The sequence below is a fragment of the Chitinophagales bacterium genome, from assembly GCA_040877935.1.
In the GTDB taxonomy this organism is placed as follows: domain Bacteria; phylum Bacteroidota; class Bacteroidia; order Chitinophagales; family CAIOSU01; genus JBBDNB01.
This window is the reverse complement of record JBBDNB010000057.1, coordinates 1-57,671: the sequence shown is the minus strand read 5'-3', so window position 1 is coordinate 57,671 and position 57,671 is coordinate 1. Positions and strand designations below refer to the sequence as shown.

General features: G+C 39.2%; 54 protein-coding genes, 1 tRNA gene and 1 CRISPR repeat array (1 of these 56 running past the window's edge). Of the genes, 31 read left to right on the top strand and 24 right to left on the bottom strand.

Going from position 1 to position 57,671, the window contains the following annotated elements:
* The 14 genes from ftsZ to WD048_15670 all read right to left on the bottom strand — a co-directional run.
* Positions 1 to 1,465, bottom strand: the 5' portion of a protein-coding gene (gene ftsZ / locus WD048_15735; protein MEX0813669.1) for a cell division protein FtsZ. It extends 269 nt beyond the left edge of the window; 1,465 of the gene's 1,734 nt are visible here — the first part of the coding sequence; the start codon lies at positions 1,463 to 1,465; its stop codon lies beyond the left edge, outside the window.
* Between the two features lie 12 nt (positions 1,466 to 1,477).
* Complete coding sequence (gene ftsA / locus WD048_15730) at positions 1,478 to 2,803, bottom strand: cell division protein FtsA (protein ID MEX0813668.1); 1,326 nt, start codon at positions 2,801 to 2,803, stop codon at positions 1,478 to 1,480.
* Between the two features lie 4 nt (positions 2,804 to 2,807).
* Positions 2,808 to 3,581: a hypothetical protein gene (locus WD048_15725; protein MEX0813667.1), complete on the bottom strand. Its 774-nt coding sequence runs from the start codon at positions 3,579 to 3,581 to the stop codon at positions 2,808 to 2,810.
* On the bottom strand, positions 3,578 to 4,945 hold the full coding sequence (murC, locus tag WD048_15720; protein MEX0813666.1) for a UDP-N-acetylmuramate--L-alanine ligase: 1,368 nt from the start codon (positions 4,943 to 4,945) through the stop codon (positions 3,578 to 3,580). The genes WD048_15725 and murC overlap by 4 nt, the downstream gene beginning before the upstream one ends.
* The gene (murG, locus tag WD048_15715; protein MEX0813665.1) at positions 4,942 to 6,045 is read right to left on the bottom strand and encodes an undecaprenyldiphospho-muramoylpentapeptide beta-N-acetylglucosaminyltransferase; all 1,104 of its coding nucleotides are present in this window, start codon (positions 6,043 to 6,045) and stop codon (positions 4,942 to 4,944) included. The genes murC and murG overlap by 4 nt, the downstream gene beginning before the upstream one ends.
* A complete protein-coding gene (locus WD048_15710) occupies positions 6,032 to 7,192 on the bottom strand; it encodes an FtsW/RodA/SpoVE family cell cycle protein (protein MEX0813664.1) in 1,161 nt (386 codons plus the stop codon). The genes murG and WD048_15710 overlap by 14 nt, the downstream gene beginning before the upstream one ends.
* 10 nt (positions 7,193 to 7,202) lie before the next feature.
* Positions 7,203 to 8,537 carry a UDP-N-acetylmuramoyl-L-alanine--D-glutamate ligase gene (gene murD, locus WD048_15705; protein ID MEX0813663.1) on the bottom strand — a complete coding sequence of 445 codons (1,335 nt, stop codon included), beginning with the start codon at positions 8,535 to 8,537 and terminating at the stop codon, positions 7,203 to 7,205.
* Entirely contained in the window at positions 8,538 to 9,794 is a 1,257-nt protein-coding gene (mraY, locus tag WD048_15700) for a phospho-N-acetylmuramoyl-pentapeptide-transferase (GenBank protein ID MEX0813662.1), read from the bottom strand.
* Positions 9,794 to 11,260 carry a UDP-N-acetylmuramoyl-L-alanyl-D-glutamate--2,6-diaminopimelate ligase gene (locus tag WD048_15695; GenBank protein MEX0813661.1) on the bottom strand — a complete coding sequence of 489 codons (1,467 nt, stop codon included), beginning with the start codon at positions 11,258 to 11,260 and terminating at the stop codon, positions 9,794 to 9,796. The genes mraY and WD048_15695 overlap by 1 nt, the downstream gene beginning before the upstream one ends.
* Positions 11,260 to 13,353, bottom strand: coding sequence for a penicillin-binding protein (locus WD048_15690; GenBank protein ID MEX0813660.1), 2,094 nt, complete (start codon positions 13,351 to 13,353; stop codon positions 11,260 to 11,262). Before WD048_15690 ends, WD048_15695 begins: the two co-directional genes overlap by 1 nt.
* Positions 13,343 to 13,660: an FtsL-like putative cell division protein gene (locus WD048_15685; protein ID MEX0813659.1), complete on the bottom strand. Its 318-nt coding sequence runs from the start codon at positions 13,658 to 13,660 to the stop codon at positions 13,343 to 13,345. Before WD048_15685 ends, WD048_15690 begins: the two co-directional genes overlap by 11 nt.
* 20 nt (positions 13,661 to 13,680) lie before the next feature.
* Complete coding sequence (gene rsmH, locus WD048_15680; GenBank protein ID MEX0813658.1) at positions 13,681 to 14,577, bottom strand: 16S rRNA (cytosine(1402)-N(4))-methyltransferase RsmH; 897 nt, start codon at positions 14,575 to 14,577, stop codon at positions 13,681 to 13,683.
* Entirely contained in the window at positions 14,577 to 15,041 is a 465-nt protein-coding gene (gene mraZ / locus WD048_15675) for a division/cell wall cluster transcriptional repressor MraZ (GenBank protein ID MEX0813657.1), read from the bottom strand. The genes rsmH and mraZ overlap by 1 nt, the downstream gene beginning before the upstream one ends.
* A gap of 178 nt (positions 15,042 to 15,219) precedes the next feature.
* Positions 15,220 to 16,464 carry a sterol desaturase family protein gene (locus tag WD048_15670; GenBank protein ID MEX0813656.1) on the bottom strand — a complete coding sequence of 415 codons (1,245 nt, stop codon included), beginning with the start codon at positions 16,462 to 16,464 and terminating at the stop codon, positions 15,220 to 15,222.
* A 326-nt stretch (positions 16,465 to 16,790) separates the two neighbouring features.
* On the opposite strand from WD048_15670, the gene WD048_15665 reads away from it, so the two are divergent.
* A complete protein-coding gene (locus WD048_15665; GenBank protein ID MEX0813655.1) occupies positions 16,791 to 16,979 on the top strand; it encodes a DUF5678 domain-containing protein in 189 nt (62 codons plus the stop codon).
* An 11-nt stretch (positions 16,980 to 16,990) separates the two neighbouring features.
* The gene (locus tag WD048_15660) at positions 16,991 to 17,425 is read left to right on the top strand and encodes a hypothetical protein (GenBank protein MEX0813654.1); all 435 of its coding nucleotides are present in this window, start codon (positions 16,991 to 16,993) and stop codon (positions 17,423 to 17,425) included.
* 118 nt (positions 17,426 to 17,543) lie between these two features.
* On the opposite strand, the gene WD048_15655 is transcribed toward WD048_15660, so the two are convergent.
* The 4 genes from WD048_15655 to gap all read right to left on the bottom strand — a co-directional run bounded on the left by WD048_15655 (position 17,544) and on the right by gap (position 21,944).
* Positions 17,544 to 17,990: a GNAT family N-acetyltransferase gene (locus WD048_15655; GenBank protein MEX0813653.1), complete on the bottom strand. Its 447-nt coding sequence runs from the start codon at positions 17,988 to 17,990 to the stop codon at positions 17,544 to 17,546.
* A 20-nt stretch (positions 17,991 to 18,010) separates the two neighbouring features.
* A complete protein-coding gene (locus tag WD048_15650; GenBank protein MEX0813652.1) occupies positions 18,011 to 19,423 on the bottom strand; it encodes an ATP-binding protein in 1,413 nt (470 codons plus the stop codon).
* 269 nt (positions 19,424 to 19,692) lie between these two features.
* On the bottom strand, positions 19,693 to 20,883 hold the full coding sequence (locus WD048_15645) for a phosphoglycerate kinase (protein MEX0813651.1): 1,191 nt from the start codon (positions 20,881 to 20,883) through the stop codon (positions 19,693 to 19,695).
* A 50-nt stretch (positions 20,884 to 20,933) separates the two neighbouring features.
* Complete coding sequence (gene gap, locus WD048_15640; protein MEX0813650.1) at positions 20,934 to 21,944, bottom strand: type I glyceraldehyde-3-phosphate dehydrogenase; 1,011 nt, start codon at positions 21,942 to 21,944, stop codon at positions 20,934 to 20,936.
* 170 nt (positions 21,945 to 22,114) lie between these two features.
* On the opposite strand from gap, the gene WD048_15635 reads away from it, so the two are divergent.
* The 13 genes from WD048_15635 (at position 22,115) to cas4 (ending at position 33,920) form a co-directional block, all read left to right on the top strand.
* Positions 22,115 to 22,186 (top strand) — tRNA-Glu (locus tag WD048_15635).
* Positions 22,187 to 22,352: 166 nt separating this feature from the next.
* On the top strand, positions 22,353 to 23,246 hold the full coding sequence (locus WD048_15630; protein ID MEX0813649.1) for a WYL domain-containing protein: 894 nt from the start codon (positions 22,353 to 22,355) through the stop codon (positions 23,244 to 23,246).
* A 56-nt stretch (positions 23,247 to 23,302) separates the two neighbouring features.
* Positions 23,303 to 23,608 (top strand): HIRAN domain-containing protein, encoded by a 306-nt coding sequence (locus tag WD048_15625; GenBank protein MEX0813648.1) that lies wholly within the window; start codon positions 23,303 to 23,305, stop codon positions 23,606 to 23,608.
* A gap of 162 nt (positions 23,609 to 23,770) precedes the next feature.
* Complete coding sequence (locus tag WD048_15620; GenBank protein MEX0813647.1) at positions 23,771 to 25,600, top strand: TM1802 family CRISPR-associated protein; 1,830 nt, start codon at positions 23,771 to 23,773, stop codon at positions 25,598 to 25,600.
* A gap of 16 nt (positions 25,601 to 25,616) precedes the next feature.
* Positions 25,617 to 26,612: a type I-B CRISPR-associated protein Cas7/Csh2 gene (gene cas7b, locus WD048_15615; protein MEX0813646.1), complete on the top strand. Its 996-nt coding sequence runs from the start codon at positions 25,617 to 25,619 to the stop codon at positions 26,610 to 26,612.
* Between the two features lie 4 nt (positions 26,613 to 26,616).
* Positions 26,617 to 27,423: a CRISPR-associated protein Cas5 gene (gene cas5, locus WD048_15610; protein ID MEX0813645.1), complete on the top strand. Its 807-nt coding sequence runs from the start codon at positions 26,617 to 26,619 to the stop codon at positions 27,421 to 27,423.
* Entirely contained in the window at positions 27,392 to 29,806 is a 2,415-nt protein-coding gene (gene cas3 / locus WD048_15605) for a CRISPR-associated helicase Cas3' (GenBank protein ID MEX0813644.1), read from the top strand. Before cas5 ends, cas3 begins: the two co-directional genes overlap by 32 nt.
* 75 nt (positions 29,807 to 29,881) lie before the next feature.
* Positions 29,882 to 30,526, top strand: a complete 645-nt coding sequence (locus WD048_15600; GenBank protein MEX0813643.1) for a hypothetical protein — start codon at positions 29,882 to 29,884, stop codon at positions 30,524 to 30,526.
* Positions 30,527 to 30,604: 78 nt separating this feature from the next.
* Complete coding sequence (locus WD048_15595) at positions 30,605 to 31,279, top strand: CRISPR-associated endonuclease Cas6 (GenBank protein ID MEX0813642.1); 675 nt, start codon at positions 30,605 to 30,607, stop codon at positions 31,277 to 31,279.
* Positions 31,280 to 31,493: 214 nt separating this feature from the next.
* Positions 31,494 to 32,516, top strand: a complete 1,023-nt coding sequence (gene cas1 / locus WD048_15590; protein ID MEX0813641.1) for a CRISPR-associated endonuclease Cas1 — start codon at positions 31,494 to 31,496, stop codon at positions 32,514 to 32,516.
* Between the two features lie 79 nt (positions 32,517 to 32,595).
* Positions 32,596 to 32,985, top strand: coding sequence for a four helix bundle protein (locus WD048_15585; GenBank protein ID MEX0813640.1), 390 nt, complete (start codon positions 32,596 to 32,598; stop codon positions 32,983 to 32,985).
* A 69-nt stretch (positions 32,986 to 33,054) separates the two neighbouring features.
* Complete coding sequence (cas2, locus tag WD048_15580) at positions 33,055 to 33,345, top strand: CRISPR-associated endonuclease Cas2 (protein MEX0813639.1); 291 nt, start codon at positions 33,055 to 33,057, stop codon at positions 33,343 to 33,345.
* Positions 33,345 to 33,920, top strand: a complete 576-nt coding sequence (gene cas4 / locus WD048_15575; protein MEX0813638.1) for a CRISPR-associated protein Cas4 — start codon at positions 33,345 to 33,347, stop codon at positions 33,918 to 33,920. Before cas2 ends, cas4 begins: the two co-directional genes overlap by 1 nt.
* Before the next feature lie 194 nt (positions 33,921 to 34,114).
* A CRISPR array of direct repeats spans positions 34,115 to 35,254; the repeat unit is 26 nt; unit sequence ACTTTCAGAAAAAATAGAATTGAAAT.
* 419 nt (positions 35,255 to 35,673) lie between these two features.
* Here the strand turns inward: cas4 and WD048_15570 are convergent.
* Complete coding sequence (locus tag WD048_15570; protein MEX0813637.1) at positions 35,674 to 36,633, bottom strand: calcium/sodium antiporter; 960 nt, start codon at positions 36,631 to 36,633, stop codon at positions 35,674 to 35,676.
* Positions 36,634 to 36,943: 310 nt separating this feature from the next.
* Positions 36,944 to 37,222 carry a hypothetical protein gene (locus WD048_15565; GenBank protein MEX0813636.1) on the bottom strand — a complete coding sequence of 93 codons (279 nt, stop codon included), beginning with the start codon at positions 37,220 to 37,222 and terminating at the stop codon, positions 36,944 to 36,946.
* 185 nt (positions 37,223 to 37,407) lie between these two features.
* Here WD048_15565 and WD048_15560 point away from each other — a divergent pair, with 185 nt between their 5' ends.
* The 9 genes from WD048_15560 to WD048_15520 all read left to right on the top strand — a co-directional run bounded on the left by WD048_15560 (position 37,408) and on the right by WD048_15520 (position 47,103).
* A complete protein-coding gene (locus WD048_15560) occupies positions 37,408 to 38,496 on the top strand; it encodes a site-2 protease family protein (GenBank protein MEX0813635.1) in 1,089 nt (362 codons plus the stop codon).
* A gap of 56 nt (positions 38,497 to 38,552) precedes the next feature.
* The gene (locus tag WD048_15555; GenBank protein MEX0813634.1) at positions 38,553 to 39,548 is read left to right on the top strand and encodes a 2-hydroxyacid dehydrogenase; all 996 of its coding nucleotides are present in this window, start codon (positions 38,553 to 38,555) and stop codon (positions 39,546 to 39,548) included.
* Between the two features lie 286 nt (positions 39,549 to 39,834).
* Entirely contained in the window at positions 39,835 to 41,505 is a 1,671-nt protein-coding gene (locus WD048_15550; GenBank protein ID MEX0813633.1) for a Na(+)-translocating NADH-quinone reductase subunit A, read from the top strand.
* Positions 41,506 to 41,528: 23 nt separating this feature from the next.
* Positions 41,529 to 42,752: an NADH:ubiquinone reductase (Na(+)-transporting) subunit B gene (locus WD048_15545; protein MEX0813632.1), complete on the top strand. Its 1,224-nt coding sequence runs from the start codon at positions 41,529 to 41,531 to the stop codon at positions 42,750 to 42,752.
* On the top strand, positions 42,742 to 43,455 hold the full coding sequence (gene nqrC, locus WD048_15540; GenBank protein ID MEX0813631.1) for an NADH:ubiquinone reductase (Na(+)-transporting) subunit C: 714 nt from the start codon (positions 42,742 to 42,744) through the stop codon (positions 43,453 to 43,455). Before WD048_15545 ends, nqrC begins: the two co-directional genes overlap by 11 nt.
* Entirely contained in the window at positions 43,455 to 44,099 is a 645-nt protein-coding gene (locus WD048_15535) for an NADH:ubiquinone reductase (Na(+)-transporting) subunit D (GenBank protein MEX0813630.1), read from the top strand. The genes nqrC and WD048_15535 overlap by 1 nt, the downstream gene beginning before the upstream one ends.
* Before the next feature lie 33 nt (positions 44,100 to 44,132).
* Positions 44,133 to 44,726, top strand: coding sequence for an NADH:ubiquinone reductase (Na(+)-transporting) subunit E (gene nqrE / locus WD048_15530; protein ID MEX0813629.1), 594 nt, complete (start codon positions 44,133 to 44,135; stop codon positions 44,724 to 44,726).
* Between the two features lie 19 nt (positions 44,727 to 44,745).
* Entirely contained in the window at positions 44,746 to 45,999 is a 1,254-nt protein-coding gene (nqrF, locus tag WD048_15525; protein MEX0813628.1) for an NADH:ubiquinone reductase (Na(+)-transporting) subunit F, read from the top strand.
* Between the two features lie 72 nt (positions 46,000 to 46,071).
* Positions 46,072 to 47,103 (top strand): FAD:protein FMN transferase, encoded by a 1,032-nt coding sequence (locus tag WD048_15520; GenBank protein ID MEX0813627.1) that lies wholly within the window; start codon positions 46,072 to 46,074, stop codon positions 47,101 to 47,103.
* Between the two features lie 10 nt (positions 47,104 to 47,113).
* On the opposite strand, the gene WD048_15515 is transcribed toward WD048_15520, so the two are convergent.
* Positions 47,114 to 47,335: a hypothetical protein gene (locus WD048_15515; GenBank protein ID MEX0813626.1), complete on the bottom strand. Its 222-nt coding sequence runs from the start codon at positions 47,333 to 47,335 to the stop codon at positions 47,114 to 47,116.
* A gap of 72 nt (positions 47,336 to 47,407) precedes the next feature.
* Here WD048_15515 and mazG point away from each other — a divergent pair, with 72 nt between their 5' ends.
* The 3 genes from mazG to WD048_15500 all read left to right on the top strand — a co-directional run bounded on the left by mazG (position 47,408) and on the right by WD048_15500 (position 48,864).
* On the top strand, positions 47,408 to 48,184 hold the full coding sequence (gene mazG / locus WD048_15510; GenBank protein MEX0813625.1) for a nucleoside triphosphate pyrophosphohydrolase: 777 nt from the start codon (positions 47,408 to 47,410) through the stop codon (positions 48,182 to 48,184).
* A gap of 137 nt (positions 48,185 to 48,321) precedes the next feature.
* Complete coding sequence (locus WD048_15505) at positions 48,322 to 48,540, top strand: hypothetical protein (GenBank protein ID MEX0813624.1); 219 nt, start codon at positions 48,322 to 48,324, stop codon at positions 48,538 to 48,540.
* 3 nt (positions 48,541 to 48,543) lie between these two features.
* On the top strand, positions 48,544 to 48,864 hold the full coding sequence (locus tag WD048_15500) for a type II toxin-antitoxin system RelE/ParE family toxin (GenBank protein ID MEX0813623.1): 321 nt from the start codon (positions 48,544 to 48,546) through the stop codon (positions 48,862 to 48,864).
* A 4-nt stretch (positions 48,865 to 48,868) separates the two neighbouring features.
* Here the strand turns inward: WD048_15500 and WD048_15495 are convergent, their stop codons facing one another.
* From WD048_15495 to WD048_15485, 3 genes are all read right to left on the bottom strand, one after another.
* Positions 48,869 to 49,534 carry a hemolysin III family protein gene (locus WD048_15495; GenBank protein MEX0813622.1) on the bottom strand — a complete coding sequence of 222 codons (666 nt, stop codon included), beginning with the start codon at positions 49,532 to 49,534 and terminating at the stop codon, positions 48,869 to 48,871.
* Positions 49,535 to 49,578: 44 nt separating this feature from the next.
* Positions 49,579 to 51,060 carry a T9SS type A sorting domain-containing protein gene (locus WD048_15490; protein ID MEX0813621.1) on the bottom strand — a complete coding sequence of 494 codons (1,482 nt, stop codon included), beginning with the start codon at positions 51,058 to 51,060 and terminating at the stop codon, positions 49,579 to 49,581.
* Between the two features lie 86 nt (positions 51,061 to 51,146).
* A complete protein-coding gene (locus WD048_15485) occupies positions 51,147 to 52,601 on the bottom strand; it encodes a T9SS type A sorting domain-containing protein (GenBank protein ID MEX0813620.1) in 1,455 nt (484 codons plus the stop codon).
* Between the two features lie 324 nt (positions 52,602 to 52,925).
* Between WD048_15485 and WD048_15480 the strand changes: the two genes are divergently transcribed.
* From WD048_15480 to WD048_15465, 4 genes are all read left to right on the top strand, one after another.
* Positions 52,926 to 53,726, top strand: a complete 801-nt coding sequence (locus WD048_15480; protein MEX0813619.1) for a tetratricopeptide repeat protein — start codon at positions 52,926 to 52,928, stop codon at positions 53,724 to 53,726.
* Between the two features lie 206 nt (positions 53,727 to 53,932).
* Positions 53,933 to 55,015 (top strand): chorismate synthase, encoded by a 1,083-nt coding sequence (gene aroC / locus WD048_15475; protein MEX0813618.1) that lies wholly within the window; start codon positions 53,933 to 53,935, stop codon positions 55,013 to 55,015.
* Between the two features lie 13 nt (positions 55,016 to 55,028).
* The gene (locus WD048_15470; protein ID MEX0813617.1) at positions 55,029 to 56,447 is read left to right on the top strand and encodes a dicarboxylate/amino acid:cation symporter; all 1,419 of its coding nucleotides are present in this window, start codon (positions 55,029 to 55,031) and stop codon (positions 56,445 to 56,447) included.
* A 21-nt stretch (positions 56,448 to 56,468) separates the two neighbouring features.
* Complete coding sequence (locus WD048_15465) at positions 56,469 to 57,194, top strand: SDR family NAD(P)-dependent oxidoreductase (protein ID MEX0813616.1); 726 nt, start codon at positions 56,469 to 56,471, stop codon at positions 57,192 to 57,194.
* Positions 57,195 to 57,671: the final 477 nt, after the last annotated feature.

Sequence of the window (57,671 nt, the reverse complement as noted above, 5' to 3'; positions counted from 1 at the left end):
CCCCGGATGAAACAGGGTTCTCCTTCTTTTTAATTACAAAAAAATCATCGTCATTATTTTCTGATGGCCGATCATTAAAATCGTCCTGAATTTGCTTTTTCTCTTCATCAGGATTTTCATTTTTTAAATTCTCATCTTTTTTGCCCGATCTTGTCTCAGATTTTTCTTCCTGTTTTTCATCAAAATCAAATTGCATTGAAAAAGCATCGTCCTCTTTTGAAGGTTCATTCACCTGATCTTGCTGATCAAAAAGGCTGTGTCTTTTAATATCAGAATCCTTATTGCGGTCTTTATTCTGTCTCAATGCATCTTGAGCGGCTCCGGGATTAAATTCAGTTTCATTCTTTTTGGGATTTTCAAAAGGCTCAGAAGCTTTGTTTTCTCTTTGTTCTCCCAAAGTGTACACCTTCTTTTGATCCTTTCCATTGTCGCTAAAGTCTATGCCTTTGTCTTTACTAAAACCTGTGGCAATTACTGTGACACTAATGCCTTCTCCCAGCTCTTCATCCTTAGCAGTGCCAAAAATGACTTCGGCATCGCTTTCTGTATGTTCCAGTATATAATTATTGATTTCATGAATTTCATCTACAAGTACCTGTCGCGTACCAGATGTGATATTGAGCAGGATTTTCTCTGCGCCTTTAATATTGTTTTCATCGAGCAGTGGCGATTCAAGTGCGCCTTTAATGGCTTCAAGGGCACGGTTTTCCCCTTCGGCCTGGCAAGAGCCCATAATGGCTGTTCCGCTGTTTTTCATTACATATTGCACATCGGCAAAATCCACATTGATTGTTCCTGAAAGCGTTATGATTTCAGAAATGCTTTTCGCAGCAATTGACACGATATCATCTACTCTTCCAAAGGCATCATCTTGCGATAAGTTGCCATAAATATCCCTGATCTTATCATTGGAAATAATGATAATGCTATCGACATTTTGCTGCAGTTCTTCTATTCCTTTTTTGGCCTGGCGAATTTTTCTGGAGCCTTCAAAAAAGAACGGGTTTGTTACAATTGCCACTGTAAGTAAACCCATATCCTTCGCAAGCTTAGCTACTACCGGTGCTCCACCAGTACCTGTTCCACCACCCATTCCGGCAGTTACAAATACCATTTTGGTGTTTTTCTCCAAAATATGCTTCACTTCCTGCAAAGATTCTTCTGTAGCCATGCGCCCCACTGTGGGATCAGAACCTGCTCCAAGCCCTTCTGTACATTCGGGACCCAATTGAATTTTATTGGGCACAGCACTCATTTCCAATGCCTGCGCATCTGTATTGCAAATCACAAAATTTACTCCGTGAATGCCTTTTTCAAACATGTGATTGACCGCATTTGAGCCGCCACCTCCCACTCCTATCACTTTAATGATAGAAGATTGTTCTTTTGGTAGATCAAATTCCATAACTACTTCTTTTTTATTTTCTTTTGAATGTTCTTTTTTTCCCTGATTTTCGAATTCCATGATTCCTCCTTTTTATGATTTAAAATCGTCCACATCTTCTTCTAAAAAGTCCTTAACCTTGTTGGTCAATGTTTTCCACCAGTTCCTGGTCTGACTGCCCTTAACGGTAAATGTAGTTTGTGGTGCCTGTGCAGTGTGTTCAACTTCCACGCCTTCCAATTTGCGCTTGCGGTCTTTTTCGGCATTATAGCCATGAATAATAAGTCCAACACCTGTTGCAAACATCGGGTGGCAAATATCTTCCACTACAGATTTGTTGACATGCTCGCTCGGGCAGCCAATACGTGCATCAATACCGGTTCTGAGTTCTACCAACTGTGCCAGGTGACGCAATTGAGCACCTCCACCTGTCAACACAATTCCCCCGAGCAATCGCTTTTGATAACCCGATGTATTGATTTCATAATATACCTGGTCGATAATATCGATTACTCTTTCCCTGATAATCTGGGCCAGGCTGTACAATGAAATTTCTTTGGGAGGACGATTCCTGAGACTTGGGATAGTCACTACTTCCTGCTCCATTTCACGAAGGGGAATAGCCGATCCGTATTCAACCTTAAGCCGCTCGGCATATTTTTCGAGGATGTGCAGGCCTTCTTTAATATCCTGGGTAATGATATTTCCACCTGCCGGAATCACTGCGGTATGGCGAATGATATTGTCCTGGAAAATGGCAATGTCCGTTGTTCCACCACCAATATCAACCAGTGCTACTCCTGCCTCTTTTTCTTCATCGCTGAGCACAGCATCTGCTGAAGCCAATGGTTCGAGGACAAGGTCTTTAACTTTCAAACCGGCTTTTTCCACACAGCGGTGAATGTCTTTTGCAGCAGCAACCTGTCCGGTAATGATATGAAAATTGGCTTCCAGACGTACACCGGGCATTCCTATCGGGTCTTTAATTCCGGGCTCGTTGTCCACGAGAAATTCCTGCGGCAATACATGGATAATACGTTCCCCGGGGTCCAACATCAGTCGGTACATATCGTCTATCAACTTTCCGATATCCGATTCGCTGATCTCTGAATCTGTGTCTTTACGGGTGAGGATGCCTCTGTTTTGACGGCTGCTGATATGTTGTCCGGCAATTCCTACATAGACTTCATTGATCTCGAATTCATTGTCGTTGAGTTTTGCCTCGGCAATATCCAATGCCCTTTCTATAGCAGTAACCGTTTTGTTGATATTGGCCACTACTCCCCGGCTTACGCCAAGCGAATCGGTTTTTCCCAGTGCGAGAATTTCAACTTTTTCAAACTCATTGATACGGCCCACTATTACACAAATCTTTGTGGTGCCAATGTCAATTCCTACTATGATTTTTTCCTTTTCCATAATTCTAATTTTTTGAACAGATGATTTGATTGTTGAATTTTACATTGATGATTTTAAACTGATCAGATTTCTGATTTTTGAGCACTTCTTTATAGAATATATTCATACGTCTGAATTTGGCTTCTAAATTTTCTGTACTGCCCAAAAGGAAAACATGGTCTTCCAATTTGGGAATCAGTTCAAAATCATTGTTTTCATTCACATATATCTGTTCTGTTTGTGCATTCCAAAAGGGCTCTGAGCGAATAAAAGCGATCAAATCAAACAATTGCTTTTGCTTCATCTGCTGCAAAGTGTCGTTTTGCTCGATTTTCAGATCAATATTTCCCGTTGCCACAGGCACCCTTGCAGTAAAATTAGGTGATAAAGGCATCGTTTGAGCATTATCATCTATATAAAAGCTAACACCTTGTTTGTTGATAACCCGAAGTACGGGATTGCGCTGCTGCACTTTGACAATAAGGTTTCCGGCAATATTGGAATAGACTTCTGCATTTTTTATAAATGGATTTTCTTCAAGTACTGCTTCTATTTCAGCTACAGGCAATTCACGCAAAGTGATATTTTGCAGTGAATCTTCCATTAATGCATTGATCTTATTCTGTATCTCATTTTCTTTTATAAAAAACAGTCCGCTATCGTAGTCAATATTGATCTTCAGGTCATTTACCGTTGAGCTGCGATGTGTGCTAATGGCTGCCCCAAGCAATACCACAGCACAAATTCCGAGCAATGCCCACAAAGCAAACTGAATGCTATTTTTTTTCAGGAAACTCATCTTTTTTCTAAAAGTTTTTGAGTTTGCAAATATTCTTTGATCACCGGTACTTGCTTGTCGATATCCCCTGCTCCTACCGACAAAACCACTCCCTGCCCACAATCTTGCAAAGCAGCTTCTATCTCACTGATACCAATCATTTGACAGTTTTTACGGTGCATATTTTCGGCTATTAATGCTGAGCTAACACCCGGAATAGCTTTTTCCCTTGCAGGATAAATGGGCAATAAAAACTGTACATCGGCCAGCGAAAGTGATTGGGCAAAATCGAATGCCAAATCCTTAGTCCTGGAATATAAATGCGGCTGAAAAAATACCGTGATCTTTTCCTCGGGATACAATTTTCTTACCGCCTTAATGAGTGTTTCTATTTCTTTTGGATGGTGCGCATAGTCATCAATATAGGTGATGGATTCGTCTTGGTAAATCAGCTCAAACCTTCTTTTCACACCCTTGTAGCTAGCTATTCCATTTCTTATTTGTGAGGCATCTGCACCCAGCTTTTCGGCTACCAATGCTGCTGCCAACATGTTTTCTATATTGTGCAAAGCACCTGCTTCCAGGCAGCAATTTTCCACTTTGATTTTATTCAAATGGAGGTCAAAAACCAAGTTGCCTTTACTGCTTTCAATATTGGACACCTGTGCCCCATTTTCGTTTGAAAAGGCATAAGAAATGCTGTTTTCAAAACCCGATAAAGCAACATCGTTTTTGTGCTGAATCAATGTGCCCGTTTTGGATATTCTTTCTGCGAATTCCTTAAAAACTGCCACAATATTTTCCCTGGATCCATACACATCCAAATGATCGGTATCGATGGAGGTAATGATGGCCATATCAGGGTGCAATTGTAAAAATGAGCGGTCGTACTCATCTGCCTCTACCACCAAAATATCAGAAGTACCACCCACATAATTGGATTGATAATTCAAAGCAATGCCACCCAAAAGTGCAGCGCAGTCTATATCAGCGGATTTCAACAAATGCAGCAACATGGCAGATACGCTTGTTTTTCCATGCGAACCGGCTACTGCAATCGTAAATTTATCCTTGCTCAATTCTCCCAAAATCTGCGCGCGCTTGAAAATGGGCAAACCTTTTTCTTTCAAGGCTTTCATTAATATTGAGGAAGAAGGAATGGCAGGAGTGTAAATCACCAAATCTATTTGATTGGGCAGCAAATCAGCATTGTCTTCAAAATGTATTTCAATGCCTTCTTTTTGCAATGCAGTAGTGAGTTCAGTAGCCGTTAAATCATAGCCCGCTACTATTTTTCCATGGGAAAGAAAATAGCGCGCAAGGGCACTCATACCGATGCCCCCGATACCTACAAAATAGATGCTATGTATTTCCTTCCAGTTCATTTCGCCAATTCAATGATTTCTTTTGTGATATCTTTTGTAGAGTTGGGCAGCGCAAACTGCTTTATATTTTCATTTAATTTTTTCTGCAAATCCTCGTTTTCCAGCAAACTGATTACAAACTCTACGAGCATATCTCTTGCATTTGCATCTTTTACCATAATGGCCGCTTCTTTTTCAACCAGTGCTTTTGCATTCTTGGTCTGATGATCTTCTGCAACATTGGGCGAAGGCACTAAAATGCAGGGCTTTTGCACCAGGCTTAATTCAGAAATAGCCAGGGCACCTGCTCTTGATACAATTACATCTGCTGCGGCATAAGCCATATCCATGCGTTTTAGAAAATCGAGCAATACAAGACCGGTTCGCGGCCTCACTTCCTCTTCCAGTTTATTGTAATAAAATTTACCCGTTTGCCAAATCAATTGATGTTTTTCAAAATCGAGTATTTCCACTCCTTTTTGAAAGCTCTCATTAATTGTTTTGGCGCCCAGGCTTCCGCCTACTACCAGAATGCATTTTTTATCGGGCGACAAGCCAAAAAACTCCAGTGCTTCTTCCCTGGAAATGCTTTTGTCAATTATATCCTGGCGAACAGGATTGCCTGTTTTAATAATTTTATCTTTTGGAAAAAACCGCTCCATTCCATCATAAGCCACACAAAATTTATCGGCTCTTTTTGCCATGATTTTATTGGTGATTCCGGCAAATGAATTCTGCTCCTGAACCAGTGTTGAAATACCTTTTCTGTGTGCCATATACAAAGTAGGCGCACTGGCGAATCCGCCCACACCCACCACTACATCGGGTTTGAAATTGCTGATTATTGAAGCTGCTTTTAGCAAACTATAAATAATCTTGAATGGCAGAAGCAAATTTTTGAGCAATGCACCTCTTTGAAAACCGCTGATCCAAAGGCCGTGAATTTTATAACCGGCCTCGGGCACTTTCTGCATCTCCATTCGGTCTGAAGCGCCCACAAACTCAATATGCGTATCCGGGTTTACAGATTGCAACATCTTGGCAATAGCTATTGCCGGAAACACGTGACCTCCGGTTCCGCCTCCACTTATCAATATTTTCAAAGCTCTACTTTCCAACATTTTTATTATTTGTCAATTCAATATTTCTACTTACACTCAATACCACGCCCAGCGAAATACTCGTGAAAAACAGGGAAGTACCTCCCATGCTTATAAATGGCAGGGTGAGGCCGGTTACGGGCAATAAATTCACAGCTACTGCCATATTCGTCAATGCCTGGATAACCAGGTTAAACATCAGCCCCAATGCCAGCAATGCACCAAAAGCTCCGGGACTGTTTATTACAATTTGAATGGTTCGAAACAGCAGTATGATGTATAAACACAGCACGATCATGCCGCCTATAAAACCGTATTCTTCCAAAACAATGGCGTAAATAAAATCGGAATAAGGATGTGGTAAAAAATTCCGCTGGCCGCTTTTTCCCGGGCCTTCTCCAAAAATTCCACCTTTTGCTATGGCTATTTTTGCTTGTTGAACCTGGTAGGGCACCGCAGCTTCTTTATCACTGAAAGACACCAGGCGGCTTTTCCAGGTGGCTGCTCTACCTGTTTTAGCCAACACTTCAGCGGGCAAACTAAACAATAGCGAAACTGCAAGTGCAGCAACGAGTACAACACTACCTATCAATAATGCTAAATGTTTGATTGCAACTCTGCCCATAAACATCAAAATCAGCGAGGTGATAAACAGTATTACTGCGGTTGATAAATCAGCCGGGGCAATGAGCGCACATACAATAAATACCGGGATTACCAGGGGCACAAAGCCATTTCCGAAATCCTTGATCATATCCTGCCTTTTAGACAGAGTTCTGGCCAAAAACATGATCAAGGCCATTTTTGCCAAATCAGAAGTCTGAAAAGAGAGATTGATAATTGGCAGTGTTATCCAGCGCTGGGCTTCATTCAGGTTGGTACCTATCAATAATGTAATCAACAAAAGCGGCACTGATAAAATGAGCAGGAACAAGGAAATTCTTGAATAATACCTGTAATGAATTTTATGTGCCACATACATCAAAGACAAACCCAGAAAAAGAATACTGCTGTGTTTTATAAGGTAGTACTCGGTATTTCCCGCCTGATATTTATAAGCTAGCGTTCCCGTGGAACTGTACACCGCAAGCATGGAAAAGAAGGAAAGCAAAAATGCAATCCCCCAGATCACGCGGTCGCCTTTGATATGTTCAAGTACTCGATTCATATTGTTTTGATTACAGCTCTCTTACAGCCGATTTAAATTGATTTCCCCTGTCTTCATAATTTTTAAAAAGATCAAAACTCGCACATGCCGGAGAAAGCAATACCGTATCGTTCTTTTCCGCCAGGTGCTGCGCCATGCGCACTGCTTCCACAGCCGATTCTGTATTCACGATCATATCCACATAGCGACTGAAGGCATTGTGAATGCCCAGGTTGTTTTTGCCCAGGCAAACAATGGCTTTCACCTTTTTTCGCACAAGCGGAATAAGCACACTGTAGTCATTGCCTTTATCGATTCCTCCGGCAATCCACACCACAGGGCCTTCAGCACATTCCAGTGCATACCAGGTCGAGTTGACATTGGTTGCTTTTGAATCGTTGATGTAGGCTACACCACCCACTTTAGCTACTGTTTCGAGGCGATGCGGAATTCCTTTGAAATCGCTCAAACTTTCTCGAATCACCTCCTTTTTAATGTCGATTGTTCGGGCAAGAATGCCAGATGCCATTGAATTGTAGGCATTGTGATTGCCTTTGAGTGATAAGTCGCTGATTAGCATATTAAACTGGTTTTTATGATGAATTATAAGTTGATCTTGTTCTATCCAGGCTGAAGCACCGGGCTGCTTTTTCAATCCGAAATGCAGCTTTTGTGCCTTGATTTCTGTTTTTTCGAGGTATTCCAGCGTTACAGGGTCTTCATTGCAGTAAATGAAATAATCCTGCTCTGTTTGGTTTTTAGTAATGCTGAATTTGGACTGCGCATAATTTTTCATTTGATAATCATAGCGGTCCAAATGATCAGGTGTAATATTGAGTATTACCGATATGTAGGGATGGAAATCAACAATTCCATCTAACTGGAAACTGCTGAGTTCGAGGATGTAATGTTCCGTATCCTGCTCTGTAACCTGTCGGGCAAAGCTTTGCCCAATATTTCCGGCCAGGCTTACATTTAATCCTGCTCTTTTGAAAATATCATAGGTCAAGCTGCTGCATGTAGTTTTTCCATTGCTGCCTGTAATGGCAATTAGCTTGGCACTGGTAAATCTGCTGGCAAATTCTATTTCTGAAATTATTGAAATGTCTTTTTGCTTTGCTCCAGTCAGACATTCTGCTGTATCGGGAATACCTGGGCTTTTCACAATCAGGTCTGCTGATTTTATAATTCCCAAACTGTGGCGACCTTCTTCAAATTCAAGCCCTGCCGTTTTCAATTCCGTTTTATATTTTTCACTGATCGCACCGGAATCGGACAGGAAGACATCAAAGCCCTGCTGCTTGCCCAAAAGGGCAGCACCAACACCGCTTTCTCCTGCTCCCAATATGATCAGCTTATCTTTCACTTACCTGATTTTTAAGGTTACAATTGTCAATACCGCCAGGAGTATTCCTACAATCCAGAAGCGGCTGACAATTTTTGATTCATGAAATCCGAGTTTTTGATAATGGTGGTGCAGGGGCGCCATTTTGAACAGCCGGACACCTTCCCCATTTTTACTTTTGGTAAATTTGAAATAGCCCACCTGCATCATCACTGATAGATTTTCTACCAGGAATATTCCGCAGAGCAGTGGGATCAATAGCTCTTTTCTGAGGATAATGGCCAGTGCAGCAATAATTCCACCAATGGCCAGACTTCCGGTATCGCCCATAAAAACCTGTGCCGGGTAAGCATTGTACCACAAGAAGCCAATACAAGCCCCAATGAATGCAGCAGAATAGATCACAAGCTCCCCCGTCATGGGGATGTACATTACATTCAGATAATCTGAGAAAATAATATTACCCGATACATAGGCGAAAACTCCAAGCGTAGCTCCTATTATGGCAGAAGTGCCGGTTGCCAATCCATCAATTCCATCGGTTAGATTTGCGCCATTGGAAACTGCTGTGACAATAAAAATCACTATGGGAATAAAAATCAGAAATGCCCATTTTTGATAGCCCTCGCCCAGAAATGACAGCAAAACGGAATAGTCAAATTCATGATTTTTGAAAAAGGGAATAGTAGTTACCGGTTTTTTGGCATCTACCACAAAATAGGTGTTGCCCTGTTCGTCAATAACACTTTCCAACTCCACTTCTTCAATATTCTGTTTGATTTCGCTTTTGGAGATATTTTCCCTTACCACCACATCATCGTGGAAGAATAGTGTTGTCCCGACAATCAGCCCCAAGCCTATCTGGCCAATGACTTTGAATTTTCCGGCCAATCCTTTTTTATTCTTTTTAAATACTTTGATGTAATCGTCCAAAAAACCGATAGCGCCCATCCATACAGTGACCAGGATCATAAGCAGGATGTAAATATTATCGAGTTTGGCAAAAAGCAATGTGGGAATGAGCACAGCCGCAAGTATCAGCAAACCGCCCATAGTTGGGGTACCCTGTTTTTCCATTTGCCCTTTTAACCCCAGATCGCGCACCGATTCACCAACCTGCATTTTTCGCAGCATATCTATTATCTTACCACCAAATATCAGTGAGATCAGCAAGGAAGTAATAATGGCCAATGCAGCTCTGAAAGAGATGTACTGAAACAATCCCACCCCGGGAAAATCATAATTGAGATTGATATAGTCGAATAGATAGAACAGCATCAGCCTTGTAGCATTTTAAGTGATTCCTGTAATATGGCTTTGTCATCAAAGTGGATGCGCTTGCCTTTTATTTCCTGGTATTTTTCATGTCCCTTTCCTGCAACCAGAATAATATCTCCTCTTTTAGCCAATTGCACAGCCGTTTTAATGGCTTCTCTGCGGTCGCTTATTTTCAATGTTTTTCCTTTGTTTTCAGCCGTCACACCTTTTTGCATATCGGCAAGAATGGCTTCGGGGTCTTCATCGCGCGGATTATCGGAAGTGAGCAAAACCTTATCGCTGAGCATGGCTGCTATTTTAGCCATCATCGGCCTTTTTGATTTGTCTCGATTGCCTCCGCAACCAACTAGAGTGATGAGCTGCTCATTGCGGGTTCGCACTTTATTGATGGTTTCAAGCACTTTTTTAAGCGCATCGGGCGTATGGGCATAATCCACAATTCCTATAATGCCATTCTCGGGGGAAAGCATATATTCGAAGCGACCATCGGCAGGACGCAATTTGCTCAGAGCAGTGAGTGCCTCGGTCTTAGAAATTCCAAGAGATACTGCAGTGGCATAGGCACTGAGCAAATTATAGGCATTGAATTCACCCACCAAAAGCGAGTGGAATTCAGTACCATCGATATCCAAAAGCAACCCGGTGAATGTGTTTTCAAGCATACGCAGGTGAAAGTCAGCTGGGCTGTGTAGTGCAAAAGTCACTTTGTGGGCGGCTGTATTTTGCAGCATTACTTCATGGCGTTTGTCATCCCTGTTGACAATAGCAAAAGCATCAGCCGGCAAATCGTCAAAAAGCTGCTTTTTGGCTTTTATATAATTGGCAAATGTTTCATGGTAATCGAGGTGATCATGGGAAATATTGGTAAAAACGGCTGCATCAAAATCGAGCTTGTATGTTCTATTTTGCACAATGGCATGAGAACTCGTCTCCATAAAACAATAAGTACAACCTGTATCCACCATTTCCCGGAGGACTTTTTGAATGCTCAGCGCATCAGGTGTGGTATGGGTGGCGTCTAATTCTTTATCGGCAATTAAAATGCGTACGGTTGAGAGCAAACCGCATTTGTTTCCAAGATCGGAAAACAATTGATAGAGCAAAGTAGCCACAGTTGTCTTTCCGTTGGTACCGGTAATGCCTACAAGCTTGAGCTGCTCAGATGGATTGTCGTAATAATTTGCCGCAACAATAGCAAGGCTTTTAGAGGCATTTTCCACCTCCAGGTAGCTTACGTCAGGATTCAACTGAACAGGCATTTCTTCACAGATTACAGCAACAGCACCGTTGTCAATTGCTGCAGAAATAAATTGATGCCCATCTGTTTGTGTACCTTTTACCGCAACAAATAGCTGCCCCTTCTGGATTTTCCTGGAATCAAAATGAATTCCTGAAACCTCCTTATAAGTATCCCCTTTAACTGCTTTTAAGGGCACTTTGTACAATATGTCTTTTAATGTTGCCATTAGGTTAATTTCAAAACTATTTCACGGCCCTGGGTAATGGGTGTACCATAGCGCACCGACTGATAATAAACTCTTCCCCTGCCTTGTACTTTTACTTCCAAACCCAGATTTTCAAGCAGATAAATTGCATCCCTGAGGCCCATGCCCCGCACATCTGGGATTACATCACTTTCCATTTCTTTGGAATTTAATACCACGCCTTCACGCTGATTGACACACTGCATCCATTCGCTCTGGGTATTGATTTGACTGCTCACTTCCAGCCATTTGTATATCTGCTCGGTATCCATTCTGTGTCCATCTTTTGTGCCGGGACGATAGCCTGCAAGGAATTTTTCTTCGCGATTAATTTTCTCATGCAGATCAATTGAACTGGAATAAATTTTATCTGCTACTTCCTTAAAAACAGGCCCTGCAACCCATCCACCGTAATACACTCCCATTTGAGGTTCTGCTATTGACACAATGCAGGAATAAACAGGTTCGTCAGCGGGAAAATAACCTACAAAAGAGGCTTGATAAACCTTATTGTACCCGCGATTGGCTTCAGCGATTAATGCTGTGCCGGTTTTTCCAGCCATTTTGTAATGAGGGGATTGTAAATGCTCAGCTGTGCCATTTTCTACTACTCCTTCCATCAATTTTCTGATCTTTTTCAAAGTAGCTTTTGAGCAAATGCGCCTGTTTTCTTCTTCTGTTTTAAAATTTTTCAGATCCTTGCCATATTCTTGCACAGCACTAACAAGGCTGGGTTTTACATGTAAACCATCATTCGCCAGTGCATTGTAGAAATTGAGAATTTGCAAAGGAGTTAGTGTCAATTCATACCCAACTGCCATCCAGGGCAAAGTAATCCCTGTCCATTCTTTACTGCTGGCCTCTTTAATATAGGGCTTGGCTTCTCCCTTGATCTCAATACCGGTAAGCTCTGTAAGCCCCATTCTTTTGAGATGTGCTATAAATTTTTCCGGCTGGTGGTTATAGTGTTGATCGATCAATTTGGAAATACCCACATTAGAGGAAATTTCAAAAGCGTGTTTTACGGTGACTTTGTGCAATTCGTGCTCCTCCGAATCGCGCATGGTTTTATCATAAAAATCCATTGCCCCTCCATTGAGGTCTATACTATCTGTAAGTTCAACATAGCCGTCTTCCAGCAAGGCAATCATGGAAGCTGTTTTGAAAGTAGAACCCGGTTCACGCGCCTCTCCTACTGCATAATTGTATTTCTCCCAATAGTTGCCATTTTCAAAAGCCCCGATATTTGCAATAGCCCTGATCTTTCCTGTTTTCACCTCCATTAAAACAGCAGTTCCATGATCGGCTTTGTGTTTTTTGATGGCTTTTAACAAGGCATTTTCCACTACATCCTGCAAATTGATATCAATGGTGGTTACTACGTCTTTGCCATTTTGCGGACTGATTTCTTCTTTTTCATTCACAGGAATCCAAGTACCTCCAGCAATTTTTTGCATCAGTCTTTTTCCTTTTATTCCGGTGAGGTATTCATCAAAACTGCCTTCAAGTCCCACTGGTAGAATATCTTCTCTTACATACCCGATTGTCCTGTGCGCCAACATTTTGTATGGATTGACCCGTTTATTTCTGCGCAATACGATCAGTCCGCCTTTGTATCTTCCAAGATTAAACAGCGGCCAGGATTTTATTTGCTGCAATTCAGGATATGCCAGGTTTTTTGCCAGCAAATAATAGCGATTGCCATTTTTCCGGGCATTTAAAATGCTTCTTTTCACTTCTTGTTTGGACTTGCCCTGAAAATGTGCCATTAATAAACTCAGAGAGTCAAGGCTTTCCTGAAAAATTTCATCACTCATTGCCGGGGATTTCCAGTCAACGCGCACTTCAAAATAGGGCAATGAAGTAGCGAGCAAGCCCCCGTTTTCGGTGAGCAAATTTCCTCGTTCGGCCTCAATAGAAACATATTGGGTCGTAAGGCTATCCGCCAGACTGATCCAGTAGGGTCCTTCTTTGACCTGGATTTTCAGTACCTGGAATGAAATAGACCCAGCGGCCAAAATCACCAGTGCAAAAACAAGGTAAACCCTTACTACTATTTCTTTTTTAGTATTCACCTTTCTCGATCACAATTTTTTGAGGTGGATTATTCAATTCTCTTAGTCCTGTATTTTTTACTTTTTCTGCCAATTCTGTTTGTTTGGTATTGAACATCAATTCATTCTTGGCGGTCATATATTGCCAGCGCTCTTCCCTGAGCACATGCTTCATGCGGTCAATTTTTCGAATGGTTTTTTCTGAATAGTGCGTGTTTCCGATATATATAAAAAGCAACACAGCCAAAAAGAGGAAATAACCCAGGTTGCGCAGAATGATTTCCAGACTCAGTATTTCATCTATTTTGAAATTCCTGAAACTCGTCATGATATGTTTCACCGGACCATTCATAATTTGACTTTTTCAGCAATTCTCAATTTTGCACTCCTTGCGCGGCTATTGCGTTTTACCTCTGCTTTTGAGGGCAGCATTGGTTTTTTAGTGATGACCCTGAAAGGCCGCTCAATATTTCCGTAAAAATCTTTTTGCTGCACACCATCCACCCTGCCTGTTTTCATAAAGTTCTTAACCAGCCTGTCTTCCAGGGAATGGTAACTCAAGACCACCAACCTTCCTCCCGTATCCAGCACTTCAAGTGATTGCTCCAGCATTTCTTTCAGCGCATCCAGCTCTTGGTTTACCTCCATGCGCAATGTCTGAAAAACCCTGGCATAAAATTTATTGGGCATGGAACCGGCAAATGGCTCTAAAACCTGAAGCAGATCATTGATGCGCTTAAAGGATTTCTGGCCTCTAAAAGCGACTATTTCGGCAGCCAATTTTCTGGAATTTCCCAGCTCCCCATATTCCCACAGCACTTTTGCAATCTGCTCTGGCGAATAAGTATTCAAAATATCAGCGGCAGATATTTCAGCCGAACCCATGCGCATGTCCAAATCCGCATCGTAGCGAAAGGAAAAACCTCGCTCCGGCACATCTATCTGATGCGATGAAATGCCCAAATCAGCAAATAATCCTTGTATGGGAATGGCATTGTACAATTTCAAATAGCGTTTTAGGTGTCGAAAATTTTGATTTATAAAATTCAAATGCGGAGAATCCCAGCAGTTTTTCTGCGCATCCGTATCTTGGTCAAAAGCAAATAATTTACCGCCATCCAATTGCGCATCTATCGCTTTGGAATGACCGCCTCCTCCAAAGGTCACGTCCACATAGATTCCGTCTTTTTTTATAGCCAGTGCCTCTACACACTCATTCAGCATCACTGGCACATGATAGTCCATCAGTCATCTGAATTTTCATCCAAATCACCCATTACTTCTTCTGCTAAATCCGCAAACTCATCAGAGTCAATGGCCATTAAATCTTCGTATCGTTTCGGATTCCAGACTTCTATCATATTGTTTTGGGAGGTCAAAATCATTTCCTTTTCAATTCCCGCATAGTCCATCAAATGCTTTGGCAACAATAGCCGATCACTTGAATCGAGCACCAATTCCGTAGCGCCCCGGTAGAAATATCTTTTGAATTCCCTTTTCTTCTTTTCGAATGTATTCAGCTTATTGACACGTGCAGAAATGCGCTGCCATTCATCAAAAGGGTACAATGTCAGGCATTGCTCAAAACCCCTATTGATCACAAAGCGGCCGTTGATTTCAGGCGCAAATTGCTTCTTCAAAGCCGAAGGCACTTTGAGCCTCCCCTTTGAATCCAACTTGCAAATATGTTCACCTAAAAAACCTGACATGTCTCTGTTTTATACCAATATAAGTATAAAGTTAGAGTTTTAGTACACTTTATTCCACATTTTCCCACAATAAGTACTTAAAAAGTTTTCCACACCCCGATCCAATTTTGGCATTGGGCATAAAAAAAGCGGCATCCTCAGAGAGAATACCGCTTGATATAGTTGGGTTTCAGTTGATTTACACCATTGATCCGGTGCGTTTATATTCTTGGTAGCGGTAGAGTGCCAACCAAGTATTGAACATTATAAATACCACCACACATGAAGTAAACATGATGATGTACCAGTTTTCAAAATATATTTTGTAAAGGAAAATCAGACTAATGCCAGCAATGAGCAACCTGGCTCTTTCCATCAAAATCACCCACTTTTTTTGCTCTAAAATAGCTCCGCAAATAAGCGTTGTAAGCACAATCAATGCAAACAATTCCAATTTGAAAAAGAGCGAGAGGCTATCGAAATACACCATATAGGCAGAAAGTCCGGCAATGAGCAAAAGCAATTGCACTCCTACATAAGCGGCTATGTTTTTGGAAAATGGCGTGCGGAATAATTGTACATTTTCTTTATCGACTTCGGGAATGGCCATCTCCCCTCCCATACTTTCAGGTCGCCATCCAGGACCTCTGAAAGGCAGCAACAATCGATCTTTCCAAGAATCCAGTTTTTTAAACAATGCCCACATATCGAAATAATGGTGGAAATTGGCCCATACGGGATTCCAGGAAGCAAACTGTTTGGTAATGCCATAAACCGGCTCTTCTTCCTCCTCCCTAAAGGTTCCAAATATTCTGTCCCAAATGATCAAAAAAGCCGCATGGTTTTTATCGATGTACTTGGGATCGCGCGCATGGTGTACACGGTGGTGGGTCGGTGAATTGAATACAAATTCAAACCACTTGGGCAATCTATCAATGGCTTTGGTATGGATCCAAAATTGGTACAAAGTAATAAATAGCGAAGCTGCTCCGAACATTATCGTGGGAATGCCTATAAATGCAAATGGTACAAAAAGAAAAAATGCCAATAAACTGTGAAACCAGGGCTGACGCAAAGCTACCGAAAGATTGTATTCCTCACTTTGGTGGTGTACAATATGTGCGCCCCAAAGGAAATTCATTTCGTGGCTCCAGCGATGCGCCCAGTAATAGACAAAATCGAAAGCGATTAAAAAGAGAATGCCATACAGCCAATACATGGGGACTTCAAAAAAGGCAAAATTGCGATAGAGCATATCGTAAATGAAAAACAACATTACTTTTACGAAAAGACCTGTCGCCTGACTGCCCACTCCCAGTAGAAGATTACAAACCGTATCGGGGAAATAATAAAGGTTTTTCCCTTTTAGTTTTCCCGCACCCCATTCAATAAACATTAATAATAGAAAAAAAGGAACTGCAAAGACCATTAGATAGGCTTCCATTTACTGCTTGATTTAAAGTGTTAGAAATTATGCTTTATAAAGCAAGAGCCAATAAGCTTTAGCTTGCAAATTGACCTTCCATAAAGCTAAATAAAACTAAGATGTAATTCAAGTAAAAATGGTGGCATGGGGGAGCTTTATAAATCATTTTTTTATAATTTAGCTAACTGTAGTAAGGCGGAAGATTGGTCTGTTAAATTCTGAGCATTTAAACAATCACCTTCATTAAAAAATTTTTATCTTACGGATTAAGTTTGAACCTTAATTTATACGTTTACATTACAAACAGCACAAAACAATTATTTCATAGTCAATACCTTAACATTATGACAGCCACATTAAACATCAATCCGAAAAACCCAGATTCAAGATGGATTGCAGTGAATGTAAAGGACAATTCAAAAATAATTGCTGAAGGTAAAACTCCGCAAGAAGTTATAAAAAAGGCAAAAAAAACTGGAGTGAATTACATTTTAAGTTTTGTTCCTAAAAAGGATTCCACCTATATTTTTTAAAGCAAATTGTTTTGGGAAAAAAGCTCATATACCCCTTTACAAATTATTCCAATGGTCATATTAGGCCTTTTGTCCCAGTAAGATTTATAAATCCTATCACAAACAGACATATTGAAGTTAATGCCTTGTTGGATACTGGCGCAGATTCCTGTATGCTACCTCGATTTATAGCAGAAGCTACTGGGCATGATTTGAAAAATATAAATGCTAAATGTACAAATACAAAAGGTATTGCCGGTATAGGTCTTGAATGTTGGGAGCATACATTTAATATTGAATTAATTTCCCCCGATGGAGAAAACACTGTGTGGAATAGCAAGCCACAGTTAATAAGTTGTGTTGACCATGACAGCGCCCCTCCATTATTAGGAACAGTTCAATTTCTTAGACATTTTAAGATTCGATTTAATTATCGGGATGGATTTATTGAGATAGAATTACCTTAACCTCTTTCTTTTAGCCACAAAACTTGCCTGACGGCAGTAATCAGGTGTTAAGCTTAAAAAACTTTGTAGGGGCGCACGGCCGTGCGCCCCTACTCAATTTTTAATTTGGCAGAAAACATCATCTCAATGCTTTCTCCATCTTATAGTGATCTATGCCTACCTCGGTGAAGATATCGCTGACTACTTTGTAGTTCATTTTTTCATAGAAAGGAACAGCCGTTGCTCTGGCATTGCACTCCATTGTTTTGAACCCTTTTTCCCTAGCATATTGCTCGCTGAATATTGCGAGTTGCCTGCCAACTCCCTTGCCCTGCAATTCTTTTGATGTGCAAACCTGACGCATTTTAATGCGCCCCTTTTCTAGCGGAACCAATACCAAACAAGCTAAAGCTTCACCATTGGAATATGCAGCACAATGAATGTGCTTGTCTTCTTTTGCCAATTCTTCTTTGGTAAATTCCAGACCCAACGGCTTTCTCAAAAGCAGATCTCTTAAAACTACAGTTTTATCATAATCGGGACTGCCGTATGGTACAATTTTAAACTCAGTATTTTCAGCTTTCATCACTTTCTGGAATTACACTATTATGCTCTTTCAAAGAGTATTTCCATAGTAAAATCATCATTCACAATTTCATGGTAATTTGCATTTTGAACTATACCAAAGGTTGTCACCATAGTTATTACTACAGCATCCCTCGTCCCTGTGTCGCGCTTGAATTGAGCAATTTTATTCCTTAGGTTTTCTAATTCCTGCTTTCCGATTTTATATTGAGCATTGTAGAATTTCATCTCGCACAGATTTATCCAATTATCATCTCTTTTTATAACAAGATCAACTTGAGCCCCATCAACAGACCAATTGGAATTTGTAGAATGTATCCCCTCTATTTTAAGCGCTTTTTTAATTTGCAGCACATGTTTTAAGCAAATTGTTTCAAAATTGAATCCAGCCCATGAAATATAGGATTGCTTTTGAAACATTGTTTTCCAAAAATTCCCTCCCTGATTCTTATTGGGTTCAATGTATTTCAAATAGAACTTAGAATATTCATCAGATAACCTATATAATGTCTTTTTGGACTTTTTATCAAATGCAGGATATTTTGAAACAAACCCAGATGCAATCAACTCAGTTAAAGCCCTGGTAAAGGCTCCACCGCCATGTTGTCCTGATTTTTTTATCAATTCACCCCTTGCAACTCCTTTGCCAAGTGAGCCAAGGGCTCTGACTATTGCTATGTGTGAAGATGAATGAACAAACAATGATTCAAAAATTTCCTCAAATTCATTTACCAAGTCTCCGTTTTCGTCAAAACACATTCTCTGAATTGCCTGAACTACACTCTCTCCTTTTCGCACTTTACTTAAATATTGCGGCACACCCCCCATAGCAATGTACAGGTGAAGCATGTGATAATGTCCCCATTTAATGTTTTTACTTTCTAAGTAAGCTTTTGTCTCGTATAGTGTAAAAGGCTTAATTTGCAACTTATAAGTTAGCCTTGCATGTAAACTTCCTTGATTTGATATAACATTCTGAACCATGTATGACGCGGCCGAGCCACATACAACTACGACAAGGTCGGCTCTCTTTTCACAGAATGTGTTCCAAAAATGTCCAAAATACATTCTAAAATCAGACTTGTGTGTATCAAGCCAAGGCATTTCGTCAATGAATATTACTTTTTTTGCAGCTCCTCTTAAACCATTGATGTATTTCTTGAGCAATTCAAAAGCTTGTTTCCAGTCAGAGGGCCTATCTTCTTCCCTGAATTTTTTAGATACTCTTTTCAGTTCCCCAAAGAAAATATCTAACTGTTGTTCTTTATTACCTCCATACAGTCCTGTCACTTCGAATTTGATATGCTTTCCATAGACATTGCGTATTAGGTAGGTTTTACCTACTCTTCGCCTGCCATAAATCGCTATCAATTCAGACTCATTTGAATCCAGGGATTCTTTCAACCTTTCAATTTCGTATTCTCTTCCTGTCATTTTTAATTATTAACTTCCCAAAAGTAACAAAATAAATTAGATTTGGGAAGGGAATAAAAACTATTATGGCGATAGTTTTAAAATATTTGTTTCCCAAAAGGCATCGAAATGATGAGATTTGGGAAGCGAAAATAGACAAAAGAGTTGTTGAAAATATCAGGTAGGGATCAAAGTTTAGACAATACTACCGCTACAAATACTTTAAGAAACTAGAAAATGTATTTTTTGTATTGACAAATACTCACCTTATTACAAACAAAGGTTTAAACTCAAGCCCTAACAGCAACAAGTCCTGGCAATTCCTTTCCTTCGAAAAACTCCAGCATTGCACCGCCACCTGTAGATACATAGCTCACTTTGTTTTCAAAGCCAAATTTCACTACTGCAGCTACGGAATCGCCTCCACCTACTAGCGAAAAAGCTCCGCTTTCAGTTGCTTTAGCTATTGCCTGAGCAATGCTCAATGTGCCACGCTGAAAATTGCTCATTTCAAACACGCCCATGGGGCCGTTCCACAAAATGGTCTTGGAATTTTGAATGACTTTTGAATAGGCTTCCATGGCTTTGGGGCCAATGTCCAATCCCATGCCCTTAGCCTTGATGGCATCGCTGGGCTGTATTTCCCTTTTGGCATTGTTGTCAAATTTATCTGCCACAAGCGAATCTTCCGGCAGAAGGATTTCCACTCCTTTTTCGGCTGCTTTTTTTAGCAAATTGGCTGCCAATTCTATTTTATCTTCTTCAACAAGGGAATTTCCAGTAGAGCCGCCCTTGGCACGAATAAAAGTATAGGCCATCCCCCCGCCAATAATCAAGTGATCGACTTTGTCCAGCAAATTTTCAATGATTGAAATTTTATCCGAAACTTTCGCCCCGCCAATAATTGCCGTAAATGGCTTTTCAGGGTTGCTTATTACTTTTTCCGCATTATTGATTTCTGCTTCCATCAATAATCCAAAGCCTTTTTTGTCGGCAGGAAAATAGTCGGCTACAACAGCAGTAGAGGCGTGTTTTCTATGCGCTGTTCCAAATGCATCATTGATATAAATATCCCCAAGACTTGCCAATTTCTCAGCAAACTCAATATCGCCTTTGGTTTCTCCTGGGTAAAATCGCGTATTTTCCAGCAGCAACACCTCTCCCGGGCGAAGCGAAACAGCTTTTTCCTTAGCATCGGAACCAACACAGCCATTGCTGAACAAAACATCTTTATGCAGCAAATGCTCTAAATGATTTAACAAATGGCGCATGGAAAATTTATCCTCTGGCCCATTCTTAGGCCTGCCCAAATGGGACATCACAATTACGGAGCCTTCTGATTTTAATATGTGCTGAATAGTCGGCAATGACCTTCTGATTCGCGTATCGTCCGTGATCTCATATTTATCGTTGAGCGGAACATTGAAATCTACTCTTAGCAATACTTTTTTATCCTTAAAATCAATTTTTTTGAATTCCATTGAGTTGCCTTAATATTGTTGTTTATTGGAAATAATTTGGGGACTGAATTTTACGATTCTATTTTATTGAGATACTCCAAAAGATCCACCATTCTGCTGGCATATCCATATTCATTGTCGTACCACGCCACAATTTTAATAAAATCCCCGCTGGATTGTGTCAATTGCGCATCAAAAATAGTGGAATAAGGATTGCCTACAATATCGCTGGAAACCAATGGAGCTTCCTCATACTGCAAGATTCCTTTTAGATTTCCTTCTGCCGAAGCTTTAAAGGCATTGTTTATTTCCTCTACCGTTACCTCTTTGTTCAATACGCAATTCAGCTCTGTTAATGAACCATCCAAAACCGGAACGCGCACTGCAGAGGCAAAAAGTTTTCCGTTGAGTTCGGGCATTACTTTTTCCACGGCCTTGGCAGCATTGGTAGTAGTGGGAACTAGATTGGCAGCGGCCGCCCTTGCCCTGCGAAAATCGGAACTGTGGGGGCCGTCCTGTAAATTTTGATCGGCAGTATAAGCGTGGATGGTCGTTACAAAGCCTTTTTTAATTCCGAATTTTTCATTCAAAACCTGAGCCATTGGCGCCAAGCAATTGGTAGTACAACTGGCATTGGAAATGATCTTATCCTCTGGTTTTAAGATGGATTCGTTGACGCCCAACACCACCATTGGTACATCACCGCCTTTTGCGGGAGCAGAAATCAATACTTTTTTCGCCCCTGCTTTCAAATGTTTTTCAGAGCCTTCTCGTGTTCTAAAAATACCCGTGCACTCAAAAACCACATCAATATCTAAGGCTTTCCATGGCAATTCCTCTGGATTTCGTGTAGCAGATGCAGCCACTTTGATTCCATTGCAGTAAATATTGTCATCATCAAAACCAAGCTCTGCATCAAATGTGCCGTGTGCCGTATCGTATTTTAGCAGGTGTGCCAATAGGGCATTGCCTGTCAAATCATTTACAGCAACCAACTCTACATCCTCTTTTTGGGAAAGCATCCTGAAAATCAATCTGCCTATTCTCCCAAATCCATTTATCGCTACTCTAGTCTTTCTCATTGTTTTTAATTTTGATAGTTGGAATTTTATAAAACCTGCTTATAAAGCGAAGCATTGCGTTCCGTTTTTTCATTTGCAAACTTAAACTTTATGCAGGTGAAAAAATATTTTTCAGTAAAGTTTTGGAAAGCTAAAAATGCTGCGTATTTTTGCACCACCAATTTAAAAACGGTCCGTTCGTCTAGGGGTTAGGACGCCAGGTTTTCATCCTGGTAACAGGGGTTCGATTCCCCTACGGACTGCAACTGAAAGCCTCTTGTACAATGTGCAAGAGGCTTTTTTGTTTGAGCTAATAAATAAAAATGCTTATAATTTAGTGATAGGTAAAAACATGATGACTTCTGCCATTTAGAATTAGTTGCGAAAAAATGATATGTTTACCATTTCAATCATTTTATAAAATCGCAATTGTCTGCACAGCAAAAAATATTCAGAATCTTCAACCTCATTGCCCGATTAAGGGCACCACTTGGTAGCAGCAAAACAGCTCTTGCAAATGATTTAGGCGTAAGCACAAGAACCATCGAACGCTATTTTGAACTGCTACAGTCCATCGGTTTTGATATTGCCCAAAATAAAAACCGTTTCAGGATTGAAAATCTTTCAAATAAAAACCTGGAGTATGAAAATTCTATTGTTTTTAGCCTGGAAGAAGCTGCACTGGTGCGCAACAGCCTGTTAGACCACAGTAGCGGAAATCATATTCTTAGAAAAAGTTTGCTTGAAAAACTCTATGCCCTTACGGATATAGAAGAAATAGGAACAGAACTTCAAGCACTGCAAAGCAGCAAAAACATTAGTGAAATCAGGGCTGCTATAAAAAACAAACAGCAGGTGATTTTGAAAAATTACAGTTCTGCCAATAGCCATACAGAAAAAGACCGATTGGTAGAACCCATTCGCTTTATTCAATATTACCGCTATTTAATGGCTTTTGAGGTCAGTACTAAAAGAATCAAACAATACAAATGCGACCGCTTTCCTACAGCCGAGATTTTGCCAAAAAAATGGAAACATGAACACCTCCACCAAATACAGTCAACAGATATCTTTGGCATGTCGGGCAATGAGGATTTTAAAGTAAAACTAGGGCTGAGCAAGAGAGCTGCCAAATTGTTAAGTGAGGAATATCCAGAAAGCAGCCATTTAATAGTAGAAAAAAAGGGGAAGCGCATTTTTGAAACCAAGGTATATTCCAACAAAGGAATTGGCCGCTTTGTAATGGGACTGATAGATGAAATAGAAGTGCTTGAACCTGAATCACTGAAAGTTTATATCAGGGAAAAAGTAAAAAAAATTTAGTTGCGACACTAGTTGTCGAAAACGGCTTTTAGGTTTGTGTTAAATGAATTTAAAGCATGACCCGCAAGAACTTTCTCAAACAGCTATTAACAGGAGGAGCAGGAGTAGCTATGGTGGGCATTCAGCTTGCGAAAGCAGGAAAACCTGACGGCAGTAAAATCTACCACAACTATCTGCGCGGACTCTATTATTATGATTTTGAAAAAGTAGCAAATTATCTGAGCAGCGGCAATATGCTAAAGCTAAAGCGCGAGCCTGACAATCCTTATGACAAATATGCCATAGAAGTGTTTTTTGGTAAATACAAACTGGGCTATCTGCCCCGTGCCGAAAACAAGGTAATGGCCAACCTGATGGACTAAGGCATTTCCATGCAGGCGGCAGTCAAAAAATTGGATTTCGATCCTGCCGATGGACAGTACAATGCCGTGTTTGTAGAGGTATATGCAGGGATATGAAATACAATTATAAATATTTTGGTGTGAAGAAATATTAGTTAAATTTGGAGAATTAATTTTTAAAAGATGCTACAGACACTCTCAAAAATAGGCGAACAACTTCTTGAAGGCAAGGGAGTTTGGGCGAGGCTAACAACTGAACCTAAGTATAACCCTGATAAGAAAAATTGGGTTTGTCCGATTCTTTTTGATTGTGTTAACAAGGAAATTCGCTTTTTAAAAGATGAAATGGAGCTTTTTAATCCAGATAATAGTGCCATTGAACACCGATATATTAATCCTGAAAAATGGGGTAGACGTGGAAAAAAATGTGCTTTGACAGTTGAGCCTAAAAATTTTTCAATGTTAGAGGAAACTTTATTTGGAAAAAAAGTTGGCGAAGACGGAAGCATGATACGGTCAATTGAGGATTTACCAAATTATACTTCTAAAACAATTTACAAAGCATTAAAGGAGATAAATTTAGAATTAAATGAATCTAGAAAAATTTTGGACTTTACAGAATTTAAGATGGAATTAAATTTTGGAAAAAACGATGAAGTAGTTCTCTTTTATTCTTTAATTCAGTCTAAAGCAATTAATGACTCAAAGCCAACTAAATTGAATGCTATTGATGGATTTGATGATTTTATCATTGAAAAATTTGGATCAACAAAAGGGAATAGTGGTTTAGATCAACTATCTGGAAATTATTCTAATGATGTTATAGAAGCAGCATTTCAGAGAGGCTACAATCCAAATGCTATTTTTCAAACATCTACTTTCAATTTTGCTTCAAATTTTAGCGAATTCCAAAAAAATTTTCAAATTGAAAATAAATCTACAGGCTATTTGGATAAAGGAGCACAATATGTCCTGAAAAATCTTCAAGCCAGAATTGCAGGGATATCTCATATCATCATCCCAAACTACATGAACAAAGATCTTGTAGCATTTAATCTTGATGAAACCGAACTATATCTGGATAAATCTTCCGATTTGCTTTTTGGATATCAATCACTTGAAGCTGACATTGACCGAAGCTTACCCAAAGTTGGTCTTTTCTGGATCAACTATATTGCTTTCGAATCTGATGGGAATTCGTTCAAGATTATAAACCATATCAAGGATGTGAACAGTATTTATCTTACCAAACTTACCGAGGTATTTAATCGATCTGGAAATGATTTTAAAGACTATATTGGCGGAAAGTTTCCTTTTAATTTACAGTCTGTTTTTAACATTATTCCAGTTCGTGATGGCAATAAGTCAAAAGTAAATCTAGCATTAAATCTCTTCAAAGATATATTGGAACAAAAAGCAGTTCAACCTGAAAACCTTTTTAAACATTTCATTGAACTAAGCCTCTGTCATTGGTACGGTCGTTATTCGGCTTTTAAGAATATCAGACAAAATAATTCTTTTGATTTTGCGATCAAAGATGCTGTTTTCAAATACTCAGCATTGATTTTCACTTTAAAACAATTAAATCTTTTAGAAATGGAAAAAGAAATATCTTCTCAAACTGAGGGACAAGAAACTTCCGCATCAGATTATCAACAAAGAATACAGACCTTTTTTGATAAGATGGAATACTCAGAAGCTGAAAAAGCTCTTTTTTATCTTGGAAGAATTCTGTCGTCTGTTGCTTATGCCCAATACAAAAAAGGCCATGAGTCCAAGCCGGTATTGAATAAAATCAATTTTAACGGCATGGACGCTGATGCAATAGTTCGGCTTAGTCTAGACCTACGCGAAAAAACAAGGCAATACAACATTCACGATAAAACAGAATGGAATTTCAGTGAATTTACTGATCGCTTCAATGAAAAAAACTGGCCACTAAGTAAGGAACAAAATGTTTTCTACCTCATGGCCGGCTATTCCTTTGGACTTACTAAATCTGACAATAATTAATAAAAACCATCAAACTATGAATACAATACAAAACAACTCCGATTTTCTTTTCCTTTATGAAGCCATTAACTGCAATCCCAATGGAGATCCTGACCAGGAGAACAAGCCACGTATGGATTATGATACGCAAACCAACCTGGTAACAGATACTCGTCTGAAACGCTATATCCGTGATTATTTTATGCAAAAGGATTATGATGTTTTTGTTTCAATGGAAGAAGGAACAAAAGTCAATCCTGACCAAAAGCTTGAAATTGTAGTGAATCGATTACTCAGCGATTCGAAATTAGTAGATGAGTATTTCGGTGGAGAACCAGAAATGAGAGGTGCCTTTGACAAAGTAATGGAGAAAGCAAAAGATGCTGATAGCGTATTTAAAGAACTGCAAAAAGCAAAAAACAAAAAGCTCAATGCTTTCATTCTAGATAAGATTGTAAAAGAGACTTATCTGGACATTCGCTTGTTTGGAAGTGCTTTCGCTGTTGGTGGTTTTACCAGAGCCTATACTGGCCCACTACAACTTAATTGGGGCTATTCACTTAATAAAGTCTATCCTGTTGATTCTGATTCCATCGTTACCATCATGAATGATGATAGCAGCACCTTTGGAAAAGATTACCGAATTCACTACAGCTTACTCGCATTCCATGGAGTGGCCAATAAATTTGCCGCAAAAACTACGGGACTAACCGATGAGGACATGGAACATTTCCGTGATGGGATTTGGAATGCTATACCTTCACTTCCTACCCGCTCTAAATTAAATCAATACCCTAAACTCTATTTGGAAATCATCTACAATGATGGTTACCACAACGGCCACTTTGGAGACCTGCGAGATTTTGTGGATGTAAAACCCTCTGAAGTTGCTGGCGATTTCAAAAAAGTACGCAAGTATAATGACTTAGAGGTTGATTTTAGCCGTCTGGAAAAGTTGATTGCCGATAACAAAGGAAAGGTAATCAAAGATGTGAAAGTAAAAACCGCTGAAGGCGTATCAATAAATGCTTAATTCAATGGAAATTCTTTCATTCGACATAGAAGGAAAGTTTGCCCACTTTCGCAAGTTTCATGGAAACAATACGGCCATGAGTTATTCCATTCCACCACGCACGACTATTGCAGGAATGTTGGCTGCCATTATGGGAGAAGAAAAAGACTCCTATTATGAAAACTATCAGACACAAAATTTGCAGATTGGATTACGGGTACTAAGTGATCTGAAAAAATCATTTCATCGGCTAAATTTATTGATGATCAAAGGCAACAATGATTTTCGAGGCGGAAAGGGGCGCGTGCAAACTCCATTTGAAGTGGTAACAGGAAGCGACCTGAAAAAAGATTCTGTCAGGTACCGTATTTATTTAGCTCCAGGTAAAAATAGAGAGATTTTCGACCAGATTTCACAGAAATTAAAGGATAACAATCGACAATTCAATCTTAGTTTAGGAATTGCAGGCTTCACAGCATTTGTTTCGAATGTTCAAGAGTTTACTGCGTTTGAGAAAAACTGCAATGGAGAATGGATTAATTTACACTCGGCTGGGAATAGTGAGCAAGTAGAAGAAATTGATTTTCCAGATAATCCCGAGTTTAAATTCAACCATATTGAAGAAGAACTGCTTCCAGCAGATTTTATCGGTGGTAAAAAAGGTAGAGAGGTTTATCGTATGAATCGGGTTTTGTTCGCCACAAGAAATTTTCCAATTCATGTTAAGCTTTTTGGCAAATATTTTCAGCTAAAGCGAAATGGCAATTCAGAAGAAACTGAAAACTTTCAATTTTTGACCTATGCCGGTGTATTCACACAGCAAACAGATTAGCAAAACTCAAAGAGAGGGGAGTAAGCTTTTAATTGATCACTTGCAAGGGGTTCGGGATAAAGCTGTCTTTCATTTATCAAACAATACTTTATTTGGAAGTTTAGAAACAGAAAAGCTACTTGATGCAGTTTGTTGGCTGCATGACTTGGGAAAATTTACCAGCTATTTCCAAACTTATTTACTTGAACCATCAAAAGCTGACCAACACCTAAAAGCACATTCAAATATCGGTGCTCAAACTGCTTTCAGATACTTCGAAGAAGAGCCTGAAAAGGCCCTGCTTGCCTTTTACCTCATCAAAATGCATCATAGCAATTTGATGAATCTGGATTTGGTTCTATATCCTGATAATAAACAGTACAGTATGCTGGAAGAAGTGAATTTTGAAAAACAAAAAATTGCTCTTTCTTCATTGGATGAATTAAAGTCACATTTTGATTTTGCCGATGATCTGATTAGTAGCAACAAACCAAAATCCCTGTATAATCTATTTAGAAAAAAACTCAAAAATGAGCCCAGTATCGCAAGATACTTCAAAACCAACTACCTGTTTTCGCTACTGATTGAAGCTGATAAACTGGATGCTTCAGATACAGATACCACCAAGTTTTCAATTCTTCCCAAAGATTCTGTTGATAATAGGTTTGGTAAACCTGATTATCCAAAAGAAGAGTTAACTATTCTGACTCAAAACCAATTGAGAAATTATGTCCGTTCAGAAGTAATAAAGAATATTGACCGAAAGGATATTCTCGACAGAAAGATTTTCACATTGGCAGCACCAACCGGAATAGGTAAAACAATGACTGCTCTTGATTTTGTGCTAAAACTGCGACATAAAATCAAACAAGAGCAAGATTTCCTGCCACAGATTATTTATGGACTTCCTTTTATCAATATTATTGAACAAGCACTGTCCGAATATGAAGAAACTATTGGCAAAGATGTTGTAATGGGTCATTATCAATATGCCGATATTTTTGGAAAGGATGAACGCCCCAAAAATGAACTTGATGATGAGGAGGTAAGCTATAACCAAAAGAAAATGGCTTGGGACACATGGCAAAAAGATGTAGTAATCACCTCTTTTGTTCAGCTTTTTGAAACCTTAATTGGCAACAGAAACAAACTGCTGAAAAAGTTTAGACACTTTGCTGATTCCATAATCATTTTAGATGAAGTGCAAACCCTGGCTATTGAGAAACTACCTGTAATCGGTGCTGCCCTCTATTATATCTGTAAATATCTCAATGCGCGGGTTATTATCATGACTGCTACTCAACCTAAACTATTTGAGTTGATGACACGTGAACTTAAAGTTGAAATTGAAGAAGAAAAATTGAAGCCACTGAACTTGCTTGATAGAGATGAAGAAGTCTTCGCCTGCTTCAACCGTACCCGAATCGTTCCTCTAATCGGAGAGAAGATTGAAAGCGAGGATTTTATTCCTGTATTCGAAGATCATTGGCAAACCAGCAAAAGCTGTTTAATAGTTGTAAATAAAGTCAATCGTTCGATTGATATTTTCAATTTGTTATCGGCACATTTCGAGGAAAATACGGAAGTAGAACTTTTTTACCTATCAACCAATATCACTCCCGTTCAGCGCCAACAGCGCATCAAAGAGATTAAAGAAAAGTTGCCTAACAAAACCTGTATTTTAATTTCAACTCAAGTTGTAGAAGCAGGCGTTGATCTGGATTTTGACATGGGATTTCGGGACTTAGGTCCAATCGACTCAATTGTTCAGGTAGCTGGTCGCATAAACCGTGAAAACTCAAATGAGCGAAAAGGTTCGCCTCTCTACATTGTAGATTTTGGGGATTGTCAAAAGATATACGGCTATGCCACTGACTCTAAATCCAGAAAAGCATTAGCTGCAATTGAGATTCCTGAAGGGAATTACAAACAAATGGTGGAAAGATATTTTGATGACATCGCTGATCAGAAAATGAGTGACTTTAGAGTTTCAAGAGAAGTTTTTGACGCTATGTCAAACTTGAAATATGCTTTTCCAGCAAGCTCTCCTAAAAAACATACTACGGTTTCAGATTTCAAAATCATTGAAGAAAGTCAAAACGGAATTTCAGTTTTTGTGGAAATGGAAAACGATCGTGAAGGAAGTGAAGCTCGTGAGGCTTACCAAAATCTTCTTGAAGGCCACATGAAGAAAAGCGAATTCGATCAAAAGTATAAAAGAGCTTTTAATCAACGGATTATTGCAGTGCCCAATTATCTGGATACAGCCAAAGAATTAATAAAAGAACTCGCACTTTCTGAAAATATTTATTGGATTCGACCAGAAGAATTGAATTATTATTATGAAGAAAACACTGGATTCAAAAGAAGTAAACTTGAGCAAAACCAAACCATCTCATTCTAAGCATTAGCCACTCATACTATGACTCAGAGTCATAGTATGAGTGGCTATAGTAAGAATGACCTCTAAAACAAAACCATGCAGCCCAATCAATTTTTTCACATCTACAACCGGGGCAACAATCGGCAAAAGATTTTCTTCAGCCGTGAAAACTATCTTTATTTCCTCGAAAAGCTGCGTATCCATATCCTACCGCATATGCACCTGATTGCCTGGTGCTTGATGCCCAATCACTTTCATTGGCTTTGTTATTCAAAATCAAATATAGCTGGGGAAAAATTCAGTAATGACCTGAGAGTGATGTTAAGATCATATGCAAGAGCCATTAACAAACAGGAAGACAGGATTGGCTCCTTGTTTCAACAACACAGCAAAATAAAGCCCCTGGAATTTCCGGGCGGTAACGTTTCCAGTGATACTATGACTAGGAGTCATAGTATCACTGGAAACCGTAAGATCAGTACACCTCAGAGTCGTGCCACCACTTTGGACCTTGACAACATCAACCAATACCCATTCACCTGTTTTCACTACATTCATCAAAATCCCTTAAAAGCAGGTCTTGTAAAAAAGATGGAAGACTGGGAAATGAGTTCTTTCAGGGATTATGCAGGAATTAGAAATGGGAAACTCTGTAATAAATCTATCGCAAGTAAATACTTATACATACCCGATAACCCTAAAGAGTTTATCAAACAGTCTTATGATGTGAAAATAGTTTAAAACAGACCGTTCCCGATTCATACTATGACTATGACTTTGAGCCATAGTATGAATGAAATTGAACAAAAAATCCTACCCATGAACAAATCAATCAGCATTACCAAAATCAGCTTTCCGGAAATCAAACTTAAAACTCGCGATGCACACAAATTGCGTGGCTATTTTGGAAATCTGTTCAAAGAACATTCACCCGTTTTGCACAACCACTATGCAGATGGACAATTCAGGTACAAATATCCTGTCGTGCAGTACAAAGTCCTCAGCGGCATCCCCGTTTTGGTCGGCATTAATGAAGGTGCTGAATTACTGCCCCAACTATTTCTAAAAACAAAACAACTACAGCTCGATGGACAAAGCTACCCCATTCATTCAAAAAATATTGAGCATCATGTAGTGGAAACAGGCTACAGCAATCAACTGCACGAATACCAGTTCGACACGCTTTGGATGGCACTCAACCAGAAAAATCACCAGGCGTACATTCAAATGAAAGACCCCAATGAAAAAACGGCCATGCTCAACAGTATCCTCATAGGCCAGGTATTGAGCTTTTTCACCAATATTGATTTACAGCTAAAGGCCGATGAACGATTGATGGCCAAAGTAGAGGTTCAGGAAAAATCCACCAAATTCAAGGACAATACCATGAAGGCCTTTAGCGGAAAATTTGTGCTCAATGCCCTTCTTCCCAATGGAATAGGCATCGGGCGTTCAGTGTCCAGGGGATTCGGCAGCATTCGAAAGCTCAGTTGATTCTGGCGATAAATCTTCTTGTATTCCAAGAAAGAAATTGAAAACCTTTCTTGTTTTTCAGACAGAAAAACCATCTGGCTTTTTTGATCAGATTTCCAATACACATATTTTTCTGCAACTGACTATTCTGCCCCCCTTATTTCTATAAAATATTATTTTTATAACTTTAATACAGGTCTTTAGAATTCAACTATAAATTTATTCATAAACAATTATGCAAATATTCATCAATACCTACGGCACTTATTTACATGTAAAAGACGACATGTTTAAAATAAAAGTAAGGGAGGAAAAGAAAGACGCTGCAAAGATCGAACATGTGGCCGCGCACAAGGTCAGTTCCATTGTTATGTCCAAAGGCTCCGCCCTGAGCACCGATGCCATTGCCCTGGCCCTGAAAAACAATATCGATATTGTTGTAGTGGAAAACAATGGCCACCCCATGGGTAGATTTTGGCACAGTAAATTGGGCAGCACGGTAAAAATCCGCAAAAGACAACTAGAAGTTTCCCTCAACAGCGATGGCCTGAAATGGGTAAAAAATTGGCTCTTGAAAAAATTGGAAAACCAGAGCGATTTTTTGCAAGACCTGAAAAAACACCGCAGCCAACTGCATGCTCAACTGGATGAAAAATCGGGAGCTATTGTTGATTTCAGCAAAAAAATAAAGGAATGCGAAGCGGCTACCGTTGCAGAAATTGCCGAATCATTGCGGGGTTGGGAAGGATCGGCAGGCCGCCAATATTTTTCCGCACTTTCACTTTGTATGCCCGATGAGTTTGCCTTTAGCGGCAGAAGCTACCGCCCCGCAAAAAACCCATTCAATGCCATGCTCAATTATGCCTATGGCATTCTTTATAGCCGGATTGAACGATCACTGATGCTTGCCGGGCTCGATCCCTATGTGGGCTTTATGCACAGGGACGACTACAATACCAAAAGCTTGGTTTTTGATTTTATCGAACCCTACAGAATCTATGCAGAACGCTTCGTATTCAGGCTTTTTACGGGAAAGAAAATCAACAAAAAATTCTTTGGCGAATGGCAGGGAGGTGTTTCGCTCAATGAAGAAGGGAAAGCATTTTTTGTAACGCCCTACTTGGATTATCTGGACAGTGAAAAAATTCGCTACTCTGGCCGCAACCAAACACGGATGAACGCCCTGCAAATGGAAGCGCATAAATTTGCGAATGAGTTGATTGAGAAGGAGAAAGTGGATGAGGGAATGGCTGAGTGAGGGAATGGCTGAGTGAGGGAATGGCCGAAGGTTGGAATGAAGGAATGTTTGAATGCCGAAATAATTAAAACTTATAGATATGTACGAGAGGAAATCAAAAATAGAGTTTGTAGAAAACATGAAGAAACGCACAAAATCATTGGCGATAGAACTGATTCGCTACACTCAAAAATTTGAAAACCGAAAAGAACTTCAGGTAATCAATTATCAAATTGTGAAAAGCGCAACCTCCGTAGGGGCAAATTACAGGGCAGCATTCAGGGCAATTTCTGAAAAAGCAATGTACTCGAAAATGAAAATAGAAGAAGAAGCGGATGAAACCCTTTTTTGGCTCGAAATCTTGATGGAAATCTGCCCAAAACTTATAAATGAAACAAGATTGCTCCATTTAAAATACAATGAAGTTTTATCTATTATAGCAAAAGCAAATAAAACAATGCGCCAAAAATTCAATCAAAACAAAACCTGAAAAAATGTACCCAACAACATTCACTCATTCCAACCTTCTATCATTCTACCATTCAAAACATAACAAACCATGATCATTTGGGTGCTATACGACATTGAAGAAGACAGGGCACGGACAAAAGTGGCCAAAATCTGCAAACAGGCGGGGCTCTACAGGGTACAGTATTCCTGTTTTCTCGGCACGCTCAATGCCAACGAAAGGGACAGCCTGCAACTGGAAATCGAAGAACTCATTAATGAGGAAAAAGATAAGGTCTATATTTTCAACATGAACAAAGACCAACTGAAAAGCTGTGCCATGCTGGGACAGGCCTTTGACGAAAAATTGGTAAGCGATGAAGTAAAAGCCCTCCTGTTCTGATGCATAGTTTTTATCCCTCACAGATTATAGAATATCTCTACTGCCCGCGCTATACCTATTTTGAATATGTACTGCGCATACCGCAATTTGAGGAAAAATTCTACAAAGTACAGCGGGGCCGGCAGATGCACAATGAAAAACTGGAGCGCAATAAAAATTACCTGCGCAAAAAAATCGGAGTAAAGGAAAAGTGGCTGGATCAGTATCTGGGCATGCCCGGTCTGCGCGGAAAAATAGACGAGGTACTTGAGTTGGAAGACGGTACATTCGCTCCATTGGATTACAAATTTGCCGAATGGAAAGATCGGGTTTACGAAACCTACCAACAACAATTGTACTGCTACGCCCTGCTGATAGAGGAAAATTTCGGGGAAAAGGTCAACAGGGGCTTTTTGGTTTATACCCGCTCATCCAACAAAATTGTGGAAGTGCCCATCCCCGAGGAAAGCAAAGCGGAAATCAGGAAAAGTATGGATGCCATGCTTAAAATAATTGGGCAAAATTATTATCCAAAAGCTACAAAATTCAAGCGCAGATGCTTAAATTGCACTTATAGGAATATCTGCATTCAATAAGCTGTTTTCCGGGTTCAAAATTATTTTAAAAACTATAAAAATGGAGCTGAAAGCCTTTATTGAAAAGCATATCCAATACGGAAAATTTTAAAAACAAAGCAAAAAACGTTCTTTGACATGATGAAAAACAGGGAAATAAAAATTGGAAAAACTAAGCAAAATCAAGATTTACATAGGTTTGGGCAAAGCATCGGCTTCCCAAGCCACTTTCAGAAAAAATAGAATTGAAATTTGAACAGAGGCGAATTGCCACCGGTCAAAGTGAAATCTTCCCAAGCCACTTTCAGAAAAAATAGAATTGAAATGTTAAGGAGACCAAAGAAATAAAACCTTACAAAAGAACTTCCCAAGCCACTTTCAGAAAAAATAGAATTGAAATCAAAGGGGAATATATTGGATATGAAAAATGGAGAATCTTCCCAAGCCACTTTCAGAAAAAATAGAATTGAAATAATTTTTACAGTATGAAACCAGTAAAGAAAAGCCAAGCTTCCCAAGCCACTTTCAGAAAAAATAGAATTGAAATCCAGGCACTGGAAAAACGCCTGAAGGAAGAGCTTTCTTCCCAAGCCACTTTCAGAAAAAATAGAATTGAAATAATTAAGGCAGCAGGCACGAATTGAGGGTAGGCCGGTTCTTCCCAAGCCACTTTCAGAAAAAATAGAATTGAAATTTTCATTGGTGTTATCTTCACCTGATACCATTGAATACTTCCCAAGCCACTTTCAGAAAAAATAGAATTGAAATTTGCACCAAGGGATTTTCAGATTGATTCAATTACTAACTTCCCAAGCCACTTTCAGAAAAAATAGAATTGAAATACACCCGTAATAAAAAATGCACGGGTTATAACCTTGACTTCCCAAGCTACTTTCAGAAAAAATAGAATTGAAATCCGATATTGGCCACAGCTCCACAGTAGAGGCGCACAGCTTCCCAAGCTACTTTCAGAAAAAATAGAATTGAAATATTGGTGTTCCATTACCCGACTATGCACGGCTTCTATCTTCCCAAGCTACTTTCAGAAAAAATAGAATTGAAACTTTCATCAATGTACATATTAGTCTGAGTCGTTTTTACTTCCCAAGCCACTTTCAGAAAAAATAGAATTGAAACTGGGGCATTCTGATTTTTTGATGAAACGCCTGGATACTTCCCAAGCTACTTTCAGAAAAAATAGAATTGAAACCTGGGTGGTTATTGGCTGGTATTGCCGCTAATGGTCTTCCCAAGCTACTTTCAGAAAAAATAGAATTGAAACTAACCGAAGTAGATTAGAGCTATACTAAGCAGGAATCTTCCCAAGCTACTTTCAGAAAAAATAGAATTGAATTGTAAATGGCCAAGAATAATATCGTTTAATTGGGAGTTGCATTTGGAAATCAATTCCTGGGCTATTATCCATTTTACTATTGGTAAATCCTTTGCTACAAGTCAAGTCATACCATCACCGCATGGATTTAACCATGTCTAAAATTTAGATTCATCACAATATACTACCATAGTGATAGCATGACAAACCGGATTTAGGACAAAAAAAATTGATCTGCAAATCAAATCATCAGCACATCAGCTTCCAATGCCACTTTCAGAAAAAATAGAATTGAAACTTATTTGGCTCACCATGTCAATACAGGTCTGCTCCCTGCTTCCCAAGCTACTTTCAGAAAAAATAGAATTGAAGCTGGATTTTTTAGTTTATGAGATAATAGTTTGGTGAGTTTTAGATATTTAAAAATAACATATTTATTTACTATTTATAATTAATCAAATAAATGGTGTAGCCGATGTATATTGCCAATAAAATGGCCGCTTCCCATCTATCAAGCTTATGCTTTTTACCAAAAAACATGGCCATAAAAAGCAGGATTGTCCCTACTCCCAAAAGGTAAAGGTCCTGGTTGAATCTGATATTATAGCTTATGGGCCTGATTAAAGCACTCACTCCCAATATCAATAAAACATTAAAAATATTTGAACCAATAATGTTTCCCACTGCAATGTCATTGTTTTTCTTAATTGCAGCTACTACTGAAGTAGCAAGTTCGGGCAAAGAAGTACCTGCCGCGACTATGGTTAATCCAACAATGGTCTCGCTGATTCCCAAATTTGTTGCAATTTCAACAGCATTGACAACGACCAGCCTTCCTCCTAAAACTAAAAATAGCAATCCAAGAACTATATAACTCCAGGTTTTGATTGTTGATAATCCTTTGTATTGAATTAATTTCGGGGTATCATCAGTCTTTAATTGCTTGTAAACATAAAAGAGGAAAAGAGAAAACATTATCAGTAAAACAACTCCATCAATACGTGAAAGGACATTTCCTTCTGCAAACAAAAAGGGGCTTACAAGTATAAAAAGCAATAAGGCGGCCAAAAATGACAGAGGTATTTCCTTCCAAACTGTACTTGACTGAACAACTAATGGCGAAATTATCCCGGCTATTCCAAGAATTGCAAAAAGGTTAAAATTATTGCTTCCGATTACATTTCCAAATACAATATCAGAATGGCTCTGATAAGCCGCAAAAACATTGACAACCAATTCGGGCATGGAAGTGCCAAAAGCGACAATGGTCAAACCAATTGCAAGGTCGGGGATATGGTATCTTTTAGCCAATGCTGAACCGCCTTCTACAAGCCAATCGGCTCCTTTAATAAGCACTCCAAATCCAATTATCAACAATATTATTTCCATTATTATTTGCATGTTTGTATTTGTATAATTTTTGTTTATATATTTTTCAGGTGATTGTTAATAATTTTAAACCATCTATCCTGTAATTGCAATTCTCCGCTCAATTGTAAGTTTCGTTCCTCACTGTATAGCTCAAAGTTAATTTCAGCTTTGCTTTTAAATTTTGGTATAAAACAAAATTCCAACTTTACAAACCACAATCTTTTTATTATTGATTTCTATTGATCTTGTTGTTTTTACCGGCCTACAACTTTGAATTTCAGTGAGATTGACAAATTGAGCACTTTCATTGTCTTTAGTTTTTTTGTGGAAAAATACGCAACTATTTGCTTTCAGTTAATTGAAAAGTGATTTGAATAATTGTACCAAATTCCTTAGTTCGGTTTTTTAATGGGAAATGCTTCAAAACATTAAATGCAATCTCAATTGGCGCATTATGATTATATAGAGTCTGATTTGAAGCCTCTGAAAAATGGCTTTCGGTTTTAGTTTTTGAAGCCGCTTTAAAGTCAAAGTAAATAGCGGAATAATCAGCAAGCATTGCAAAGCAATAAATCGCTGTCAGCACAATCATACCCTGAATTCTAAGCGTATTTTTCACTCATCAAATATAGGTTGAAAAAATGGTTTGATTTCTAATTATTTTGCTGCTTTTAAAATAATTTTTGAGCATTGATGTCCCAAATATTATTTGAACCCAGGCTCTATTGAAAACCCAATTGTCAAACCGTTATTTTTGTGCTCATTGAAAAAAAGTACTTTCAATTTCAACCAATTGATTAAACCATGAAAGGATCACTTAAACTCGGACGAATAGCAGGCATTAATGTATTTGTACACTGGACATTTTCCCTGCTCTTACTTTTTATCATCTTCACCAATATTAGGGAGGGATACAATGCCATACAAGTATTGTGGTCTTTGTTTTTTATCCTGAGCATATTCGTTACGGTTGTTTTGCACGAGTTGGGCCATGCACTTACGGCCAAAAAATTCAATATTAATACCAAAGACATTACCCTGCTGCCCATTGGTGGCTTGGCGCGATTGGAAAGCATTCCAGAAAAACCCAGGGAAGAATGGTTGGTGGCTATAGCCGGGCCGCTGGTGAATTTGGCAATCGCATTTGCAGTTTATTTTTTTGTACATATTCCCGAGCCCGATCAAATGGAAGCATTTGTAGCAGATGGCATCAACGGGCAAAATTTTCTTTTCCTTTTCTTTATGGTCAATATCTGGCTCTCCATTTTCAATCTTCTGCCCGTTTTTCCAATGGATGGTGGCCGGATTTTCCGCGCTACTTTGTCGCATTTTATCAATAGGGTAAAGGCCACGAAAATCGCAACGCGCTTGGGGCAACTATTGGCACTTGGTTTTGTAATCGGAGGCTTTTATGTCAATCCTTTTTTGATTTTCATTGGCTTGTTCATCATGTTTGGCGCACAGGCGGAGCTCAATATGGTCAGCACCAGATATTTGCTAAAAGACAGTTCTATAGGGAAAATCACCATGCAGCAATACGAAACCCTGAAAACTGATGATACGATAAGTGTGGCTGTTCAAAAATTGCTCAATGGAACGGCAAAGTCCTTTCTAGTGCTAGAAAATGAAAAACCGATAGCTACGCTCAACAGAGATGCAATGATAAAAGCCCTATCGGAAAGTGGAAAGGATACGCCCATACAAGATATTATGGATACGGAGCTATTGAGTTTTGATGCCAATACGCCCATTGAAAAGGTTTATAAAAGCATGACTGAAAAAGGCCAGGAACTTGCCCTGATCAAGGACAGTGAAAATTACATAGGCGTGGTGGACAGCGAAAATATTTCAGAGTATATCATGGTGAAAAATGCGGTAGGCGGTAAGTATTGAACAGAGTTCAGGGATTTATTTGTATTGATGTGATTGAAAAGTGAAGCAATAAGAGAATGAAAATAGCAATATATAGCGCAAAGCCATTTGAAATCAATGCATTGAAAAAAGCTAATGCTACAGAAGCGCATGAATTGAAATTCATTAGCGAAGCACTAAGGGAAAATACCGTAGAATTGGCCAATGACTGTACAGGACTCGCTGCCTTTTCGAATGATGATCTTTCTGCCAAGGTGCTGAATCTCCTTAAAAAAGCGGGTATAAAATACCTCACCCTGCGCTCTACCGGCTACGATCATATTGATTTGCCCCATGCCAAAAAACTGGGCATGCGCGTGGCATATGTCCCTGAATATTCGCCCTATTCCATCGCAGAACACAGCGTAATGCTAATGTTGGCGCTCAATAGAAAAGTCTTGCTGGCCAATAAAAGATTGCGGCAGTTTAATTTCGAGCTCGATCCATTGATTGGATTTGACATGAACGGCAAAACCGCTGGAATCATAGGTACAGGGAAAATCGGAGGAATAGTGGCGAAAATCCTGCATGGCTTTGGCTGTAAATTGCTGGCCTATGATATTGAGGAAAATCCAAAGCTCAGCGAGAAATATGGCGTAAAATATTGTAAACTCGATGAATTGCTAAATTCCTCTGATATCGTGAGCCTTCACTGCCCATTGAACGACAATACAAGAAATTTAATAGATGCTGCTGCTTTTGCCAAAATGAAAAAGGGCAGCATGTTGGTCAATACTTCCCGTGGTGCGGTAATAGATACCGAGGCAGCAATTGGGGCAATTGACAATGGCACTTTGGCTTATCTCGGGCTGGATGTTTACGAAAAGGAAAAAGGCTTGTTTTTTTATGACCACTCTAACAAAAAAATCAATGATCCTCTTTTTGAAAAACTTTTGAGCTACGATCAAGTATTGATCACAGGCCATCAGGCCTTCCTTACCCAAACAGCACTGCGCAATATTGCTGAAACCACGCTACATAATTTGTCCTGTTTTGAAGAGGGGAAAGATTGTGAAAATGAGTTGAAGGAATAAACTCAACTATTTTTGAGTAAACCACACAAATTATATTGGCCACCAAGCCTCGAAGGGCACAAAGGATATTGTGTTGAGCACAAAGATTATAAGAAACAAAAAGCCCCAATGAATCAACATTGAAGCTTCTGTGAAATTTAATAAACTGTGTCAAAAAAAATCACTCCTGCGTAGTTTTAATCTAAAACATGTTTTACCTTTGCCCTGATTTTTAAACAATTTGATAGATTAATCTGTCCTCAGAATGATTGATATTAAAAAAAGTGCTCTGAAAAAGAACACTACTATGAGTTTCAACTTACCTTCAGCTCGATTTTCTTTCACAAGTATTTTGCTGTTTTTTTCAGCTGTGCTCGCTGCCCAGGATAATAAAGTAAATAACATCTTTGAAAACTACCTCAATGAAATTGTATTGGGCATTCTTGGCGTCACAGTTTTGCTCGTGCTATTTGTAGTGTATATGGTAGCGGACAAATTGCTGAAGATATCCTCTGAAAAAGCCAAAAGCGATGCAGGACAAAAAAGCGAAGATGAATCCCCGTCTGTACTTCCTGCTTTAAACGAAATATTGCCCGGCAACAATGAATATCCACACCTCAATGGAGTAAAGCCATTTAAACTGAAAAAGGGACACGATATTAAAATCAGAGGCAGAGCAATCAAAGAAGTTTCTGAGGATTATTTTCCATCAAGCTACGCAGTTAAGCCCAAAGATTTTGTCGAAATGATTCCTATTCCAAAGCTCGCAGTAGAAGTTGGAGCAGAAGTGAAAGCTGGAGATCATATATATTTCGACAAAAGAAGGCCTGAAATTTTTTATACTGCACCTGTTAGCGGTGAAGTGGCAGAAGTGATCAGGGGAGAAAAACGCTCTATAAATGAAATTGTCATTCTTGCAGATAAGGAAGTGAAGTTCAGGGAATTCGAGAAAGCCGACCCCAATACCTTAGACAAGAAAACAATTACAGAAAAGCTTCTGGACAGTGGGTGCTGGCCTTTTATCAAACAACGCCCATTCAATTTTGTAGCCGATCCCGAAGAAAAACCCAAAGCAATTTTTATCAGTGGTTTTGATACCGCTCCACTTTCAGCTAATCTGAACTTTACGCTTCAGGGAGAAAGCAAAGCTTTTCAGGCAGGAATAGACGCTTTAAGAAAATTAACCGATGGCAAAGTCCATTTAAGTCTTGACGCAAAACGCAAGCCATGTGATACTTTTGAAAATGTTCAGAATATTGAGAAACACTACTTTGAAGGACCTCATCCGGCTGGAAATGTAGGCATTCAAATTCACCACATTGACCCAATAGCCAAAGGAGAAATTGCCTGGACTGTAGGAGCTCAGGAGGTTGTTTTTATAGGAAGGCTATTCTTAGAAGGACGTTTTAATACTCAAAAGCTGGTAGCAGTTGCCGGGCCAAAAGTTAAAAACCCTTCCTACATAAGGACATTTCCCGGAGCCAATCTGGAAGAATTAATCAATAAACAGGTAGATGAAGAAAATGTGCGCATTATCTCCGGAGATGTGTTGACAGGAAAAAAAGTAGCTTCCAAAGGATTCCTGGGATTATTTAACAATCTTATTTCAGTTATTGAAGAAGGTGACCAATATGAAATGTTTGGTTGGTTGATTCCTTCATACGCACGCCCAAGTATATCCCCTACTTTCCCGTGGACATTATTTCCCAATGAAGAATTTGATGTCAATACCAACACGCATGGTGAAGCTAGAGCTCTTGTAGTTACAGGGCAATACGAGCAAGTTCTTCCTATGAACATTTACCCGGTTCACCTACTTAAAGCCATTATGGCAAATGATTTTGAATTGATGGAAGGACTGGGCATTTACGAAGTTGTAGAAGAAGATATGGCTTTATGCGAATTTGTTTGTACATCAAAAACAAATGTGCAGGAAATTTTACGCGAAGGGCTTGATTACATGTACGAACAAAGTTGATCTAAAATAAACGAAAGGTTAAAATGAGTAAAAACCCTTTAAGAACTATTCTGGACAAACTGGAGCCGATTGCAGCAAAAAACAAATTTGCACATACGCTGCATGATGGTATTTCTACCTTTTTGTTCCAACCCAACCTGGTAACCCAAAGTGGCACACATATCAAGGATGGCATGGATTTAAAACGAACAATGGTGCATGTGGTTTTGGCCATGCAATTGTGCCTGATTCATGGGATGGTGAACATCGGACATCAGCACTATGCAGCAATGGGTATGTACCCTGGACTTACTGAAGGACTTATTCCTAAAATAGTTTACGGTCTCTTACAGCTTCTGCCAATAATAGTAGTAGCACATGTAGTGGGGCTGGGCATTGAGTTTGCTTTTGCTGCTAAAAAAGGCCATGCTATTGAAGAAGGCTTTTTGGTCACCGGAATGTTGATTCCATTGATTGTTCCACCGGACATTCCACTATGGATGCTTGCTGTGGCTACTGCTTTTGCAGTAATAATTGGTAAAGAAGCTTTTGGAGGTACCGGAATGAACGTACTGAATGTGGCATTAACAGCGAGGGTATTTCTATTCTTCGCATATCCCACAGAAATATCGGGTGACAAGGTCTGGGTTTCCTACGATTATAATTTTCTACATCAGGGAGCATCGGCACTTTTTGGAGATTTTCTGCATATAAAAGACAATCTCGCACTTGTAGATGGGTTCTCAGGAGCCACCCCACTAGCATTGGCAGCAGAAGGTGGCTGGGGAGCTGTCACAGAACAATATTCCATTTCTGAAATGTTTTGGGGCTTTATACCCGGTTCTGTAGGTGAAATGAACAAACCTGCTATACTTTTAGGTGCAGGGATGCTTATTGCTTCAGGAATTGGAAGCTGGAGGATTATGCTCTCAATGTTTATTGGTGCGGCCTCTATGGGTTTATTAATGAATGGACTGGCACTCAATCCATTTATGGAAGTTCCGGTTCATTATCATTTTATAATGGGCAGTTTCTTTTTTGCAATGGCATTTATGGCAACCGACCCCGTAACCGCAACAGGCACGAATACCGGAAAGTGGATATACGGATTTCTAATTGGAGTAATAGGCATGATCATCAGGGTTTTAAACCCGGCCTATCCTGAAGGATGGATGCTCGCTATACTACTATTAAATGTATTCGCACCATTGATTGATAATTATGTAATTCAAGCAAATATTTCAAGGAGGTTAAGTCGTGCAGCGTAATTCAAATTCATACACAATAATCTATGCTGCTGTATTAACAGTAGTAATAGCCGTTTCACTTTCACTTGCAGCTACAGGCTTGCAGGAAAGACAAAAAAACAATGTCAGGATTGCCACACAAACCGATATTCTAAAATCGGTAGGAAAAGCTGATGTAGAAAACCCAGGGGAATTTTTCGAGAATAATGTCAGGCCAATCGTTATCAACCACAAAGGAGAAGAAGTAACTGAAAAACCAGACGGATCACCATTGGTAGCTACTGAAATTGAACTAAAAGCACAGCGTAAAAAACCCGAAGAAGACAGGTATTATCCCTTATTCATTTATGAATATGATGGTGAGAAATCCTATATTCTTCCATTAAGCGGCAGTGGATTGTGGGATGAAATATGGGGCTATATAGCACTTGAAGAAGATTACAATACAGTTGCAGGAGTATCCTTTGACCACAAAGCAGAGACGCCCGGGCTTGGAGCAGAGATCAAAGACAACGATGAATGGGCAGGTCAGTTCATAGGCAAAAAAGTAATGGACAACGGTAAATTTGTTTCTGTGGAAGTCGTGAAAGGTGAAATCAAAGAACCTGAACATCAGGTGAACTCTATTTCAGGTGCAACAGTTACGAGCAATGGGGTTTCTGATATGATCTACAGAATCAATCAGTATCTGCCTTTTTTTGAAAAACAAAAACCTCAATCATAATGAGTGAAGCAGCAACAAAGCAAAAAGAATCCCTTTTTTCTAAGAAAAATCGAAGGTTATTAACTGACCCCCTCGATGATAATAATCCAATTACCGTTCAAGTGTTGGGCGTATGTTCTGCACTCGCAGTTACGGTGGCATTAAAACCTGCATTGGTAATGGCTTTAGCTGTAGTTGCAGTTTGTGGCTTTGCAAATCTTATTATTGCAACATTGCGCAATACTATACCCAGCAGAATTAGAATGATCGTTCAATTGACCGTAATTGCCTCGCTGGTTATTTTGGTTGACCAGATATTGAAAGCCTTTTCATACGATGTTTACAAACAATTATCAGTGTATGTTGGTCTGATCATTACCAACTGTATTATCATGGGAAGATTAGAAGCCTTTGCTATGGCCAACAAACCACTCCCCTCTTTTCTCGATGGGTTGGGCAATGGAATTGGCTATGGAATTATATTGGTTGGCGTAGCTTTTTTCAGGGAATTGTTTGGAAAAGGAGAATTATTAGGTTTTAAAATATTGCCTGCCGGATATGAAGGCAATGGTTTAATGCTGTTGCCCGCATCTGCTATGTTTCTTATAGGTTTAATGATCTGGTGGCAACGCGGTAGAAATGAGAAACTGGTTGATGTTTCATAAAACTCTTTTAAAAAACACACAAATCGCAAGATAATGCTGGAATACGTAAATATATTTATCAAAGCTGTCTTCATTGAAAATATGATTTTAGCTTACTTTTTGGGGATGTGCTCTTACCTTGCAGTATCTAAAACATTAAAAACTGCTTTTGGATTAGGTTTAGCAGTTATTTTCGTGCTCGGCATTACCATTCCTGTGAATTGGCTTATACACGAGTTCCTACTTAAGGAAAGTGGCTTGTTTGGTGTTGACCTTACATTTTTAAACTTCATTGTTTTTATTGCTGTTATTGCATCAATGGTTCAGTTGGTAGAAATGGTTGTAGAAAAATTCTTCCCTCCGCTATACGTCTCTTTGGGAATTTTCCTGCCATTGATTACTGTAAACTGTTCCATTCTTGGAGGGTCACTCTTTATGGTTTCAAGAGAATATGAATTTGGTCAGGCAACTGCTTTTGGTTTGGGTTCTGGAACTGGCTTTTTCCTTGCTATAATTGGTATTGCTGCGATTCGCGAAAAAATCAAATACTCAAATGTACCTGCCCCTTTAAGAGGTTTGGGAATAGCATTTATTATTACAGGTCTTATGGGAGTTGCCTTTATGGGATTCATGGGAATTAAATTATAAATACAGAAGTCAAATAGATATGGATTTCACAGTTATATTGTTCAGCATTGTAGCATTCCTGATTATATTAATGTCACTGACAGCACTTTTGCTTTTTGCAAAATCTAAGTTGGTGCCTTCGGGAGAACTTACTTTAACCATTAATGGTGATGACGAAAACCCAATGTCTGTATCACCGGGTTCTAATTTGCTTACTGCACTTTCAGAAAAGAGTATTTTTCTTCCTTCTGCCTGTGGTGGAGGGGGTACTTGCGCCATGTGCAAATGCCAGGTGATGGAAGGAGGCGGTGATGTGCTGCCAACAGAAATGAATCACCTCACCCGTAAAGAAGCCTCAGAAAATTGGAGGCTCGCTTGCCAGGTTAAAGTGAAAGAAGACATGAAAATTAAAGTTCCGGAAGAAATTTTCGGGATCAGCAAATGGGACTGCACAGTCAAGTCCAATGATAATGTGGCAACATTTATCAAAGAATTTGTAGTGAAATTACCGGAAGGAGAAAACCTCGATTTTGAATCAGGTGGCTATATTCAAGTTGATGTTCCCCCGATTGAGGTAGATTTCAAAACCGATCTTTATGAAATTCCAGATGAATACAAAGGGGATTACGACAGCTTTGGTATCTGGGATTTGAAAATGAAAAACGATGAGCCTATTTTCAGAGCTTATTCAATGGCCAATCACCCGGCAGAAGGAAATATTGTGATGCTGAATATTCGCCTCGCTACACCACCATGGGACAGAGCTAAAAATGCCTTTATGGATGTGAATCCGGGTATTTGTTCTTCTTTTGTATTTTCAAGAAAACCCGGAGATAAGGTCACTATTTCAGGTCCTTATGGCGAATTCTTTATTAAGCCCACGGACAAAGAAATGGTTTATATTGGTGGCGGGGCAGGTATGGCGCCATTGCGTTCGCATATTTTCCACCTCTTTCATACAGAAAGCACTGATCGCAAGGTTACTTACTTCTACGGTGGCCGTTCCAAAAGAGAATTGTTCTATACAGAGCACTTCAGGGATATTGAAGAGAAGTTTGACAATTTCAAATACGTTGAAGCACTTTCAGAACCGCTGGAAGAAGACAATTGGGATGGCCCCACAGGTTTTATCCACCTTGTAGCTTATGAAGAATATTTGAAAAATCATCCTGAACCCGAAGAAATTGAATACTATCTATGCGGCCCGCCAATGATGCTCAGCGCAGTTCAAAAAATGCTCGATGAATTGGGTGTGCCGGAAAGCAATATTGCTTTTGATGATTTCGGAAGCTAAAAATTATTAATAAAAACATTTAAATTAGGGTTGGTCATTTGATCAACCCTTTTTTGTAAACAATCTCCAGGAATGCGCCTATTCTATTTCATAGTTCTGCTCAGTATGCTTCTCGCCTGTAAGCAGGAGAAGAATGCAGATAAATACATCAATATCAGTGGACACACAATGGGAACCAACTACGCTATACAATACAAAGATAGCCTGCAACGCAATTTCAAAACAGAGCTGGATTCATTGCTGAAATTGGTAAATCGCTCCATGTCCACCTATGACCCGAAATCTGTCATCAGCACTTTTAACAATTCAAGGGCTTCTGTTTTTGAAGTTGATAGCCATTTCGCCAATGTATTTGAAATTTCCAAAAAATTGTTTGCTTTAACTGATGGCTATTTTAACCCTACTGTATTTCCCCTGGTAAAATACTGGGGCTTTGCAGGTGGAGCCAAACCTGAAAATCCCGATTCAGTTATTGTAGATTCACTGCTCCGGCTTTGTGATTTTAGTGCACTTCAATTAATGGATTCATCTAACAGTCATTTTATTTATCGCAGCAGGGAGAACATCACGCTCGATTTTAGTGCTGTGGCAAAAGGCTATGGGGTAGATTTGCTCAGTCAATTTCTAGAAAACAATTCAATTGAAAATTATCTAATAGAAATCGGTGGTGAAGTGCGCTTTAATGGGATCAACCCCAATAATGACAAATGGAGTGTGGGCATTGATGATCCCACATCGGAATTGGAAAACAGGAAACTTATTGCAATTTTAAAAGACAGAAATTCTGCCATTGCTACTTCTGGCAATTACCGGAATTATTACGAGCGAAAAGGAAAATTATATGCGCATATCCTAAATCCCAGAACTGGCTATTCAGAACAATCTTCGATTTTGAGCGCAACAGTTCTAGCTGAAAACTGTGCAGAAGCAGATGCCCTGGCCACTGCATTGATGATAAACGGAAAGCAGCTTTTTGATAAAATATCAAAAGACGAAGTGCTTAAAAAGTCCTATAAAATTTTATTGATAGAGTCGGGTGAAAATCAATTGCAACCCGTATTCAGCAATGAATTAGAGGATAATTTGAATTGGCTAAAAGAATAAAACAGGGCTACTATTGACCTGCCCAACCTTTTTCCACTTCACCGCCTTTACAATCTTCTTCAGGAGCTTTTCCGCAAACCGTACATTCTCCAATCTCATTTTTCAGCATTGGGTTGTTCGTTGCACAAGTACCTTTAAACTCCCCGTCTTTTACCAGCAAAATACGAATGCCGATCAAAGCAAAGGCCAAACCTATAATTCCTATTGACAATAATAATGTAGTGAGTACCATTTTATACCTTTATTCTTACAAATTTAACACTATTACAGCGTTCTTTGTTTTCTAAATTCAAAATTAGTGTTTATGGACAGCCGGGCAAAAGCTTTTTTAAGATTATTAGACATAATGGACGACCTGAGGGAAAAATGCCCCTGGGATAGAAAACAAACCATGGATTCCCTGAGTCCGCTCAGTATTGAAGAGACCTACGAACTGACTGATGCTATCCTCGAAAAAGACATGCCAGGAATAAAGGAAGAAATTGGCGACCTAATGCTGCACTTGGTTTTTTATGCCAAAATAGCGGATGAGCAAAAAGAATTTACCATTACAGAAGTGCTGAATGATTTGTGCGATAAGTTGATTCGCAGGCATCCGCATATTTATGGCGATACTAAAGTTGATGGTGAAGATCAGGTGAAGGAAAACTGGGAACAGATAAAAATGAAGGAGAAAAAAGGGGAGAAAAAATCTGTTTTAAGCGGTGTGCCAATTTCCCTACCCGCATTGATCAAAGCATACAGAATGCAGGACAAAGCCAAACAAGTGGGCTTTGAATGGGATACCATAGAACAGGTATGGAAAAAAATAGAAGAAGAACAAGCCGAACTAAAAGAAGCGCAAGCTAATCTGAATCAAGCCGAAATAGAGGCCGAATTTGGCGACTTGCTGTTTGCAATGGTCAATCTCTCCCGCTATTTAAATATTGACCCTGAAAGAGCATTGGAGCTTACCAATAAAAAATTCAAAAGGCGATTTGAGTTTATTGAAAGTTCAGCTCAAAAATCAGGAGATCAATTGAAGGACATGAGTTTGGAGGAGATGGACGCACTTTGGAACGAGGCTAAATTGGGGGAGTAACTTTTGTAATGAATTTAAAATATAAGCACTACGAAAAAGCAACTTTTAATATTACTAATCGGTTCTTAACTTTGGAATAGGTGTAAAACTTAAGATTTATCAGATTTAAAGTCTCTTAAAACATAAATTCAATAATTATGAGCTTGCAATATATTTCAGACAGTAATGGAAAAACTACTGGTGTGTTTATTCCCATCAAAGAGTGGAATGTACTTAAAGAAAAAATCAAAGACATTGAAGATGAAAACTTTATTGTACCAGAATGGCAAAAAGAAATTGTGCGTGATAGAATTAAAAACACTAAACCAGAAGAATACCTCACATGGAAAGAAATTGAAAAGCAACTCAAAATTTGAGAAATGAAGCACTACTTCAAAGTTCGGTATAATCCTCAGATATATCTCGATATACAAAAAACTGTAGATTATTATCGCAGAGAAACAGGTGACGATAAGCTAGGGATTCGCTTTGTAAAAGCAATAAATAATGCCTTAAAAAAATTGAGATCAACAGCTTTGCTTTACCAGGTTCGATATGACGACATTAGGTTTCTCCCAATTCACCCTTTCTCAATTGTAGCTCATTTTCGTGTGGATAAACAAAAAGCAATTGTTATTATAGAGGCAATCTTTCACAGCAGTGAAGATCCTGATGAATGGAATTCAGTAAAAAACAAATAATGCCTCAGCAAACAGTATCCAAATTACTCATTGGAAGCACATAGAAAAGAATGGCGAAAAAGTGAGCTGCACTTCCACCCATAACAAACAGGTGCCAGATGGCGTGGTTGTATTTCAGTTTATTCCACATATAGAAAACAGTTCCGCCTGTATAAAGCACTCCTCCTGTAGCCAACAGCACCATTCCGGGAGTGGGAAGATTGCTCAGCAAAGGTTCAAATGCAATAATAGCTACCCAACCCATAGCAATGTATAACAAGGTAGATAGTTTATCGAATTTTCCTGTAAAGAATATTTTGAAAACAGAGCCTACAATAGCCACTCCCCAAACGATATACAAAATCAAATCGCCCAGTGTATTGTCCAAAACCAGCAGTGCAAAAGGCGTATAGCTTCCTGCAATCAATAAATAAATAGATACATGATCAAAAACACGCATGACTTTCTTAACCTTATAGTGCGGAATACTGTGATAAAGTGTAGAAGCCAGGTAGAGCAATATAAGCGAAATACCGTAAATCAATGCAGCTGAAATTCTCTTGGAACCTGGTTGTTCTGCCGTGTAATGCATTAAGAAAAAGAAACCAATTATACTAAAAACAGCACCTATACCATGTGTAATGGAATTGGCCAATTCTTCTCCGAAAGTTGATTTTTTTAAATTTTGCACCTTATTGATAAGAACAATAAAGTACCGAAAAGGTTGCCTAAACGCTAATTTCTATATACTATTTTTTCCGTTTTCACATTTCCATCTTCCAGTTCTATTTGCAGAATATAAGTGCCCGACACCTGCTTGTCAAAGGAAATGCTTTTATTATTTGCATTCAATTCTTCCTTAAGTACAACTTGCCCCATTAAATTATAAATACTGTAGCTACTGATCTTCTGATCTTTAGAAACAATTGAAAAACGCTCTGAAAAGGGGTTGGGGAAGATTTTTACTTCAGCTTGCTTTTGCCCAATATCACTAATACCCACCATTTCTGTAGTATCAATATCAGAACTGTCAGAATCAGGATTAAATGAAGAATCTATAGGAGGATAATAGGCAAAGGTAGAATCAAAGTGAATAATCTTGGTGTGGTTTGAAGCATTGTCATCTGCATAAAAAAGCATGGAGCCATCAAATTTGAATAAAAAATCAGCAATGCGCTCATTAAAAGTTCGCTTCCAGACAATGCTGCCATCCACTTTGATTTTGTGCACCAGTTGTTCAAATTCCATTGTAAAGGGATCAATGCCATTACTGATCAACAACAGACTGTTATCAATTTTTGAATATTTTAAAACAACATTGTTTAAGCCATAGGTATTCAGGGGTATTTCCCATTGCTCCTCTAAATCAGCATTCAACTTACTTAAATACAATTGATTGTTTTGATTCCAGGCCAAATATACATTTCCATCATCATCAATTTCCAGGGCATTGGCATAACTTTGATTGATAGAATCCGGCAGCATATAAGCTTCCAGATACATGCCATTGCTGTCAAGATTCAGTAAAAACAAATTTGTATTGGTGAATTTTGTATTAGAATGACCAAGTGCAAGCAAGTTTTTATTATCCAGTCTTTTGATAGACATAATTTCGTCATTCTTTGCACCTTCATATTTATATTGCCATTTGATGTTGTAATTATAATCTATGCAGGTAATAGAAGCCTCCTTATAATTACTGCAGTTGCCTTGTTTGTAATTTACAGCAACAATATTCGACTCCGGTCCAGAATAATAATCTGATGCTTCAAAGTTGCACTGTGATGGTTTAAAAGATGAATATGAGTTGACTAAATTATTTGAATGGTGCGCTAAATTCCCAACATATAAACTGTCTTGTATAGTCACATCTGTATTTGAGGCTACTATAAAAAAACTATTATTGACAGGGTCTCCATAATCAGAAAACCAAAGATTTTCAAAGGAAGTATATGCCCATCCAGTAGTATCAAAATTTTCATCTAATAGTGCTACCATACTTTTTACATTTGTATAATTGTGGGGCATATTATTGCAATCTGAATTTAATACAACAATATATTTATCATGTTCAAAAGGATAGTTTGAAATATAAGTAGCACCTTGTTCACAATAGTGAAGTTCAGACAATACTTTTTCATTAAGCACCTGGGCATTTAAAGCATTCACGCTTGCAAGGATAATAACATGTATAATAAATAGCGAAAATATTCTCATTGTGTGAATTTAAATGTTTTACTTTGGAATGATAAGTTTTATTGCTTGCTATATCAAAAACAATAAGTAATTAACTAACCAATGCATCAAAATTTCTGAACCTTTTCAGTGAAAATCTCACCATTTTCAAGTTCGGTATATATAATATAGGTGCCACTCACCCAGGTACTTGCATCAATATTCAGAATCTTTTGAGTTGCATTTATATTGTATTGCCCAAGTATCTGCCCTGTCATAGTGTAAACAATTACCTGTTCTACTTCTTTATGAGAAGACCATTTCACATATAGATTGTTTGAGAATGGATTGGGATATAAATTGAGTTTAAATTCTTCTTCTTCAATTGTACCAATATTGGTCTCAACATCTTCTAATTCATCAGGATTATCAGAATTCGGATCAAATGAAAAACTATCGGCATCTCCTATTTCTCCAATTGGTGCCTGCAGAGTAATAGAATCAAATTTCACAACATAAACTTCGGGTAAGTGATTTTTATAGCCTGTAAGTATATAGCTGCCACTTTGGATAACTTCAAAATTTCTTAATCTAGCATTCCAGTTCTTTTTCCACAATACATTCCCCTGCATATCTGTTTCCATAAAAAAGGACATGCAAGTATTGTCAATTTCTTCAGAACCCAACATTAACAAAGTATTATGCTCGCTTTTTTGAATTCTGAAATTGCTTCCACCACAAGCACTAAAGTAACTTTGCTGAAAAACTTTATTTCCTTTTAAATTGAATTTTAGGAGTTCAACATCATTCGAGTATCCACTAATATAAATATTCCCAGAATCGTCAGTGGTCAGGCCGTAAGCATAATCCTGTGTTTCATAATCAAGTGATTTGCTAAACAATTCATTGCCATTGCTTCCATACATTACCAGGAAAAAATCAGTATCTCCCCTGTTGTTAAAAGAATTGCTCCAGCCTGCAGAAACTATATTCCCATTGTGATCTATTGACAACTGATGCAACTGATCATTCTTTCCCCCATCAATTTTTTCGATCCAAAGCATTTGTCCGCTTGAATTCAATTTTGCAATAAACGCATTGTAAACTGGTAAGTTACAGCCCGACTTTGAATAAAATCCTGAAATAAGGATATTCCCATCAGCATCTTCCCTTAGATCCGTAACTGTGTTTTTGCAAGCAATCCTATAGCTGTTTTTCCAGATCAATTGTCCCTGAACATTGGTTTTAGAAATTTGTATAGAATCATAATTGAACCCAGCTGTATTTCCTCCCCAAAAAAACAAATTGCCATCTGAGCATTTTCTACTGTAGCCATTAACAGGGGCTTGATCAATTGTAGAAGTACTGTCTAAATTATCATCCAGATAATACAGTTTTGATTGCCAATTGCTGGAATTTACATTCAAATAAGAGCCGGACACGAGGTAAGTACCGGAATCCAACACAACTACACTTGTTCCTTCATCGTAACAATTCACACTACCAAAAGTGTTTTCTATCACGCCAGTAGCACTGCAAAAAAAAGGGAACAATAAAATGAATATTGTAAAGGTTCGGTTCATGTTGTTTGCCTTAAAAACTTTCGGTACATAGCACAAATAAATAAATGTCCTCCTATTGTGCTCTATGAATTTAATTGAACTTTAGCCTAATGTCAATTAATTAAATAGGCGTTCAATAATCGGCACGCACTTATCACAATTAATAGATTTCAATCGCATCATTTTAATCAAATAATAGTACCTATTGCTCCTTTTTACGAAGCTGACTTAAAAAAGTTATCCGGTTAAGGCTGTTTCGATAATTATTCAATTTCTAAAAGCTTTTGTACTATATTTAGGGAAGTGATTTTTTTTATTATATTTTCATCAACAAAACCTAACATTATGATAAAATTGAAACAATTTACTTTCATAATTTTTCTCTCCCTTTTAAACTTGCAGCTTGTTGGGCAAGAAAATCAAGGGCAATTGGATGTCTTAAATCAAAAAATTGAAAAAGGAAATCCTACATCTGAGCTCTATTTTAAAAGAGCTGAAATATACAATGAGCAGGACAATTTTGATAAAGCAAGTGCTGATTATCTAAAAATAATAGATAATTACAATTCAGGAGAAGACAAAGATGCTGATCTGGCTTCAAAAGCCTATTACCATTTAGCTCATGGCTATATGAATATAAATAACGATGAAAGTAACGCCCTTAAACATGCTGTCAAAGGATTGGACATAGATCCCGACCACAAAGGATTACTCAGTATAAAAGCTGAAATACTCTATGGTATGGGTCAAAACAAAAAAGCCTTTGAAATTTATGAATCACTTATATCTGAGCATCCTGACGACATAGAAATTTTAACAGCTTATGCTCAAAAGGCTGAAAGTCACAATCCTGCAAAAGCCAAAGAATTATACGAAAAAATATTAACTGTTGATGCTTCAAATAATGAGGCACTATATTTTCTCGGAATGCATTATGCAAAGCTTTCAAATAGAATGTATCAGAAAGGAGATGACAAAAAACTTGTGCACGAAAAATTGCGGTCAGGTTTGGGATATCTTGAAAAATACCAGAAGCAAAATCCTGATGATGAACAGATTATCTTAAATATCATAACTTTTTACCGTTTTCTTGGAGAGGAGGAGAAAGCTGATAAACTCAGTGAGCAAACTAATTCCGGTCAATAGGAGGTATAAGCAGAAAGCTACATAACTTTCTGAAAGTTAATCAATACGATTATATAATTTATTTTACAAATGTCTTTAAATTTTTCACTAACCTTTTTTATGAATCTGCAAGAGGTAATCTCCAGGTAAGCCCATTGAACCCGGAATATGGAAACACAAAGCGTTTAAATCCTTATCTTCAAGCCTGAATTTAAACCCCAAACTACATGCCGGGAAACAGTTTCGGAGAAATATTCAGAATCACCACTTTTGGTGAATCCCACGGGGCAATGATGGGCGTGGTCATAGATGGCTGCCCGGCAGGACTGGAAATAGACACTGACTTTATCAATACAGAAATGCAAAGGCGCAAGCCCGGCCAATCCAATATTACAACCCAACGAAAAGAAGACGATAGTATAGAAATTGTATCCGGTGTATTTGAGGGCAAAAGCACCGGGACACCCATTGCCATCCTGATTCCAAACAATAATGCCAAGCCCAGGGATTACGAACACATCAAGGAAAGTTATAGGCCTTCCCATGCAGATTTTACTTTTCAGGAAAAATACGGCATTCGCGACTATCGGGGCGGAGGACGGGCTTCTGCCAGGGAAACCGCTTGTCGAGTGGCAGCAGGAGCCATTGCAAAGCAATTTTTAAGAAAATCAGGAATAAAGATCAATGCCTATGTAAGTGCCGTTGGGAATATCAAAGTGCAAAAGCATTATTCCCAACTCGACCTTTCACTAACTGAAAACAACAAGCTGCGCTGCCCGGATCAATCCACTGCCGGGGAAATGGAAGTACTGATCAAAAGCATCAGAAAATCGGGCAATACAGTAGGCGGAGTTGTTACCGGAATTGTACAGGGCTGCCCCACAGGTCTTGGTGAACCTGTATTTGATAAATTGCATGCCGACCTGGGAAAAGCCATGCTCAGTATCAATGCGGTAAAAGGTTTTGAATACGGATCGGGATTTGAAGGCAGTAAAATGTGCGGCTCCGATCACAATGATACCTTTGTGGAAAAAGACGGAAAGATTTCTACCAAAAGTAATTTTAGTGGTGGCATACAGGGCGGCATTTCCAATGGCATGGACATCTATTTCAATGTAGCCTTTAAGCCAGTAGCTACTTTAATGCAGGACCAGCAAAGTGTAAACAAAGAAGGCAAAACTGTAAAAGTGGAAGGCAAAGGCCGGCACGATCCATGTGTAGTGCCACGGGCAGTGCCCATTGTGGAAGCCATGACAGCCCTGGTGCTCGCTGATCATTTATTGCGGAACCAAAGTTCAAAAATAAAATAGACGGATGAAAAGCATGGCTTTACACTGGAAAATAATAATCGGACTGATAGCCGGAATCTGCTGGGCGCTTTTCTCAAGTTGGGTGGGGCTGAGCGAGTTTACCATCAAATGGATCGACCCCTTTGGCACTATTTTCATCAATCTCCTGAAAATGATTGCCGTACCGCTGATTCTCTTTTCTATTATCAGCGGTATTTCCGGCTTGCCCGATACTTCCCAATTGGGGCGGATGGGCATGAAAACCATCGTGGCATATATTGGTACAACCGTCTTGGCTGTCTCAACCGGTCTTTTACTGGTCAATACCTTTCAACCCGGCAAAAGCATAGACCAAGACCAAAGGATTGACAACAGGATCATGTATGAGCTGTGGGCAGCCGAAGAAAACATTGAAGTACTTGACGGCACCTGCATGCTCTGTGATGACAAATATTCAGAAAAGACCAAACGCATCAGGGCATCCGGTGCTTATGCCGAAATGGAAGACGATGTCAAAAAAAGGATGGAAACTGCCGAATCTGGAAAAGAAGCCGGTCCCTTAAAATTCCTGGTTGACATGGTTCCCGGCAATATCTTCCAGGCATTGGGCACAAATACACTTATGTTGCAGGTGATATTTTTCGCACTTTTCTTTGGCATCACCCTTAGTTTTATTCCCAAAGATAAAGCTGCGCCTGTCATTGCTTTTGTAGATGGCGCCAATGCTGTATTTCTGAAAATGGTCGATTTCATTATGCAGGCTGCGCCCTTTTTTGTGTTTGCATTGCTTGCAGGAGTGGTCTCCAAAATGGCGGGCGATAACCCCGCAGCCGTTCTGGAGATTTTCAAAGGCCTGAGCTGGTATTCGCTCATCGTAGTCCTGGGACTGGGCATGTTGATCTTTGTTTTTTACCCGCTTTTTATCAGCATTTGGGCCAAAAGCATTTCCTATTTTGATTTTCTTAAAGGCATCAGTTCTGCACAAACACTGGCATTTTCCACCAGTTCAAGTGCCGCAACACTGCCCGTAACCATGGAATGTGTGGAGGATAATTTGGGCGTTTCACGACAAGTCAGCAGTTTTGTACTGCCGATTGGTGCCACCCTGAATATGGACGGCACCAGTCTTTACCAGGCTGTGGCAGTGGTTTTCCTGGCGCAAATGCACATGGTTGATCTCAGTCTCGGACAGCAATTGACCATAGTGCTTACAGCCACATTGGCCAGTATTGGCTCTGCTGCCGTGCCCAGCGCAGGCCTGGTAATGCTCATTATAGTATTGCAATCGGTGGGGCTCAATCCTGCATGGATCGCCATTATTTTCCCGGTAGATCGCATTTTGGACATGTGCCGCACTACCGCAAATGTAACGGGCGATGCAACGATAAGTACATTGATTGCCCAGTCCGAAGGACAATTCAATCCGAAAACAAACAGACAAACAAATCAATAAACCAATAATCAAATAACTGACATGGAACATTATTTTATTACCGGAAGCTCATCAGGAATAGGAAAAGCCATTTGCGAGCAATTGTTGGAACGCGATAATGTAAGAGTAGTGGGTATTTCGCGCAGCAAAACCATCGAGCACCCCAACTACTGTCATATTTCCCTGGACCTCAGCAAACCCGAAGAGATCAAAAAACTGGAGTTCAACACACTGCAAGAGGCAGATAAAATCGTATTGCTCAACAATGCCGGAACCCTGGGCGATGTAAAGTACCTGGGCGACCAGGACGATGATGCACTGATTGACGGAATAACCCTGAACCTCACAGCTCCGGCAGTGCTTACACAGCGATTTATAAGGGCCTATAAAGATGTAGCAGCAGAAAAAGTGATTCTGAACATGGGATCGGGAGCCGCCCAAAGCCCCTACGATGGCTGGAGTATGTACTGCGCCACCAAAGCCGGACTCGATATGCTTACCCGCGTGGCAAACCTTGAGCAGAAGATCAGAAAGCCCGAGCATCCATTTATTGTCAGGGGTGTGGCACCCGGAATCGTGGGCACCGATATGCAAAAGCACATCCGCTCACTCGATAAAAAGGATTTCAGCAACCTCGACAAGTTCATTGAGCTCTACGAACAAAATGCCCTTTACGGAGTAAATGAAGTTGCCGAGCAATTTGTCATCCTGATGGACAACGCCTCAAAAGTAGAGGATGTGATCGTTAGGATCAGTTTGGAGGAGTAGATTCAGAGGTCAGACGCCAGTGGACGACTCTAAGTCCCGACCACTATCAACAACAATCAAATAAGCAAATAAGCAAATAAGAAAATGTTGAAATAATATGGGGGCGTGCCCTTTCAGGTCGGGCTGTCCGCTCTATCTTTTGGGGCGGAGGCAAAGTGTTGCAAATGGATTTTGGAAATAGCTTCCGCTGGTCGCTTTTCCAAAGCCCGCAACACTAAATTGCCCCGCCCCAAAAGGATGCCGCTACTATCCCTCACGCGGGTTTACGTTTTCAATATTTGATTGCGTTTATGGGAAACATTTGGGATTTGAAATGTCAAGTTGATAATTTGTAAAAAACTTAACTTCACAGATAACACATACACAAAATTAGGTTTAAAATAATCCTCAACTAATTGAAAGTAGCAACTGAATTAAGTAAGAATGCGAATCAAGGGTTGGATATCAACAAAAAAGATGTTGATATAATTCTGTGAA

Bases quoted from the DNA above. Each gene is read 5' to 3' on its own strand.
- WD048_15550 (MEX0813633.1), top strand. From the start codon at position 39,835: ATGAGTTTCAACTTACCTTCAGCTCGATTTTCTTTCACAAGTATTTTG.
- rsmH (MEX0813658.1), bottom strand. From the start codon at position 14,577: ATGGACTATCATGTGCCAGTGATGCTGAATGAGTGTGTAGAGGCACTG.
- WD048_15710 (MEX0813664.1), bottom strand. From the start codon at position 7,192: ATGAATCGAGTACTTGAACATATCAAAGGCGACCGCGTGATCTGGGGG.
- WD048_15560 (MEX0813635.1), top strand. From the start codon at position 37,408: ATGAAAGGATCACTTAAACTCGGACGAATAGCAGGCATTAATGTATTT.
- WD048_15600 (MEX0813643.1), top strand. From the start codon at position 29,882: ATGCAGCCCAATCAATTTTTTCACATCTACAACCGGGGCAACAATCGG.
- aroC (MEX0813618.1), top strand. From the start codon at position 53,933: ATGCCGGGAAACAGTTTCGGAGAAATATTCAGAATCACCACTTTTGGT.
- WD048_15670 (MEX0813656.1), bottom strand. From the start codon at position 16,464: ATGGAAGCCTATCTAATGGTCTTTGCAGTTCCTTTTTTTCTATTATTA.
- WD048_15585 (MEX0813640.1), top strand. From the start codon at position 32,596: ATGTACGAGAGGAAATCAAAAATAGAGTTTGTAGAAAACATGAAGAAA.
- cas2 (MEX0813639.1), top strand. From the start codon at position 33,055: ATGATCATTTGGGTGCTATACGACATTGAAGAAGACAGGGCACGGACA.
- WD048_15645 (MEX0813651.1), bottom strand. From the start codon at position 20,883: ATGGAATTCAAAAAAATTGATTTTAAGGATAAAAAAGTATTGCTAAGA.
- WD048_15515 (MEX0813626.1), bottom strand. From the start codon at position 47,335: ATGGTACTCACTACATTATTATTGTCAATAGGAATTATAGGTTTGGCC.
- WD048_15625 (MEX0813648.1), top strand. From the start codon at position 23,303: ATGACCCGCAAGAACTTTCTCAAACAGCTATTAACAGGAGGAGCAGGA.
- WD048_15520 (MEX0813627.1), top strand. From the start codon at position 46,072: ATGCGCCTATTCTATTTCATAGTTCTGCTCAGTATGCTTCTCGCCTGT.
- cas4 (MEX0813638.1), top strand. From the start codon at position 33,345: ATGCATAGTTTTTATCCCTCACAGATTATAGAATATCTCTACTGCCCG.
- cas3 (MEX0813644.1), top strand. From the start codon at position 27,392: ATGCCGGTGTATTCACACAGCAAACAGATTAGCAAAACTCAAAGAGAG.
- mraZ (MEX0813657.1), bottom strand. From the start codon at position 15,041: ATGTCAGGTTTTTTAGGTGAACATATTTGCAAGTTGGATTCAAAGGGG.
- WD048_15545 (MEX0813632.1), top strand. From the start codon at position 41,529: ATGAGTAAAAACCCTTTAAGAACTATTCTGGACAAACTGGAGCCGATT.
- cas7b (MEX0813646.1), top strand. From the start codon at position 25,617: ATGAATACAATACAAAACAACTCCGATTTTCTTTTCCTTTATGAAGCC.
- nqrF (MEX0813628.1), top strand. From the start codon at position 44,746: ATGGATTTCACAGTTATATTGTTCAGCATTGTAGCATTCCTGATTATA.
- WD048_15620 (MEX0813647.1), top strand. From the start codon at position 23,771: ATGCTACAGACACTCTCAAAAATAGGCGAACAACTTCTTGAAGGCAAG.
- murG (MEX0813665.1), bottom strand. From the start codon at position 6,045: ATGTTGGAAAGTAGAGCTTTGAAAATATTGATAAGTGGAGGCGGAACC.
- cas1 (MEX0813641.1), top strand. From the start codon at position 31,494: ATGCAAATATTCATCAATACCTACGGCACTTATTTACATGTAAAAGAC.
- WD048_15480 (MEX0813619.1), top strand. From the start codon at position 52,926: ATGATAAAATTGAAACAATTTACTTTCATAATTTTTCTCTCCCTTTTA.
- WD048_15650 (MEX0813652.1), bottom strand. From the start codon at position 19,423: ATGACAGGAAGAGAATACGAAATTGAAAGGTTGAAAGAATCCCTGGAT.
- cas5 (MEX0813645.1), top strand. From the start codon at position 26,617: ATGGAAATTCTTTCATTCGACATAGAAGGAAAGTTTGCCCACTTTCGC.
- gap (MEX0813650.1), bottom strand. From the start codon at position 21,944: ATGAGAAAGACTAGAGTAGCGATAAATGGATTTGGGAGAATAGGCAGA.
- WD048_15500 (MEX0813623.1), top strand. From the start codon at position 48,544: ATGAAGCACTACTTCAAAGTTCGGTATAATCCTCAGATATATCTCGAT.
- WD048_15655 (MEX0813653.1), bottom strand. From the start codon at position 17,990: ATGAAAGCTGAAAATACTGAGTTTAAAATTGTACCATACGGCAGTCCC.
- WD048_15595 (MEX0813642.1), top strand. From the start codon at position 30,605: ATGAACAAATCAATCAGCATTACCAAAATCAGCTTTCCGGAAATCAAA.
- mraY (MEX0813662.1), bottom strand. From the start codon at position 9,794: ATGCTGTTCTATCTATTCGACTATATCAATCTCAATTATGATTTTCCC.
- WD048_15570 (MEX0813637.1), bottom strand. From the start codon at position 36,633: ATGCAAATAATAATGGAAATAATATTGTTGATAATTGGATTTGGAGTG.
- WD048_15485 (MEX0813620.1), bottom strand. From the start codon at position 52,601: ATGAACCGAACCTTTACAATATTCATTTTATTGTTCCCTTTTTTTTGC.
- WD048_15465 (MEX0813616.1), top strand. From the start codon at position 56,469: ATGGAACATTATTTTATTACCGGAAGCTCATCAGGAATAGGAAAAGCC.
- WD048_15695 (MEX0813661.1), bottom strand. From the start codon at position 11,260: ATGGCAACATTAAAAGACATATTGTACAAAGTGCCCTTAAAAGCAGTT.
- WD048_15665 (MEX0813655.1), top strand. From the start codon at position 16,791: ATGACAGCCACATTAAACATCAATCCGAAAAACCCAGATTCAAGATGG.
- WD048_15535 (MEX0813630.1), top strand. From the start codon at position 43,455: ATGAGTGAAGCAGCAACAAAGCAAAAAGAATCCCTTTTTTCTAAGAAA.
- ftsA (MEX0813668.1), bottom strand. From the start codon at position 2,803: ATGGAAAAGGAAAAAATCATAGTAGGAATTGACATTGGCACCACAAAG.
- murC (MEX0813666.1), bottom strand. From the start codon at position 4,945: ATGAACTGGAAGGAAATACATAGCATCTATTTTGTAGGTATCGGGGGC.
- WD048_15505 (MEX0813624.1), top strand. From the start codon at position 48,322: ATGAGCTTGCAATATATTTCAGACAGTAATGGAAAAACTACTGGTGTG.
- WD048_15490 (MEX0813621.1), bottom strand. From the start codon at position 51,060: ATGAGAATATTTTCGCTATTTATTATACATGTTATTATCCTTGCAAGC.
- mazG (MEX0813625.1), top strand. From the start codon at position 47,408: ATGGACAGCCGGGCAAAAGCTTTTTTAAGATTATTAGACATAATGGAC.
- WD048_15725 (MEX0813667.1), bottom strand. From the start codon at position 3,581: ATGAGTTTCCTGAAAAAAAATAGCATTCAGTTTGCTTTGTGGGCATTG.
- WD048_15685 (MEX0813659.1), bottom strand. From the start codon at position 13,660: ATGACGAGTTTCAGGAATTTCAAAATAGATGAAATACTGAGTCTGGAA.
- nqrE (MEX0813629.1), top strand. From the start codon at position 44,133: ATGCTGGAATACGTAAATATATTTATCAAAGCTGTCTTCATTGAAAAT.
- WD048_15470 (MEX0813617.1), top strand. From the start codon at position 55,029: ATGGCTTTACACTGGAAAATAATAATCGGACTGATAGCCGGAATCTGC.
- WD048_15555 (MEX0813634.1), top strand. From the start codon at position 38,553: ATGAAAATAGCAATATATAGCGCAAAGCCATTTGAAATCAATGCATTG.